Consider the following 57,021-nt stretch of genomic DNA (forward strand, 5'->3'; position numbering starts at 1 on the left):
CCTCCACCACGATGCCGTTGGAGGAGCGCTTGGGGGTCTTGGCCGCGGCGGGCTCCTGCTTGGGCGGTGTGCTCCGGCCGGGCAGGATGACCGGGGTCTGCTCCGCCTGGAGGGCGGCGCTGCGCTCGGCCTGCACCCGGTTGAGGCGGCTGATCTCGTCCTTGATGCGCACCACCGCCTTCCGGGCGCTCATACCGCCGTAACCGATGGCGGCATAGAGTTCGTCCAGAGAGCCGAAGCGCACCTTCTTGAGGATGTGGGGGAGCATCTCCTCGGTGGTAATAGAGGCCAGAGAGATCCCCGCGTGCTTGAGCTCAGACTCGAAGGAGGCCCGGCCGGTGGCGATATTCTCCTCCCGGCGCTCTTTCTTGAACCACTGGCGGATCTTGTTGCGGGCCTCGTTGGATTTACACAGCTTCATCCAGTCACGGCTGGGGCCGTGGGCCGACTTGGAGGTGATGACCTCCACGATCTGGCCGTTCTGGAGCTGGGTATCAAAGGGCACCATGCGACCATTGACCTTGGCCCCTGTCATATGGTTGCCCACCGCCGAGTGGATGGAATAGGCAAAGTCAATGGGGGTGGCCCCGGCGGGCAGGTTGATGATGTCGCCGTTGGGAGTGAAGACGAAGACCTCATCGGCAAAGAGGTCCACCCGCATGGAGCGCAGGAATTCCTCCGCGTCGGTGGTCTGCTGGGCCTCCAGGAGCTTGCGCACCCACTCGAAGGCCGACTCGCTGCCCAGATTCTGGTTGGCCATGCCCTGCTTGTACTTCCAGTGGGCGGCGATGCCGTACTCCGCCGTGTGGTGCATCTCCCAGGTGCGGATCTGCACCTCAAAGGGAAGGCCCTCCCGGCCGATGACGGTGGTGTGGAGGGACTGGTACATGTTGGGCTTGGGGGTGCCGATATAGTCCTTAAAGCGGCCCAGCACCGGCTTGAACATGTCGTGGATGCAGCCCAGCACATTGTAGCAGGAGGGAATGTCGTCCACGATGACCCGGAAGGCGTAGAGATCAAAAATCTCATCCATGGTCTTGTTCTGCCCGTACATCTTGCGGTAGATGGAGTAGGCGTGCTTGATGCGCCCGTAGACAGTGGCCTTGATCCCCTCCTCGGCCAGCCGCTCCTCGATCTTCCGCTGGATGGTGGCCATAAACTCCTCGTGGGCGGCGGCCCGGGTGGCCAGCTCGTCGCTGATCTCCTTGTAGCCCACCGGGTCCAGGTACTGGAGGGAGGTGTCCTCCAGCTCCCACTTGACCCGCTGCATGCCCAAGCGGTGGGCAATGGGGGCGTAGATCTCCATGGTCTCCAGGGCCTTTTCCCGCTGCTTCTTGGGGGACTGGTACTGCATGGTACGCATGTTGTGCAGGCGGTCGCAGATCTTGATGAGGATAACCCGGATGTCCTTGGCCATGGCCATGAGCATCTTGCGCAGATTCTCCATCTGCTCCTCTTCCTTGGAGACATACTTGACCTGGGTCAGCTTGGTCACACCGTCCACCAGATCGGCCACGCTCTTGCCGAAGCGCTTGGCCACGTCGTCATAGGTGGCGTTGGTGTCCTCCACCGTGTCGTGGAGGAGAGATGCGATGATGGAGTCGGTATCCAGCTCCAGCTCCGCGGCGATCTCGGCCACGGCCAGCGGATGGGTGATATAGGGGGATCCATCCTTGCGCATCTGCCCCGTGTGGGCATTGTCGGCATAGGAGAAGGCGTCATAGAGCCGCTTGGTATCCACCCCGGGGTTGTAGGCTTTGATCTTATCCTCCAGCGCCTGATATCGCTCTAAAATAGGGTCCATACGATCACCACATTTCGTTGAGATGGGCGGCCCTCAGCCGCTCATCAGCTGTCGGAGCCGTTGCAGAATGGCGGACTGCTCCAGATCCACCTTTCCCTCCACCTTCTGGAGGGAGATCCGGAAGCAGCCGGCGTGTTGTTCCAGGGAAATCAGCCCCCGCTCGTCAAAGACCTCCAGGCACACCAGGGTGCGGGGCAGGGGGGCATGGCGTCCGAAATCCCGGGACAGGTTCCGGGTCAGACGGCGGGGCGTCTCCTCCAGCTCTGCGCCGCCGGAGCGGACCTTCAGGTAGCGCCAGAGGGTGACGAACTCCTCCCGGCTGGGCAGGAGAAAGGCGGCCTCCTGTGGGCTCAGATCTTCCCCCCGGGCAAAGCGCTCATAGAGGGCCTGTTCACTCTGGGCCCGGGTCATCCCGGGACGCAGATCCGTGATCTGGAGCTGCACCGAGCGCCAGCCCCGGTACTCGTTGATCTGGGGACAGAAGGCGATATCCACCCGGTCCCCGGGCCGCACCCCCGCCTCGGCGGCGGTGGCGGCAAAAAAGATAGCGTCAAAGGGCTTTCCGCCCGCCAGGAGGCGGAGCTTGAGGTGGCGTCCGCCGCCCACCTCATTGAGGGAGGAGACCGTACAGCCCCCCAGGAAAAAGACCGGCTTCTCATTTCCCGCGCCATAGGGCTCCAGGATGTCCAGTGCCTCCACCTGTTCCTGGGTGAGGATCGAGGGGTCTGGAATATCCGCGTCAATCTCCAGCTCGGAGACCATTTCCTCTCCGCCGGTGCGCAGACGCACCAGCTCGTTCATCCGGCGGCGGAAAGCCGGGATCTGCTCCTCCCGGATGGTAAAGCCGGCGGCCAGCTCATGCCCGCCGAAGCCCTCCAGCAGCTCGGCACAGGACTCCAGCGCGGCAAAGAGGTTGAACCCTCCAAAAGACCGGCAGGAGCCCTTTCCGTGCCCGTCCTGAAGGCAGATCATGAAGGTGGGGCAGGAGTACTTCTCCGATAGGCGGGAGGCCACAATGCCCACCACGCCCTGGTGCCACCCCTCTCCGGCCAGGACCAGAGCGCTTCGCTCCTCCGGCGGCGCGCTCTCGGCCAGGCGGGCACACTGGGCAAAGATATCCGCCTCAATGGACTGCCGCTCCCGGTTGAGGCTGCACAGCTCCTTGGCCAGCTCCTCGCCCCGCACCGGGTCGGCGGTCAGGAGCAGCTCGGCTGCTACCCGGGCGCATCCCATCCGCCCGGCGGCGTTGATGCGGGGGGCCAGGGTGTATCCGATGGCCATGGAGGTCAGGGGCTTTTCGCTCAGTCCGGCCTCCCGCAGCAGGGCGGCCAGCCCGGGGCGGCGGGTATGGCGGAGGGAGGAGAGTCCCATCTGTACGATGGAGCGATTCTCTCCGGTCAGGAGCATCACATCGGCCACCGTGCCGATGGCGGCCAGGTCGGCATACTGCCGCAGGAGCGTGGGCCGCTCCTCCATCTCTCCCAGGGCCAGCACCAGCTTGAGGGCAACCCCCACGCCGGCCAGGGACTTGAAGGGATAAGGGCAGTCGCCTCGCCGGGGGTCCACCACCGCGAGAGCGGCGGGCAGTTCCTCCTTGCACTCGTGGTGGTCGGTAATGACCAGATCCATGCCCAGCTCCGCGGCGTGGCGGGCCTCCTCCACCGCGGTGATCCCGCAGTCCACGGTAACGATCAGGGTGACTCCCTGGGCGTGGAGGGTGTCCACGGCTGCACAGCTGAGTCCATAGCCCTCCTCCATCCGGTCGGGGATATAGGGCACCACATCCGCCCCCCAGTTGCGCAGAAAACTGGTGAGGAGGCAGGTGGAAGTAATGCCATCCACGTCATAGTCTCCGTAGACAGCCACCAACTCTCCCTGCTCTACCGCGCGCCGGATGCGCTCCACCGCCCGGTCCATGTCCCAGAGCAGGAGGGGGTCCTCCAGGCGCTCTGGTCCGCCCGCCAGAAACTCCCTGGCCTTCTCGGGCGTGTCAATGCCACGGGCCGAGAGGACCAGGGCGGGAAGAGCCGGGATACCCGCCTCCTCCAGGGCCGCCCGGCCCGTTCCGTCTCCGGCGGGGCGCTTCCACTGCTGATATTTCATTGGCTTCGCCCTCCTTTCCGGTAAGACGGTAAAAATTACCCTTTATTATATCAAATATACCCCAAAAATACAAGTCAACGGCGTCTTTCATCCTGCCAAAGCAGAAGGCTTCCCGCCCAGCAGAAGACCGCCCCCAGCAGAAAACCTCCGGGCAGCCACTGTTCGGCTGTCCAGCCCAGGACCGGGGCCAGCAAAACCCCGGTACATTCCAGCACCATGGCATTGCAGGAGAGCCGGGCAGCCCGTCCACCGGGGCTCACCCGCTCATTCTGCACCGCAAGGGCCAGGGGCGCTGCACAGGAGCGCAGGGCAGCCAGCAGGGGGATACCCAGGGCGGAGACGGCCGGCGCGGTGGTGGCGGCCAGCAGCAGACAGACTGCGCCCCCCACCGTAATCAGCCGCCGGCAGACCCGCTCCGGCCCGCCCGGCCCCACCATCCGGTGGGCCAGAGCGCCGCTCAGCCCGGCCCCGGCACTCAGGGCCGCCAGGACTCCAAAGGCCCCCTCTGCAATCCCACAGCGCCCGTACTGGAGCTGGCTGAAAAAGGTGACTGCCGCCTGGGCCGTCTGATCGAAGAGGGCCACACCCAGCAAAAAGGCCAGCATCCTCCGGCTCTCCCGCAGCATCTCGCCCAGGGGCGGGCGGGGTTCCCGGGCCTGCTCCTCGGCCCGCTGTCCCTCCGGCTCCCGCAGCAGTAAGGTGACCCCTAGGGCCAGGGTATAGCTCCCCACGGTCAGCAGCGCGGAGAGGCGGTAATCCCCGCCCAGCAGGGGCCAGGCCAGGGAGGCCAGCAGCAATCCCGCCACCTGCACGCCCTGCCAGCGGGCAAAGGCCCGGCGGTGCTCTTCCGGATCCCGGCAGCAGGCATAGAGATAGGCCGTGTCACAGCCGCTCAGCCCGGCCTGGGCAAAGGAAAGCAGCAGCCGTTCCGCCAAAAAGCCCCATACCGTCTCGGCCCGCCAGAATACCACCTTGGAGAGGGCCAGCACGCCAAAGCACAGTACCATGGACCGCCGGTGCCCGACCCGGTCAGCCCAGCGGCCCCAGGGCACTTCCAGCCCCAGCATGACCAGCAGGGAGATCCCCTCAATGACCTGCATCTGGGTGAGGGTCACCCCCGCTTGCAGGCGGTAGAGGGTGGCGATGGGGTTATAAAATACCATGCCCTGGAGGGCATAGGCCAAAAAAAGAAGCGTCCGGTTTCGTCTGTTCCGTTCCAATACCGATTCCTCCTGATCCGGATGTTTTACACATGCCAAAGCACGCCCTCCCATGGGAGGGCGCCTCCGGTATCCGATCAGTTGGCATCAGATGGGACGGTACATGGCGATTCCGCGCTCCTTTTTTCATAATCTTTCCAATTGTTTACTTCGCCCGGCAGGCAAGATGCAGGCGCAGGGGAACCAGCAACCGTGCCGTACAGGGGGGCAGGGCCGCCTCCATCGTGCGGGCACCGGGGGCGGGGAAGACCTCTCCGGTGAGCAGATCCTTCATAGGACCGGAAAGAGGCAGGGACGCCGGTTCTGCTCCGGCGTTCAGAGCCACCAGCACGCTCTCCTCCTCCCAGGTACGCCGGAAGGCCAGCACCGGTCCGTCGGCCTCTACATAGGAAATATCTCCCTTTCGCAGGGCCTGGGACCAGCTGCGGATGCAGCCCAGAGCGGTGAACCAGCTCACCAGCTCACTGTCCTCCCGTCCCCAGGGGAAGGTACGGCGGTTGAAGGGATCTTCAAAGCCCTCCATCCCGGCCTCATCCCCGTAATACAGGGTGGGGGAGCCCGGGAAGGCGTAGAGCAGCACCGCGCCCAGCTTGAGCCGGGCCTTGCCCCGGGCATACTCCTCTTCGCTCATGCGGAAGTCGGCCCGCCAGGATTTGGGGTACTCTGTGCAGGGGGAGCCCACCCCCAGCAGAGTGAGGATGCGGGGGGTATCGTGGGTCCCCAGGGCATTCATGGCGGAATAGTAGGCGGTGGGCGGATAATTGGCCCGTAACCCCTCCATGGTCTCCCGGAACCAGCGGGCGTCCCCGCCCAGCAGATAGGAGATGGCCGCGTTGCGGAAGGGATAGTTCATCAGTCCGTCGCAGTGTCCCCCCAGAATATGCTTGCGCCGCACCCCGTAGGCGATCTTGTTGGAGCCGTCCTCCCACACCTCGCCGATGACCACCGCGTCCTTCTTGGCCTCGCGGGCAGCGGTGTGAAGGGCGTGGACAAAGGAGTCGGGCAGCTCGTCGGCCACGTCCAGCCGCCAGCCGTCCGCCCCGGCCCGCAGCCAGCACTTGACGATGCTGTTTTCCCCCCGGATGATATAGTCGAGATAGGTGCTCTCGCTCTCATTGACCGCCGGGAGGGAGTAGATCCCCCACCAGGAGTCATACCGGTCGGGCCAGTGGGTGAAATGATACCAGGGATAATAGGGGCTCTCTGTGGACTGGGCCGCACCGGGCACCTCTGAGGGGTAGGAGCCGTCCCCGTTGAAATAGCGGCTGATATAGCCCGTGTGGTTGAACACACCATCCAGCATAATGCGCATCCCCAGGTGGTGGGCCTCCTCACACAGGAGGCGGAACTGGGCCTCGTCCCCCAGCATGGGGTCAATCTTCTCATAGTCGCCAGTGCCGTAGCGGTGGTTTTCCACCCCCTCAAAGATGGGGCAGAAGTAGATGGTCTCCACCCCCAGACGCCGCAGATAGGTCAGCTTCTCCCGGACTCCGGCGAGGCTCCCGCCGAAAAAGTCCCGGTTGCGGATCTCGCCGTGCTCATCGGGAAGGTAGACCGGCTCCTCCTCCCAGCTCTGATGGACGGTTCGTCCGCCCACCATGCCGGTCGGGTCGGGAATGGCGCGCCGGCGGAAGCGGTCGGGAAAGATCTGGTAGGTGAGCCCCTCTCCAAACCACCCGGGGACTGTCTCAGAGTCGTCATAGACGGTGAGCTGATACTCGCCCAGCTCCGCACTGCGTCCGTCCAATCCCTCCAGGCGCAGGGTATACCAGACCAGCCCCACGTATTCCCCTGTCTCCAGCGTGCCGGTGAAGACATCCCGGGCGCCCTCGATCCCATGCCAGAGCAAGATGCGCTCCACCACGGCATTGTCCCGGCTCTCAAACCGGGCGGTGAGGATCACGCGGGAGTATCCCCCCGCCCGGGGCGGGCGGACGGTAAAGCGTACCTGGGTCCCCGCCGGGACCGCGCCGTAGGGAAACTTACTCTCCGGATCCCGGGGGTCGAAGATAAAGGGGTTCGTCATGGGCATTCCTTCCAATCTTCCAAAGTTGAACTGCACTCAGCGGATGAGCACGCCCTCGCCATTGACGGCCTGGGAGGTTCCCGACTGTCCAAAGTAGACCGAGAGCACATCGGCGGCCACTGCTGCCAGTCCGCCGCCCGAATCACCGTGCTCGGCCACCAGGGCGATGGCGATCTCCGGGTCATCATAGGGGGCAAAGCACACAAAGACGGCGTTGGCCTCGGTGGTCTCCGAGCCTACCTGGGCGGTACCGGTCTTGGCACCCACCTCTACGGGCAAGTCTTTAAAGTACTTGGATACGCTGCCCTCAGTGCCCAGCAGGTACATGCCGTACTTGACCGCCTCCAGGTTCTCCTCACTGATGTTGATGGTGTCCAGGGGCTCCGGCTCATTCTCCAGCACCACCTGGGAGTAGTCGCTGCTCTTGACCGTCTGGAGCAGATGGGCAGGATAGTGGTTTCCGCCGTTGACCAGCGTGGCGATGTAGTTGGCCAGCTGGAGGGGGGTACACAGGGTATTGCCCTGTCCGATGGCAGCCGAGAGGAGCAGTCCGCCATACCATTCCTGATTCAGACGCTCACTGGTCTCCGGTCCGGCCACATAGCCGGTATACTCGGGCACCTCGATGCCGGTGGACTGGCCCAGACCGAACATGGCGGCGTACTCGTCCAGCAGGTCGATCCCCAGCCGGTCGGCCAGGGTATAGAAGAAAATATTGCAGGAGTCCTCCAGGGCATGCCCCATATCCTCCCAGCCATGGGTGCCTCCCTGCTGGCGATAAATCCCGCATTTCGGATGGTAGTCTCCGTAGGGGTATTTTTCTCCCTCCGGATAGCGGAAATAACCTGTGTCCAGAATCTCCTCATTGGGGGTGGTCAGCCCCTCCTGGAGGGCGGCCACACCGGTAATCATCTTGAAGGTGGAGCCCGGAGAATAAAGGCCCATAGTGGCCCGGTTATACAGGGGCTGCAGGGGGTCTTTGAGCAGCTCATTGTAGAGGCTGGTGGCCTGGGATAAGTCAAAGGTGGGGTAGGAGGCGATGGCCTTCACTCCGCCCTTCATGTCGATGACCACGCCCGCCGCGCCCTCTACCTTATCGGAGAGTTCGGGCACCCGGGTAGCCAGAGACTGCTCCAGTGCCTCCTGAAGGCGCAGGTCAATGGTAGTGACCACATTGTTGCCCGGTTTGGGGGCCATGGGCTCCCCGGTCTCGGGGTCGGTCTTCCAGGTCTCGCTGACCACCTTCCCCTCGCTGTTGAGCTCCACGATCTGGGTGCCCTCCTCGCCCCGGAGATAGGACTCGAAGGCCTTCTCCATGCCCTCTTTTCCCACAATATCGTCCATTTTATAGCCGTTATTCTTGTAATAGGAGTCCTCCTCGTTCCACTCTTCCGCAAAAATGGGACCCACACGCCCCAGGATATGGGCGGCGTAGGAGGTCTCATAGACCCGGGTGGTGGTGGGCTCGATCTTGACGCCCTTGAGGCCCTGTTCCTTGACAGCGGTGATAAAGCGGATATCCACGTCCTGGGCAAAAATATATTCGCTGGTGGCCGCGCCTTTGCTGCGCAGGGTGAGCTCATAGAGCACGCCGATCAGGTCCCTGGCCTCCTCATCGGGCATGGTGGGATCGATGCCGAAGTAATCCTTCATCTTGGCGATGAGAGGGGCGGCTGAAACCGTATCCTCCGGCGCGGCGGGGGTCTCCGCCGCCTGGGTCCCGGTCTCGGTGGTCTGGGAGGCGGCATCCACCGCCTTCCGGTAGGCCTCCCACTCCTCGCCCAGCGCCACGCCGGAGGCTGACGCGGTCTCCCAGCTGCTGTTGTTCTCGCTCAGAATATCCATGAGCTTGAGGAAGGCCCGGCGGTTGGTCCCCGTGGCAGTACCCAGCGTGTACTCAAAGGGAGGTGCGCCGGTGACCGGCAGGGTGTCCGTCCAGGTCACACCCTGCTCCCGGCAGATCTGAAGCAGGGCGGTGAGAATGGCGTTGCGCTCCTCCTCCGTGCCCATCACACTGGTGTTGAGGCGCACCTGGTAGGTGGAGCGGTTGGAGACCATCACCCGGCCATTGCAGTCCAGGATCTCGCCCCGGACGGCCTCCACCGTCTCGGTCTGGGCGTTTCGCTTGGTAGCCTGGGCCCGGTAATAGGGGCCCTGGATGATCTGAAGCTGATAGAGCACGCCCACAAACAGGAAAAACAGCAGGCCCAACACACCCGACACCACATATACACGCCGTTGAAATTGTTTTTTGTCCATAGGGCAACCTTTCTGTTACGGGAACTCCAAATAAAACGCAGGGACAAACGCGGCTCAGAAGTGGGTCCGTTTGGGGACCCGGCGATATACCCATAAAAAGACCGCGTACACCGGGATCACAAAGGGGAGGGAACAGCCGATCTCCATCCCGGTCAGACGGAGCATGGGCCCCAGTGCATATTCCCCCCAGGCCAGGCGCAGCAGAATGCGCACGCCGTCCACAAAGGCCAGGGCCAGCAGGGCGCACACCAGGCAGCCCCACAGGTTCTGGCGCAGTACATACTGGGCCAGCAGGCCAGCGCCCAGGCCGACCAGGGCCAGGCCCAGGGGCATCCACTCCTCCATTCCTGGATAGAAGCAGGCGCACAGCAGACCCACGCCCAGGCCAAACCCGACCCCGCCGACACAGCCCTCCAGTACGGCCACCGCCACCACGGCCAGGGGCAGAAGCATGGGCTGCACCGCCGTCACCGGCAGGCGGGTGAGGAAATACCCCTCAAAAAACCAGATGGGCAGGAGGGCCAGGGCATACACGCCCCATTTCACCAGAAAATCATGGCGGGTCAAATGGCTCCCCCCTTACTCAATAATATCAAAGCTCTTGATGACAAAGACCTGCTCCAGCGAATTGAGATCGGTCTCCGGTACGATGACCGCATAGCGGGTCATGCCCGAGGCATCGGTGAGGACCTCTTCCACGTGGCCCACCACCAGGCCGGAGGGATAGATGCCGCTCAGACCGGAGGTGAGGACCTGATCGCCCGCCATGAACTCGCTGTTCTCCGGCAGGTAGGAGAGCTTGAGCTTGCCCTCTCCCATCAGATCGAACTGTCCCTCCAGGATACCGGCGCTGTCGGTGCGGGCGATGAGGCCGCCCATCTCCAGGTCGGAGTCCACCACCGTCATCACCTGGGACCAGTTGACTCCCACTTCATCAATGATACCCACCAGGTTGCCGTATTCATCCACCACACAGTCTCCGGCCTCCACACCAACAGAGCTTCCCTTGCTGAGAATGAGGGTGGAATCCCAGTTGGAGGAGCCGTGGGAGGTCACCGTGGCCGACTCAAACTCAAAGTCCCGCCGCTTCTCCCGCAGGCCCAGCAGGTTGCGCAGGCGCTCATTTTCCTCCGCGTCGCTCTCAGCCTCCCGGAGCTGCTCTTCCAGCTTGGCATAGTCCCGCTTGAGCTGCTCATATTCGGCCTGCATCTGATCCTGGAGGAACAGGCGTTGGTACTGCCCCTCGGTCCAGTTGGCCACCGCGTTGACGCCGTTGCGCACCGGCGTGGTCACGATCCCCACCAGATTGGACAGCGGATCGGCCACCCCGCCCATCAGCGCGGAGGTCACCGCCACGATGAGCGTGAGCAGCACGGCAATGATCAGTATGAGCACACCGTTGTTGCGCAGAAAATCTTTCATCGCCGCACCGTTCCTCTCTTAGCCATCCCGCTCAGCGGCCAGGGCCATACAGTGGACCCCCAGCCGCTCCAGCATACCGCCCAGGCGGCACACCGGCAGGCCCATGACATTGTAATAGTCTCCCTGGATGCCCTGGATAAAGAGGGCGCCATAGCCCTGGATGCCGTAGGCGCCGGCCTTATCCATGGGCTCCCCGGTGCGGATATAGTCCTCGATCTCCCGCTCGGACAGCTCCCGGAAGGAGACATCGGTCACCTCATACTCGGTGTACCGCTCCTCCCCCCGCAGCACCGTGACGCCGGTGTAGACCTGATGGCGGCAGCCCGAGAGGGTGGAGAGCATTTTGAAGGCCTCCAGCGCGTCAGAGGGCTTGCCCAGGACGGCGCCGTCCACCGCCACCACAGTATCGGCCGCAATGATCAGGGTATCTCCGCCCGCCCGCTCGGCCACCGCCTGGGCTTTGAGGGCGGAGAGGCGGCTGACCAGCTCCGACGGAGAGAGTCCGCCGCCCAGATTTTCGTCGATGTCGGGGGACATGGTCTTGAATCCGCTCAGCCCCATCCGGGAGAGCAGCTCTTTGCGCCGGGGGGACTGGGAAGCCAGAATGATGTTCATCTTTTGTAAACTCCTTTACTTTCCGGTGGAGCCGAAGCCGCCGGCTCCCCGCTCGGTCTCATCCAGCGTCTCCACCCGCTCCAGCTGGGCCTGCACCACCGGCATCACGGCCAGCTGGGCCACCCGGTCGCCGGGCTGGATGGTATAGGGGACGTCCGACTGGTTCACCAGTCCCACCCGGATCTCCCCCCGGTAGTCGCTGTCGATGACCCCGACTCCGTTGGCCAGGGCCACCCCGTGCTTGATGCCCAGACCCGACCGGGCAAACACCAGGGCCACATAGTCCGCCGAGGGCAGGGCAATGGCGATGCCGGTGGGGAGGGACACGATCTGCCGGGGCGCAATGGTCACCGGCTCATCCATGCAGGCGCACAGGTCCATCCCGGCCGCGCCCGCGCTGGCGTAAAAGGGAAAGGGAATATCGGTCCCGATCTTGGGGGACACGGCTTTGATTTTCAGATTCATGCGTATCGTTCTCCTGTCATAGGGTGGGGACGCTTACTCCACGTCCCGGTAGTAGAGGCCCCGGGTATACTCCCTGGGTTCCCAGTCGCTCCGCCCCAGGTAGCGCTCCACCGCACGGACGCACTCGGCGGGGGATTCCACCGTGAACATGAGCCGCTGGGCCCACGCCCCGCAGCGGCGGACGTCGTTTTGTTTATTCCCCAGGAAAAGGGTTTTGGAGTTGAGGATCTCGTTGCGGCAGCCGTAGGCCCGCACCACCGGGAAACGAGCTCCCTTGCGGTCAGTGAGGAGGTTTTCCTCCCCCTCGCAGGCGTGGCGGCACACGCCGCCGGTGCGGTTGCGGATGATGCAGTTTTCCATAATCATCAGGGGCAGGCGGCCATAGGTGATGATCTCGGTGTCCACTGCCTTGGAGAGATCCCGGATCTGGGCCAGCTTGAGCTCAAAGGACACGGCGGCCGACTTGAGCCCCATATGGCGCAGCTCTTTGAGGGCCTGGGAGTTGAAGATCTCCAGGCCGAAGTCGCCCCGCAGGCCGAAGCCCATCTCCTTTGCCACATCCAGCATGCCCAGATTGCCCACCAGGGCATCCTCCACGCCCATATCCCGCACCCGGCGGAGCTGCTCGGTCATGGTCTTCCACTCCCGGTCCCAGGCGATGCGGGGGAGAGTGACGGCCAGATTGCCCCGCCCGGCCAGTTCCGGATGGGCGGCCAGCTCCTCCAGCGGCACATAGATGAGGGCGGGGGAGAGGGCCAGAAGGGCGCCCGTCACCTGCTCGGCCCGGCTCACCGATACGGTGAGGAGGGGCTCCTCCCGCCGGTTCTCATAGCGCACACCGGGCTGGAAAGTCCCTCTCCGCCGGACAGGGGGCGCCATGCGCCGGGCAGAGAGCTCCTCCAGTGCCTCCCGCCGCAGGGCGTTGAGGGCGGCGGCCGGCAGGGAGAGTCCCTCGTCCACCACCGAGCGCACCTCCTCACAGCGGTAGGGTGTACCTCCGGTGCGGGAGAGCTGCTTCTCCACCCCCTCCGGGGTGAGGGGCTTGGTGCGGGCCGCCTCGGGGACGGGGCCCTCCACCGTGACTACATTCTCCCGGTCGTCCTTCACGCCCACCTGGGCCGGCTCACCCTTTCGGATCAGGGAGTAGAAGGTGATGGGCACCCGCTGGCTCTCCCCGTCCTCATAGGTCTGCCGGGCCAGGGCAAAGAGCTCCCGGGGTTCCTTCTGCTCCTCCCGGATGCCGAACATATCCGGTCCGGTCTTGCCCTGATAGAAGCCCTCGGTAAAGCCCTGGCGGGAGAAAGCCTCGGTCAGCTGCCGCACCTCCTCGGCGGTGGGCTCCCGCCCCTCGCGGATGGCGGAGGCATAGACCCGGGTGATGACGGCCACATACTCGGGCCGCTTCATCCGCCCCTCCAGCTTCAGACAGGCCACGCCCATCTTCCGCAGCTCCCGCAGGTGTCCGGCCAGGGACATGTCCTTGAGGGAGAGGGGGTTGCCGTCGGCCTTCCCGTTCCAGCCATAGCGCATGCGGCAGGGCTGGGCGCACAGGCCCCGGTTGCCGCTGCGCCCGCCGATGACTGAGGACATAAAGCACTGTCCCGAGTAGCACATGCACAGGGCGCCGTGGCCAAAGACCTCGATCTCGATGGGGGAGTGCTCACAGATGTAGGCGATGGCGTCCCGGGACAGCTCCCGGGAGAGCACCGCCCGGGTCATGCCGAAATCCGCCATCTTTTTCACGCCGTCCAGGTTGTGCACCGTCATCTGGGTGGAGGCGTGGATAGGCACATCGGGGGCGGCCTGACGCACCATGCGCAGCACCCCCAGGTCCTGGACCAGGATGGCGTCCACGCCGATGTCGCTGGCGTCGGCGGCACACTCGGCGGCCGCGGGCAGTTCCCGGTCTCCCAGCAGGGTGTTGAGGGTCAGATAGACCTTACAGCCCCGGAGATGGCAGTAAGAAACCGCCGCCGCAAACTCCTCCCGGGTGAAGTTCTTCGCGTTGCGGCGGGCGTTGAAATCGCCGTATCCCATGTAGATGGCGTCGGCGCCGTTCTGTACGGCAGCATGGACGGCCTCCATGGAGCCGGCGGGTGAGAGCAATTCCAGCATACGTCCTCCTTTGTGGTATCTGGGATGGATAAAGGCAGAACACGGGGCGGCCGGAGACCGCCCCGCATCCTGCCCGGCGTCTTATTTCCGGTTCTGGAGCTTGAAGATCTCCCGCTTGGCCTCGGAGAGCTCCATTTTCAGCTTGGTGCCCTCCTCCAGGTACTCCTTGAGCTGGCGGCGCAGATTCTCCGACGCCTCCTGCTCTTTATAGTATTCATCGGCAATGTTCAGTGCCGCCAGCACCACGCTCTCCACCAGGGAAGCCCGGCCGCTGGAGAGCACTTCCTGTACTTTATTGTCCACATGACCGGCCACCCGGCGGACATAGTTTTCCTCCTCGGCGGCCACGATGGTATACTCCTGTCCCGCAATGGTGACTGTGATGTGGTTCCTCATAGCTGTGTCCTCCCGCCTGTTCTCTCGTTATAATTATGTCAACCCGATAACTCGGGTGTTCAGACTTGTCAATAGTATAACACACGCCGCCCCAACTAAAAAGCCTGATATTGTGAATTTTCCGGCCCGCAGGCCCTCCGACCGTGCGGAAGGAAAAGATTTCTCCCACCCCCGCCTTTCCCCCCGGTGGATTTTGTGGTATGATAATGTGTAATTCTGTACTGGAAAGGGGGGAGGCTCCATGGCTGGAAAACTGCTCTATCCCGGCGCCATCCTGTCGCTCTCGGCTGACTGCGCCGACCGTCTGTGCTCCGCGGGAAACGGAGACGCCGCGCTGCTCTATCTCCATCTGCTGCGGCGGGCGGGTGAGTTTGATCCCCGCCGAGCCGCCCACCTGCTCCACTGGGCCCCCGACCGGGTGGAGGAGGCCTTTGAGGCCCTGGTGAAGCTGGGTCTGGCCGACCGGAGTGAGAAGGTCTCCCCGCCGGCCGCCCCCCAGGAGCCCGAGGAGCCCCCCGAGTATACCGCCGCCGACCTCACCCGGGAGCTGGAGGACGGCTCCTCCCCCTTCCCCGGGCTGGTGGGCGAGGTCCAGCGCCGCCTGGGCAAGATCCTCTCCACCTCTGATCTGAAGATGCTCTATACCCTCTACGACTTCCTCTCCCTCCCGGCGGAGGTCATCCTTCTGCTGGTCAACTACTGTGTGGAGGAGATGGAGCACAAATACGGTCCGGGCCGCAAGCCCCGCCTCTCCCAGATCCGCAAGGAGGGCTTTGTCTGGCGGCGTCTGGGGGTGGACACCTTTGAGGCGGCCGACGCCTATCTGCGCAAGCAGGCCACCCTGCGCACCCGCACCGCCGCCGTGCTGCCCCTGCTGGGCATCACAGGCCGCGCGCCGGTGGAGGCCGAGCGCAAATACATCGCCGCCTGGCTGGACATGGGCTTTGAGGACGGGGCCATCCGCCTGGCCTATGAGCGCACCGTCCTGCAAAAGGGCAATATGAACTGGCCCTATCTCAACTCCATCCTGAAGAGCTGGCACCAGAAGGGGCTGCACACCGTGGCCCAGGTCCAGGCCGGAGATTCCGACCGGCCCCGGGTCTCCTCCGCGCCCCAGCCCATGCCCACGCCCCCCGGCGAGGCCGACCGCCGGGTGCGGGAGGACCTGGAGCGGATGCGAGAATACCTGCGCCAGCAGAGCGACGATCCCAAGGGAGGTTAAGTCATGGCATACGACTCCAATGTGCTCCGCCGGGCCACCCAGCGGCTCTCCGAGGAGCGGCGGCTCCGGGAGGAGATGCAGGACCGCCGCCGGGCTGAGATCTATCAAAAGCTCCCCCAGGTGGCCCAGATCGACCAGCAGCTGCGCCGCACCATTGTGGACATCATCGCCGCCTCCCTGCGCAGCGGGGATGACCCCGCCCCCGCCATTGGGGAGGTCAAGCGCAAAAACCAGGCCCTTCAGGAGCGCCGGACCCAGCTGCTTCTGGAAAACGGCTATCCCGCCGACGCCCTGGACGCCCGTCCCGCCTGCCCCACCTGCGGGGATACCGGCTGGGTGGGGGCCAATATGTGCTCCTGTCTGAAAAAGCTCTGCGCCCAGGAGCAGATCCGGGAGCTCTCCAAGCTCCTGGACCTGGGGGAGCAGTCCTTTGACACCTTCTCCCTGGACTATTACAGCGACCGTCCCTGGCCCGGTGAGCTGGAGTCTCCCCGGGAGCGGATGGAGTTCATCCGGGACGTGTGCTACAACTATGCCAGCCGCTTCCCCAAATTCGTCTACCGCAACCTCTTCCTCACCGGCGCCCCCGGTCTGGGCAAGACCTTTCTCTCGGCCTGCATCGCCCGGGCGGTGGCCGAGAAGGGGTACTCTGTGGTGTACGACACGGCGGTGAACATTTTTGCCCGGTTTGAGGAGCAAAAGTTCTCCCGGGATGAGCTGGATATCCGGGATGCCCGGGATGAGACCCGGCGCTACCTCCACTGCGACCTGCTCATTCTGGACGACCTGGGCAGTGAGATGACCACGCCCTTTGTCCAGTCCGCCCTCTATACCTTGGTCAATACCCGCCTCACGGCGGGACGGCGGACCGTGATCTCCTCCAACCTGTCCATGGACGAGGTGCGCCGCCGCTACTCCGGTCAGACTGCCTCCCGTCTGGAGGGGGAATACCGGGTCCTGCCCTTCTACGGCGAGGACATCCGCCTGCTGCGCAAGCAGCGTCCCATCTGAACAAAAAGCTTCCCTTCCGGCCGAATGGCCGGAAGGGAAGCTTTTTTCTGTCAGGAGAGGATCTGGCCGTCTTTCGCCACCAGGCGTCCCTCTTTGAACACATAGAGCCGTCTGGAGTGGCTGATGATGGCCTCCTTCGCGGTGGGCGCGTCCAACACCACCAGGTCGGCCCGGCACCCCTGGGAGAGCCCGTAGTCCTGGAGCAGGGCGTTGCGGGCCGGACCAAAGGTCACCATTTCCATGACCTTTTCCAGCTGTTCCCCCGTGCCGTACTGGAGCACCTGGGCCGCAAAGAGGGCCTCCTCCAGCAGATCGCCGTTTCCAAAGGGACGGTATGGGTCCCGCACGTTGTCCGAGGCCACCGCCACGTTGACGCCCGCCCGCAGCAGCTCGTCCACCCGGGTCACACCCCGGCGGATGGGCTGATGGTCCTTGCGGCCCATCAGGTACATGTTGCAGGAGGGGAGGGTGATCACATGGACGCCGGCCTCGGCGCACGCCCCGATGGCCCGGCGTGCCAGGTCGTCGTCCACCGCGCTCAGGGCCGTCACATGGCCGCAGGTCACCCGGCCGGCCATGTGATACTCCCGGGCGCGCTGAAGTACCCGGAGGAAACAGTCGATGTTGGGCCGGTCATGCTCGTCGATGTGGAGGTCCAGGGGAAGGTTGTACTCGTCGGCCAGGGCAAAGAGCCGGTCGATCTCCCCCATGGGGTCAGGGGTAAAGAGGGGATAGCCAGCCAGGAAATCCACCCGGCCCGCCCGGGCGGCCGCCCGGAACTCGGCGTCATACTCCTCCCGGTACTGCACGATGCCCAGCAGGTCCAGTCTGCCCCGGTACTCCTCCTTCAGCTCCTCCAGGGCCTGAAGGGAGGCCATGCCCCACTCGGGACAGACCAGTACATGGGTCTTGACTGTGCCGGTGCCGGAGGCCAGCTCCCAGTCCAGCACCCGGCGGGAGCGGGCCTTGATGTCCTCCACCATGCCCCCCTCGGGAATGCGTGCCAGATAGCGGGCAAAGATCCCATAGGCCTCCTCCAGATTGGGGGTGTCCTCCTCCACGGCGGTCAGAGCCTTGTCCAGGTGGGTGTGGGACTCCACAAAGCTGGGAATGACCAGCTTACCGGCCGCCTCCACCTCCATGGCCCCCGTATCGGGCAGCCCTTCGCCCACGGCCTGAATCCGGCCCTGAGAAATGGCGATGTCCAGGCCCTTTCCCACGCCGAACACCGTCGCTCCACGGATCAACACATCACAGATACCCATCGCTTGCTCCTCCTTATTTGGATTGGACGCGGCCCCTTCCGCGTCAGTGGATGATACTGCGGTACATCTCCTCACTCCCCACACGCCCCACGGCGGACAGGGAGACCTGCTGGAAGTCAAAGAGCTCCTGGGCCAGGGCGCGGATCTGTTCCCGCTCCACTGCGTCATAGCCCCCGATGATCTCGTCCGGGGTGAGCACCCGGCCGTAGAGCAGCTCCCCCCGTCCCATATGGCTCATACGGGCCTGGGTGGACTCCAGTCCCATGAGAATATTGGCTTTGGCCTGCTCCCGGGCCCGGGAGAGCTCCTCCTCCGAGATCCCGTGCTCGGCATAGTCCCGCACTGCGGCGCAGATGGTGCGCAGGGCCTCCTCCTCCATCTCCCGGCCCAGGGCGGTATAGATGGCGAAGAGGCCGGTCTCGGCGTGGCCCGCCGTGTAGGAGTAGACCGAGTAGCACAGTCCCCGCTTCTCCCGCACCTCCTGCCACAGCCGGGAGGACATTCCGCCTCCCAGAGTGGTGGAGAGGAGCTGAAGGGCAAAGCGCCGGTCATCGCCGTAGGGGAGGCCCGGGAAGGCCAGGGTCAGGTGGTTCTGCTCGATGGCTTTTTTCTTGAGGGTGAAGGCCGCCTGGTAGGCTCCCGGCCGGGAGGCGGGGGATTTGCCCGGCTCCAGCGCCGAGAAGCGCTCCTTGAGTTCCTCCACATCCTGACTCCGGAAGCTTCCCGCCAGGGAGACCACGATCCGGTCCGGACGGTAGTGCTCCCGCATATAGGTCCGCAGCCACTCGCCCGTCATTTTGCTGAGGGTGGCCTTCCGGCCCAGGATGGGCCGGGCCAGGGAGGAGCCCCGGTAGACCTCCAGGGCCAGCCGCTCGGCACACAGGTCCTCGGGGTTATCCTCATACATGCCGATCTCCTCCAGGATGACCCCCCGCTCGGTCTCCACATCCTCCTCGGCAAAGCGGGAGGAGAAGAACATATCACAGAGGATATCGGTGGCCAGGGGCAGGTGGGTGTCCAGTACCCGGGCGTGGAAGCAGGTGCACTCCTTAGTGGTGAAAGCGTTGACCTGTCCGCCGATGGCGTCCATCTCCTCGGCCAGGGCGGCGGCGGTGCGCCGCTGGGTCCCCTTGAATACCATGTGCTCAATAAAATGGGCCGCCCCGTTCTCGCTCACCTTCTCATGGCGAGAGCCGGTGCCCACCCAGATGCCCAGCGCCGCCGAGCGCACGCCGGGCACCGCTTCGGTACAGATGCGCACGCCGTTGGGCAGTAAAATCGTCTGATCCATACAATTCCTTTCTGTTTGTCCCTTTCACAGGACATATGGTCGGATGGTGTCATTATAGCACCATCCGACCCCCCTGTCAGCAGGAAAGATCCCCTTGGGGCTGCCATTTCTCCCCCAAATTGTGCTATACTGGGGAAAAATCCATCTGGAAGGGGGCCTTCCCATGACCTACGACGCTGCGCTCCGGGCGCTGCTCACCGCCCTGCTGGAGGAACAGGGGAAAACCGTGTCTCTCCCCGCCGGGCCAGAGGAGCGGCGGAAACTCCTGCGCGCGCTGATGAACACCCGCCCGCCAAAGCCCATTGCCCCGGAGCTGCTGGTTTTGCAGGACCAGATTCTCCAGGATGACCTCTCCCGCCGCGTGCTCACCGACGCAGATACGCTCCCGCCGGTCCCCCTGGACCGCCGCATTTCTCTCTGGCGTGGAGACATCACCGCCCTGCGATGCCAGGCCGTGGTCAATGCGGCCAATCCCGCCCTGCTGGGCTGCTTTCGTCCCCTGCACAACTGCATTGACAATGTGATCCACTCGGCCGCAGGCATTCAGCTCCGCCTGGCCTGCCACGCCCGGATGGAGGCACAGGGCCACCCCGAGCCGCCCGGAAAGGCCAAGCTCACCCCGGCCTACAACCTGCCCGCCCAATATGTGATCCACACCGTGGGCCCCCGGGTAGAGGGGGAGGTCACCCCGGCAGACCGGACCGCGCTGGAGAACTGCTACCGCTCCTGCCTGTCCCTGGCGGCCAAAAACCAGATCGAGCAGGTGGCCTTCTGCTGCATCGCCACCGGGGTATATGGCTTTCCCGGGGAAGAGGCCGCCGCGCTGGCTGTGGCCACCGTTCGGGAGGAGCTGGACCATCTTCCGCAAATCCGGCAGGTGATCTTCAACGTCTTTACCCCCCGGGACGAGGCGCTCTACTGCGCCTTGCTCTTCTGAATCGCTCCCAACAGAACAGCACCCCCGGCCATCCGAACGGATGGCCGGGGGTGCATTTTATTTATTGGCCGGCTCGATTCTCTTTCCACTTTCCGGAGAGATAGTAGCCGATGATCACACACAGGGAGCCGGCGGAGGCCACCGGGGCGCCCACGCCCACGCCCATCATGCCCCAGTCCAGCACCAGCGAGAACAGGATGCACGCCGGGATACGCAGGATCAGAGAGGACATGAGGTTGTTGGTCAGGGAGAAGGTGGTGTGCCCGCTGGCAATGAACAGGCCGTTGATGCAGAAGCAGAAGGGCACGAACAGATAATCAAAGCAGAAGGTGTTCATGTAGACCACGCCGTACCCCACCAGTTCCGGATCCCGGTTGAAGAGGGCGATGATCTCGGCCGGGAAGATCCGGGTCACCAGGAAGATGAGCACGCTGATGACGGCGGCAATTCCGGTGCCGATCCAGCAGGTCTTGACCGCCCGGTCCCAGCGGTCGGCGCCGATGTTCTGTGCACAGATGGTGGAGATGGAGGCCGCCAGCGCCACGGCAGGCATGATGGCAAAGCCGTTGAACTTGGACACCACACCCACAGCTGCCGAGGCGTTGACTCCGCCGATGTAGTTGGTGAGTACCGTGATGATCAGGAAGGAGAAGCTGGTCACTCCGTTCTGCACCGCAGAGGGCAGGCCCAGGCGGAAGATCCGACCCACATAGTGCCGGTCCACCCGGAGGGATTTGGGTTTGAAGTCAAAGACAAAGTTGTCCCGGGCCAGAGTCACCATACAGAGCACCACACTCAGCCCCTGGGAGAACACCGTGGCGATGGCGGCGCCCAGCGCTCCCATATGGAAGATGGCCACCAGCACATAGTCCAGCACGATATTGGTCACACAGGCGATGAGCACAAAGTAGAAGGGGCGCTTGGAGTCTCCCATGCCCCGCTGCACCGCGCTGAGCACATTGTAGGCAAAAATGAAGAGGATGCCTGCGCAGGTCACCACCAGATAGCGGTTTGCCTCGTCAAAAGCCTCCTTCGGCGTCTGGATCAGCCGAAGGATGGGTACCCGCAGAAAGATCATCAGCGCCGTGATGATGACGCCCGCGATCAGCAGGGTGGTCATCAGGGTGGCCGTCACCTCTTCAATGGCCTTGCGGTCCCTGCGCCCCATGGCCTGGGCGATGAGGATGGTTCCGCCGGTACAGAGTCCCACCACGATGTTGGTCAGGATAAAGGTGATCTGACTGCCGATGTTGACGCCCGACATGCTGATATTGCCCGCAAAATTACCCACAATGAGCATATCTGCCACGCTGTACAGGGACTGGATCAGGTTGGAGGCCAAAAAAGGCAGGGCAAACAGGATGAGCTGTTTTACCACATGCCCCTCGGTCAGGTCCCGCTCGTAGCGGCTGTGCCGCTGCTTTTCTTCCGGCATAGACATATTCCTTTCTTCTCTCTTTTCTCTCAAAAAATAGCTGTTCTATTAGAATATACGATTGGATATGGGTTGTCAATCCCGTTGACCGGTCAACTAATTATTTTCAAAAAGGATAAAAAGATCCCCGGACACATGGTGTCCGGGGATCTTGCAGATCTGGATTACTTGTACAGCTCGGTCAGACGCACCAGGTGCTCGTAACGAGCCTTGGCGGCCAGTTCCCGGCAGAGCCATGCTCTGCCGGGCTCCCAGAGAGCAATTTGACTTGCTCGGGGCAAGTAAATTGCCCCTGCGCCAAGATTTTGCCTCCAGCAAAATGCTTGTACGGCGTGCCGCCCCGCCACCGGCGGGGGAGGAGGCCGCCTATGAAAAGGCCCCCAGACACAGTGTGTCCAGGGGCCTCTTGGGTTCTGCTTACTTGTACAGCTCGGTCAGACGCACCAGGTGCTCGTAACGAGCCTTGGCGGCCTCCTCGTTCTGAGCGAAGAGCTCCTTGGCCTCCTCGGGGAAGGAGCGGGTCAGGGAGGAGTAGCGGGCCTCGTTCATCAGGAACTCCTGATAGCCGCCGGCAGGGGCCTTGGAGTCCAGAGTGAAGGGGTTCTTGCCCTCGGCCTTGGCGGCGGGGTTGAACCGGAACAGGTTCCAGTAGCCGCACTCCACAGCCTTCTTCATCTCGCTCTGGCAGTTGGTCATGCCGCCCTTGATGGAGTGCATCTCACAGGGAGCATAGCCGATGATCAGAGAGGGACCGTGGTAGTTGACAGCCTCGTTGATGGCCTTCAGGGTCTGAGCGGGGTTGGCGCCCATGGCCACCTGAGCCACATAGACGTAGCCGTACTGCATGGCGATCTCAGACAGGCTCTTCTTGGCCACACGCTTACCGGCAGCGGCAAACTGAGCCACCTGGCCGATGTTGGAAGCCTTGGAAGCCTGACCGCCGGTGTTGGAGTACACCTCGGTGTCGAAGACGAAGACGTTGACATCCTCGCCGGAAGCCAGGACGTGGTCCAGGCCGCCGTAGCCGATGTCGTAAGCCCAGCCGTCGCCGCCGAAGATCCAGACGGCCTTCTTGGAGAGGTACTCCTTCTCGGCCAGGATCTCCTGGCAGTAGTGGCAGCCGGGATCCTTCTCCAGCTCCTCCACCAGCTTGGCGGTAGCAGCCTGGTTGGCCACGCCATCCTCCAGAGTGGCCAGGTACTCGTGGCACGCGGCACGCTTGGTGTCGATGGTGGTGACCTCCTCCAGCTCGCGGACCTTGGCGATCAGACGCTCGCGGATGGCCTTCTGGCCCAGGTACATGCCCAGACCGTGCTCGGCGTTGTCCTCAAACAGGGAGTTGGCCCAGGCGGGACCCTGGCCGCACTTGTTGACGGTGTAGGGAGAGGTCGCAGCGGGGCCGCCCCAGATGGAGGAACAGCCGGTGGCGTTGGAGATATACATCCGCTCGCCGCAGACCTGGGTCACCAGACGGGCATAGGCGGTCTCGGCACAGCCAGCGCAGGAGCCGGAGAACTCCAGCAGGGGCTGCTTGAACTGGCTCTCCTTGATGTTGGAGGTACCCTCCATGTCAGCCTTGGAGGCAACCTCGGCCACCATGTAGTCGAAGACCTTCTGCTGCTCGGCCTCCTGCTCCTGGGGCACCATGGTCAGGGCCTGCACGGGGCAGACCTTGGCGCACACGCCGCAGCCCATGCAGTCCAGGGGAGAGACAGCCAGAGCGAACTTGTAGGTGCCCTTGCCCTTGCCGGCCTTGATCTCCACAGCCTTGGTGGCGGCGGGAGCCTTGGCGGCCTCCTCCTCAGTCAGGGCGTAGGGACGGATGGTGGCATGGGGGCAGACATAGGCACACTGGTTACACTGGATACACTTGTTCTGATCCCAGGTGGGAACATTGACGGCCACGCCGCGCTTCTCGTAGGCGGAAGCGCCCTGCTCGAAGGTGCCGTCCACATGGGCCTCAAAGGCGGAGACGGGCAGGGAGTCGCCCTCCATCTTGTTGATGGGGGTGAGCAGGTCCTTCACCATCTTCACGGTGGCGGGACGGCCGCTCAGCTCGGCGGTGCAGCCGCAGTCCTCGGCAGTAGCCCAGGAGGCGGGCACGTCGAACTTCTTGAAAGCGGTGGCGCCGGCCTCGATGGCCTTGTGGTTCATATCCACCACGTCCTGGCCCTTCTTCAGGTAGGAGTGGGTGGCAGCGTCCTTCATATACTGGATAGCCTCGGCCTCAGGCATTACCTTGGCTAGGGCGAAGAAGGCGGACTGCAGGATGGTGTTGGTACGCTTGCCCATGCCGATCTTGGCGGCCAGGTCGATGGCGTCGATGGTGTAGACCTGGACGTTATGCGCAGCGATGTAGCGCTTGGCCACGGCGGGCATATGCTTGTCCAGCTCCTCAGCGCTCCACTGGCAGTTGATGAGGAAGGTACCGCCGTCCTTCACATCGCGGACCATGGGATAGCCCTTGATGATATAGGAGGGGTTGTGGCAGGCCACGAAGTCGGCCTTATTGATATAGTAGGGGCTGCGGATGGCCTTGTCGCCGAAACGCAGGTGGGACACCGTCACGCCGCCGGTCTTCTTGGAGTCATACTGGAAGTAGGCCTGGACGTACTTGTCGGTGTGGTCGCCGATGATTTTAATGGAGTTCTTGTTGGCGCCGACGGTACCGTCGCCGCCCAGACCCCAGAACTTGCACTCGATGGTGCCCTCAGCAGCGGTGTTGGGGCAGTCGTGCTCGGCCAGGGACAGGTTGGTCACATCGTCCACGATGCCGATGGTGAACTGACGCTTGGGCTCGGCCTTCTCCAGCTCCTCATAGACAGCGAACACGCTGCTGGGGGGAGTGTCCTTGGAGCCCAGGCCGTAACGGCCGCCGATGACGGTCTTGTCGGTGATACCGGCGTTGGCCAGAGCGGTGACCACATCCAGGTACATGGGCTCGCCCTGAGCGCCGGGCTCCTTGGTCCGGTCCAGAACGGCGATCTTCTTGGCGGTGGCGGGGATGGCAGAGAGCAGCTTGTCGGCCCGGAAGGGACGGTACAGGCGGACCTTCACCAGACCCACCTTCTCGCCGTGGGCGTTCAGGTAGTCGATGACTTCCTCGGCCACGTCGCAGATGGAGCCCATAGCGATGATGACGCGGTCAGCGTCGGCAGCGCCGTAGTAGTTGAAGAGCTGATAGTTGGTGCCCAGCTTCTCGTTGACCTTGCCCATGTACTCCTCGACAATGCCGGGAACGGCGTCGTAGTACTTGTTGCTGGCCTCGCGATGCTGGAAGAACACGTCGCCGTTCTCGTGAGAACCGCGCATGACAGGGTGCTCGGGGTTCAGAGCGCGCTTGCGGAACGCCTCCACAGCATCCATGTCCACCATCTCTTTGAGATCGTCATAATCCCAGATGGCGACCTTCTGGATCTCGTGGGAGGTACGGAAGCCGTCGAAGAAGTTGATAAAGGGAACACGGGACTTGATGGCAGCCAGATGGGCCACAGCAGCCAGGTCCATGACCTCCTGCACATTGCCCTCGGCCAGCATGGCAAAGCCGGTCTGGCGGCAGGCCATGACGTCGGAGTGGTCACCGAAGATGTTCAGCGCGTGGCTGGCCACAGTACGGGCAGACACGTGGAACACACAGGGCAGCAGCTCGCCGGCGATCTTGTACATGTTGGGGATCATCAGCAGCAGACCCTGGGAAGCCGTATAGGTGGTGGTCAGGGCACCGGCGGCCAGAGAGCCATGAACGGTACCGGCGGCACCGGCCTCGGACTCCATCTCGATCACCTTGACGGTGGTGCCGAAGATATTCTTACGACCCGCGGCGGCCCACTGGTCCACATTGTCGGCCATGGGGCTGGAGGGGGTGATGGGGTAGATACCCGCAACCTCGGTAAAGGCGTAGGATACATGGGCGGCCGCTGTATTGCCGTCCATCGTTTTCAGCTTACGAGCCATGAAACGATTCCTCCTTGTGTGTTTTCCTTTTCAGCAGCGTCCTTATTCTATCACCAACCATTCTGTTTGTAAATCGCCCTCCCCGCAGAAAAAACGCTTTTCATTAAAAAATCACGATTATAAATTATAATGCCCGTATTAGCTAATTAAACTCACTGTTTCAATTGAAAAAAGCATATAAATACGATATGATAAACGCGGGTTTTTTCTTTTTAACAAATGGGAATCGTGGACAGCGTTTTTCCACGCCGCCCCCATCCCCGGGGGACATTTCTTCTATGATTTGCTAAGCACGGTTTTTTCATACCGTTACTGTTTTGGAAAAAGGTGGAGTCAAAATGTTCTGTCATGTGCGCTCCCTGGGTCTTCAGGGGCTCAATGGATATGAGGTCCTGGCTGAGTGCGACCTCTCCAATGGCCTGCCTGCCTTTGATGTAGTGGGCCTGCCCGATGCGGCGGTGAAGGAGGCCCGCAACCGGGTGCGCTCCGCCGCGAAAAACTGTGGGTTTTCCTTTCCTGTCTCCCGCATCACGGTCAACCTGGCTCCTGCCGACCGGCGGAAAGCGGGTACGGTCTACGACCTGCCCATGCTGGTGGGCATTCTGGCGGCCGGAGGACAGCTTCCGCCCCTGCCGGCAGGTGCCGCCTTTGTGGGGGAGCTCTCCCTGGCCGGGGCGCTGCGCCCGGTGACCGGCATGCTCCCCATGGCCCTGGCCGCCCGCCGTGTCGGGATCACCGACCTCTATGTCCCGGCCGACTCGGCCGCCGAGGCCACATTGGCCGGCGGTCTCACCGTCTATCCGGTGGAAGACGTGGGCCAGCTGGTGCGCCATCTGCGGGGAGAGGAGGCCCTTGTTCCCGCCCCCCGCTGGGTCCCTGGCGATCCCACAGGTGCGGAGCTGGACTTTGCCGACGTAAAAGGACAGGACCAGGCCAAGCGGGCCCTGGAGATCGCCGCGGCCGGAGGGCACAACCTGGCCATGATCGGCCCGCCCGGCTCGGGGAAATCCATGCTGGCCCGCCGGCTGCCCTCCATTCTGCCCCGACTCAGCGAGCGGGAGGCCCTGGAGGCCACCCAAGTCCACTCCGTCCTGGGACTCACCTCCCGTGAGGCCCCCATGGTAACCCGCCGGCCCTTCCGCTCCCCCCATCACAGCATCTCGGCCACCGGCATGGCCGGGGGCGGCTCCCCCATTCCCCGGCCCGGGGAGATCTCTCTGGCTCACAACGGGGTACTCTTCCTGGATGAGCTGCCCGAATTTCACAAGGACGTGCTGGAGTCCCTCCGCCAACCCTTGGAAGAGGGGCGGGTGCAGATTGCCCGGGCCGCCGCCAGCGAGATCTTCCCCAGCCGCTTCATGCTGGTGTGCGCCATGAACCCCTGCAAATGCGGCTGGTACGGCCAGCCCGGCGGCCGGTGCCGCTGCTCGGAGGGGGAGGTCAAGCAGTATCTGGGGAAGCTCTCCGGCCCGCTTTTGGACCGGGTGGATCTCTATGTGGAGGTCCCGGCCCTGGACTTTGACGCACTCTCCCGCCGTGCACAGGGGGAGAGTTCCTCTGTCATCCGCGCCCGGGTGGAGGCCGCCCGCACACGCCAGAGCGCCCGCTTCGGCCCGGACGGCCCGGACTGCAACGCCCACATGGGTCCCCAGGAGATCCAGCGCTTCTGCCCCCTGGACCAGGCAGGGCAGGAGATCATGCGGGGGGCTTTCCAGCGGCTGGGCCTCACCGCCCGGAGCTATGACCGCATCCTGCGGGTGGCCCGCACCATCGCCGATCTGGACGGGACCGAGGCGATCCAGCCCCACCACCTGGCCGAAGCAGTGCAGTACCGAGAGAGCCCCTATTTCCGCCGCTGATGCCACATATAAAAACGGTCTGTATTTTGAGTTTATCAAAATACAGACCGTTTTTTCTTTATTTGGTCAGATAGCGGCGGACTAGGTCGAACGCATTGTGGGCGGCAGCGGTACGCACCCGCTCCCGGCCGCTGCCCGCATGGAGCTCCCGCACCCGGGTCCCCTCCGGTGTGGCGATGGCCACATAGACCAGTCCCACCGGGTTCCCCCGGTCATCGGAATCGGGCCCGGCCACGCCGGTGGTGGAGACCGCGATGTCGCATCCCAGGACCCGGCGGGCTCCCTCCGCCATGGCGCGGGCCACCGGCTCGCTTACTGCCCCGTACTCCTCCAGCAGGGCATGGGGCACACCCAGGACCCCCTCCTTGACCGCATTGGTGTAGCTCACCACGCCGCCCCGGAATACGGCGGAGGAACCGGGCAGATCGGTCATGCGCTTGGCAATCAGGCCCCCGGTGCAGCTCTCGGCACTGCCCAAAGTAAGGCCCCGCTCCCGGAGCAGGGCAAACACCGCCTCCTCCAGGGAAGAGATGTCCGCACCGTAGATCTTGTGGCCGAAGAGCGCACGCAGCTCCTCCTCTACCGGAGCAATGAGAGCCCGGGCCTCGGCCTCCGTGGGGGCCTTGGCAGTGATGCGCAGCTCGCACTCCCCCTCCTTGGCATAGGGGGCCAGGGTGGGATTCTCCATGGCGTTCATCTTCTCCCGCAGGAGTTCCTCCATGCCCGACTCGCCGATCCCAAAGAGCTTGAGGGTGCGGGAGACGATGGCCCCCTCGGACAGAGCGCGGAGATAGGGAACCGCACGGTGGCGGAACATGGCGGTACACTCCCGGGGCGGGCCGGGCAGCATAAGCACGTGGACCCCGCCCTCCTCAAAGGCGCAGCCGGGGGCGGTACCCCAGTCGTTCTGAAACACCACGGCCCCCTCGGGCACATAGAACTGCTGGGCGTTGTTGGCGGTCATCTCCCGCCCGATTTTCTGGAAAAAGGAGCGGCAGCGCGCCTCGGCCTCGGCGTTGTAGACCAGCTTGCGGCCAAAGCACTCGGCCAAGACATTTTTGGTCAGGTCGTCGCAGGTGGGTCCCAGCCCTCCGGTGGTGATGATGAGGTCGGCCCGGGATTTGGCCAGGTCCACGGCGGCGCGGAGCCGTCCGGGATTGTCCCCCACCACGGTGTGGTAGTAGACGTTGATGCCCAGGGCGGAGAGTCCCTGGGAAAGCATCTGCGCGTCGGTATTGGCGATGTTGCCGAGCAGCAGCTCTGTACCGACCGCGATCAATTCGGCGGTGTGTGACATGGCAAAAGACCTCCTCACGGCTTGGATGGGGACAAAAAGGGCCCCCGGTATGGAGTGTAATACCGGGGGCCCTGTGCGTCAAGGGAGATTATTTGGTGATCTGGAAGGAGCGGGTGAGGGGTGCGGCCATGTAGTTTCCGCCCAGGATGCAGACGGTGACCACATAGCGGCCCGGCTCAGTGGGAGGCGTGGTGGTGGACGAGTAAATGCGCCACTTGCTGGTCATACCGGAATAGAGGTAGTGGACGCTGCTCTGATCCTTCACAGCTTCCCCATCACAGGTGAGGGTGGCCTTGAAATCAAAGTTCTTGGCATCGGCGGCGGAGAGCTTGCCGTTCGGAATCTCCCGATTCCAGGTCAGGTGGGTGCCGCTCAGGCGCATCTTGACCAGCAGGAAGCCCATGCCCACGCCGGTCTCATAGTTCTTGTTGTCGGTGACCACGGCCACAGTGTACAGGCCGGCCCGGTTGGGCTCGCCGAAGGAGATGCGCACGCTGTCCAGGATGCCGGGCAGCTTGTTGATGACGGTGAGGATCTGGCCGAAGGTGCCGGTGTCGATGTTCAGCTTGTCCAACAGGTCCAGCAGCTCCTGGGTACTCAGCAGCTCCCGCAGCTCGCCCACGGTGATACCCTCCCGCATCATCTGGGTCAGAGTTTTCTGACCGATGGCCTCCAGCGCCTTGTCGATGGTCTGGATGAGCAGAGAGTTGTCGGTGTAGCGCTCAGGCAGGTCCAGATAGAGGCCGGTGGTGACGTTGCTGGTGACGCCGGCGTAGATGGTGTAGAGGTCGAACTGGTCAGCGGGGCTGGTGGTGATGAAGTTCTCGGGCAGCTCGTCTCCGGCAAAGATGTTGGTGGAGTTGACCTTTACGGACACCTTGGCCTTGTTGACGGTGACAGTGCCCTCGGCATTCTCGCTGGGACGGAAGTTGGCGTCGCCCTTGTAGCTGACGTGGATGGACTGCTCACCGGCACCCATCTGAGGATAAGTACCCAGGTTTACATTGCCCAGGTCATAGCTTTTGCCCTCCAGAGGGACCCAGCTCTTGATACCGGAGTCGATGCCGCCGTCAAAAAGAATGGCTTCACTGTAGTATGTAATTTCAAAATCGTCGGCGCTCAGGGTCTCCTTGGCGGGGAGGGTGGAGTTCTCCCAGTCAATGGCATTATCGAAGATGGCCTGCTCCATGACGGAGGCGTCCATGTTGTAGGTGAAGGACACACCGGGCTTGAGGGCCACGATGCTGGCAGGGCGGCTGTCAGTCATGTTCACTGTCACGATCGTGGAGTTGCCCTTGTACACCTTCGTATCGCCCACGGAGATCTTGATCTCCCACTCGCCGGTGCCGAACTTTATCAGGCCGGTAAGATCGGTCTCGTTCAGGGGCTTGAAGCTGTCGGTAATGCTGGTCTTGTCCACGTTGTATTCCACGGACACCTGACCATCGGAGGCAGGGGTGATGGAAGCTACCACGGCGTCATAGATGGCGGCGGCGGTGGCGTCATAGTCATAGCCCTGCTCAGCGTCAAAGACTAAGCCCACCTCGTAGGGAGCGGGGTTCAGGTTGAACTGAACCTGCTCGCGGTCGGTAAAGGTAACGTCAATCTCAGCGGAAGTGCCATAGATGGTGTCGGTCCCGGCGTAGGAGACACGGATCTTCTGACTGCCCTCAGAGATGGCGGGGTAGGTCACAGGAATGCCCAGCACAGTGCCCTTACCGCCCTCCAGGGGCATCCAGTCCTTGCCCTGCTCGCCGACGGAGCCGGTGGTGGCGGTGGCATAATACTCGATCTTCACATCGCTCAGGGTCAGCACAGGGTCAGTGGACTCCACCACGGTGTTGAAGATACTCTGATACAGGGTTTCAAAGTCAACCGTGGCATCCTCGTTGTAGGGCAGGCCTACGGTGCAGCCCTCGTTCAAAGTAATGGAGGAGGACAGCTTGGCGACCTTGTGCAGGGTGACCTCAGCGGTAGTACCGGCCAGACGGACCTGGTAGTTTCCGTCCTCGTTCGCGGACAGGGCAGGGTGGGTAAACGTAGTGGGAACAAACACGACTTTCTTCTCACTGGTAAAGCCATTCACAGAGCCCCAGGCGTCATTGGTCAGGAGACCGTTTTTGCCGGTGCAGTAATACTCCCACTCCAAACTCTCATCTTCCACCTGGTCTTTGTTGGCAACCAGTGTGTTAAAAAGAATCTGCTCGACCTCTTCAAGGCTTGCATCGCTGGGAATCACGGCTTCGCCGCTCTGAAGCTGGGGCGCAGCGAAAGCCACGGCCTCCTCTGCAGCTTCCGTGACCTCGGTCAGATCGGCCTCGGCAGCCAGCGCGGCCAGGGACGTGCCCTGCACCAGGGTGAGGGTGGCCAGCACAGCGGCCAGTCCTCTGCGGATGTCTGTGCGCTTCATGTCAAATCCTCTCTCCTTTGCAGTCATCATAAATAAATGCCTGGAGGTGCGGACCACAACACATCCCCGCACGCTCCAGGCACTCATTATAACTCTCAAAAGGAAAAAAGCAATGACTTAGCGCAATATTTGTCACTCTATTCCAACAGAAATTTTCATTTTTTACAGATACGGAAATATATTTTCATCATTTCCAGCATTTGTTACTTTTGACTTGTGACTTTACGGGTCGATCTTGATGCGCTCAATGCCCTCCACGGCCTGGGCCACCATGGCGTCGATGTCCAGCTCCGCCTCGGCGGCCTCGATCTCCCCGGGCAGGGGGCGCAGGCGGGGATGGCGGGGGGTAAAGACGGTGCAGCAGTCCTCATAGGGCAGGATGGAGGTCTCGAAGGTGTTGATCTTCCGGGCGATGGTGACGATCTCCTCCTTGTCCATGCCCACCACCGGGCGCAGGATGGGGAGGGAGCACACGGCGCTGGTAGCCTTCATGGCCTCCATGGTCTGGCTGGCCACCTGGCCCAGACACTCGCCGGTGACGATGGCCCCGGACTTGGTCCGCTCGGCCACCTTCTCGGCAATGCGCATCATAAAGCGGCGCATGAGGATGGTGAAGAGCTCCTCGGGGCACTTGCGGCGCAGCTCCTCCTGGATGGCGGTGAAGGGCACCACATGGACCATGAGCCGTCCGCACCAGGGGGTGAGTAGCTTGGCCAGGGTGAGCACCTTCTGCTTGGCCTCCTCAGAGGTATAGGGGTAGGAGAAGAAGTGGACCATCTCCAGGGCGATGCCCCGCTTGGCGATCATCCAGGAGGCCACGGGGGAGTCGATGCCGCCGGAGAGCAGGCTGACCGCCCGGCCGTTGATGCCCACAGGCAGACCGCCCGCACCGGGCTCGGGGTCGGCGTGGACATAGGCGGCGTAATCCCGCACTTCCAGATAGACGGTGAGCTCCGGGTGGTGCACGTCCACCTTCAGGTTGGGATAGAGCTCATCCAGCTCCCCGCCCACATACTGGGAGAGCTGGATGGAGGTCATGGGGAAGGTCTTGTCGGCCCGCTTGGACTCCACCTTGAAGGTCCGGGCAGCGGAGAGCCGGTCCCCCAGGTACTCCTGGGCGGTCTTGAGCATGGCGTCCTTGTCCTTGGCGCACGCCCGGGCCCGGGAGAGGCCCACCACGCCGAAGAGACGCTTCATGGCCTCATAGGCCCCGTCCAGATTGCAGGAATCCTCCTGGGGCTCCACATACAGGGTGGACTGCTTGGTGTACACCCGGAACTTGCCAAAGGGCCGCAGGCGGCGCTGGGCGTTTCCGATGAGCTTGTCCTCAAAGCTGCGGCGGTTGAGGCCCTTGAGCACGATCTCGCCCAGCTTGAGCAGAATGATTTCATCCATGGATGGTAACTCCTTTATCTCAAAATCTCCCGCCCCGCTCCGGGGCGGGCAGGTATGCAGGGTTCCATGGGTCAGCAGATCCATCCGCTGCCCAGCACGATATCCCCGTCGTAGAACACCGCCAGCTGCCCCGGCGTGGGGGCCCGTGCCGGGGTGAGCATGCGGATCTCCACCGCGTCCCCATCGGGACAGAGGATGGCGGGGGTCTCCACCTTGGAGTGGCGCAGGCGCACGGTGCATGCCCGCTCCCCCTCCAGGCCCTCTATGGCGATCCAGTTCAGGTCGGTGCACCGAGTTCGGTCCGCGTGGAGGTCGGTTCCGTCGGAGAGCACCACTTCATTTGTCTCCGGCCGGATGGCCGAGACAAAATACCGGTGGGGGCCCGACACCCCCAGGCCCCGCCGCTGGCCCAGGGTATAGTGGTGGATGCCCTTGTGCCGGCCCAGGACGCGGCCCTCCCGGTCCACAAAGTCGCCGGGGGGCGGCGTGTTTCCCCGGCGGTCCAGCCAGGCGGCATAGTCTCCGTCCGGGATGAAGCAGATCTCCATGGAGTCGGGCTTCTCCGCCACGGCCAGGGCGGCCTCCCCGGCCAGGGCGCGGACCTCCCGCTTCTCATACTCTCCCAGGGGAAAGACCACCCGGCGCAGGATGTCCTGGGGCAGGCGGGAGAGCATATAGGACTGATCGTTGGCGGGCCGTCCCTTGCGCAGCAGGGCCCGTCCGTCCGCCCCTGTGCTCCGGCGGGCATAGTGGCCCGTGGCCACATAGGGCGCGCCCAAACGGTCGGCCAGGGCCAGCAGGGCAGGGAATTTCACCGTGGGGTTGCACAGGGCGCAGGGCAGGGGGGTCTTGCCCGCCAGATAGGTCTGGGCAAAGGGGGTGCAGACCCGCTCCTCCAGGGCGTCCCGGATGTCAGCCGTCTCAAAGGGCAGGCCCAGCTCCTTTGCCACGGCGGCGGCATCCTCGCCGCCCCCCAGGCCGATGTCCAGCCACAGGCAGGTCACGTCGTACTTCTCCCGCAGAAGACGGGCCGCCACGGCGGAGTCCACTCCGCCCGACAGGCCCAGTACCAGCTTTTCTCTCATGGGTCACTCCATTTCTGTTTTTTCCTATCAGATTTGATCAAGCTCCAGCCGCCGGAGCGGGAAGGGCTTTCCGTGCCCGGGGTAGAGCATCCGTCCACCGGACTGCCGCAGGACCTTCCAGCTCTCCCGGCAGTCCTCCAGGGACTCCACCGACACCGGGCGGTGCCGCCGGATCAGGGGGCCGGACATGGCCGCATCACCGCAGAAGAGGGTCCCGTCCTCGGTGAGGAGGGACATGGAGTCGGCCGTGTGTCCGGGTGTGTCCAGAAAGCGGACCCCCAGGCTGGACTCCAGCTCCCGCCGGCGCATCCCCTCCAGCGGGATGCAGCGGTTTTCCATTCCCCGGGAAAGGGGCGGAAAGGCGGCCGTCTCCCGGCCCAGCAGGTGGGTCAGGCCGCCCACCAAGTTCTCCCAGCGGCCGGGCGCGCGGCCCAGCCCCGGGTCTTTTCCGCTTCTCAGCCGCTCCAGTCCCAGCGGGTGGAGGAGCACCCGGGCCCGGGTGCCCTTGAGGAGCCCCTCCAGTCCCCCCGCGTGGTCGGCATGGGCGTGGGTGAGGAAGATCCATTGCAGCTCGCTCAGTCCGATCCGCCGGCTGAGCTGCCGCAGCAGCTCCTCCGCAGTTCGCTCACAGCCGGTATCCACCAGCAGATACCCCGCCAGGGTGGGGAAGAGGTAACAGCCGGCCCCGGCGGGGCCCAATGACAAGGGACGCATGGCATTCCTTCCTTTCTGCGGTCCTTACCGCTCCAGCGCCACCAGAAGCACCGCCAGATCGGCGGGGCTCACGCCGGAGATGCGGCTGGCCTGGCCCAGATTCAGGGGCCGGATCCGCTGGAGCTTCTGTCGTGCTTCCAGCCGCAGCCCTTCCATATGTTCATAGTCCAGATCCGGGGGGAGGGGGCGGCCCTCCAGCTTGCGCATCTCCTCCACCTGCCGGAGCTGTTTGTCGATGTATCCCTGGTATTTGACCGCGATCTCCACCGCCTCAGCCGTGGCTTCGGGCAGAGACGGGCGCTCCGGGTCAAAGGGAGCGAGATCCCCGTACCCGATCCGGGGCCGCCGGAGCAGGTCGGCCAGCCGCGCTCCATTGGGGGCGGGAGGCTCCCCATGCCCGGCCAGCATGGCGTCCAGGGCGGGAGATGGGGCAGCTCCGGTTTGCTCCAGGCGTTTGCGCTCCTTCTCCACGGCGGCGTATTTCTCCAGCACCCGGCGGTAGCGCTCCTCACTCACCAGTCCCACCGCGTGTCCCACGGGACACAGGCGCTGGTCCGCGTTGTCCTGGCGGTGGAGGAGGCGGTACTCCGTGCGGGAGGTCATCATGCGGTAGGGCTCCTGGGTGCCCTTGGTCACCAGGTCGTCGATCAGGACCCCGATGTACCCCTGGTCCCGGCCGATCACCATGGGGGGACGGCCCAGCAGCTTCAGCGCGGCGTTCACCCCCGCCACAAAGCCCTGCACCGCCGCCTCCTCATAGCCGGAGGAACCGTTGAACTGTCCCGCTCCATAGAGTCCCTGCACCACCTTGCTCTCCAGGGTGGGGAGGAGCTGGGTGGGGTCCACACAGTCGTATTCGATGGCGTAGGCCGTCCGGGTCATCTCGGCGTGCTCCAGCCCCGGGATGGTGCGCAGCATGGCCATCTGCACGTCCTCGGGCAGGGAGGAGGAGAGGCCCTGGATATAAAGCTCTTCGGTGTCCAGGCCCATGGGTTCGATGAAGAGCTGGTGGCGCTCCTTATCGGCAAAGCGGACCACCTTGTCCTCAATGGAGGGGCAGTAGCGGGGTCCCACTCCCTCGATCATCCCGGAGTAGAGGGGGGATCGGTCCAGATTGGCCCGGATGACCGCATGGGTCTCTTCGTTGGTATAGGTGAGCCAGCACACCGCCCGGTTTTCCGGCGGCTGCTCGGTCTCAAAGGAGAAGGGGACGGGAGTCCGGTCTCCCTCCTGGCGCTCCATCCGGGAGAAATCCACACTCCGTGCGTGGACCCGGGGGGGCGTGCCCGTCTTGAAGCGGCGCAGGCTCAGCCCCAGCTTCTCCAGGCTTCGGGTGAGGGGGAGGGCGGCGGCCAGCCCGTCAGGGCCGGAGTCCCGGGCCAGCTCCCCCACGATGGTACGCCCGCCCAAATGGGTACCTGTGGCGATGACCACCGCGCGCACGGTATAGATCCCGCCGGAGGCGGTGCGCACGGCCCGGACCGCTCCGTCCTCCGTGAGAACGTCGGTGACCTCAGCCTGCTTGAGCCAGAGGTTCTCCTGTCCCTCCAGGGTGCGCTTCATGACCTTCTGGTATTCCCGCCGGTCGGCCTGGGCCCGCAGGGACCAGACCGCCGGTCCCTTTCCCTTGTTGAGCACCCGGTATTGGATGCAGGCCGCGTCGGCCGCCCGGGCCATCTCGCCTCCCAGGGCGTCCAACTCCCGGACCAGGTGGCCCTTTCCCGTGCCGCCGATGGCGGGATTACAGGGCATATTGCCCACCGCGTCCAGATTGACGGTGAAGCACAGGGTGCGCAGGCCCAGACGGGCGGCGGCCAGAGCCGCCTCGATCCCGGCGTGGCCGGCGCCGATAACGGCGATATCATATTCTCCAGCGTGATAGTCCATACTCGCTCCTAACAGTCGGTTCTTTGCGCGGGCGGGAAGGGGGCCGTGCTATTTTCCATAGACGATCTCCACCGCCCGGGGAAGATTCTCAATTTCGGCCACCCGGGGCGCCCCGCCATACTCCCCGTCCAGGGTCCAGGGCAGCTCGCCGGCACAGGTCACCCGCAGGCGTGTGGTCTGGAAGGCCACCACCGCCCCGCCCGGCTCGGGCTTGGCCTGCATCAGCCCCATCACGATGCTCTGGAGCTGGGCGGCGTTTTGGGGCTGACGGATCAGGACCACCTCAAACTGCCCGTCGTCCAGTTCCACCCGCTCGGTGTTGGCCCCCTTGAAGCCCCCTACCGACACGGTGTTGCTCACCATGCCGAAGAGGAAGTCCCCCTCCTCGGTGCCCCCGTCGTGCTCCACCCGCAGGCGGTAGGACTGAAGGGAGGGCAGCCGTGCCGCTCCCTCCAGCACATAAGCCAGATGGCCGAATGCGTTTTTAAAGGGCTGGGGCGTATCGTAGGCCACATCGGTAAAGGCCCCGAAGGCCGCCACATAGATAAAGTACTCCCCATTGAAGCGGCCTATGTCCACCGGCCGGGGCACACCTGCCCCGGCGGTCTCCATCCGGCCCGCCAAGCTACGGGGCAGGTGGAGGTTCCGGGAAAAATCGTTGGTGGTCCCGGCGGGGATATAGCCCACCGGCGGGCGGTTGGTGAGGCCCATGAGCCCGGTGATGGTCTCGTGCAGGGTCCCGTCTCCCCCGCAGCACACCACCCGGTCAAAGCTGCCCCCCAGATCGGCGGCCACCGCTGCGGCGTCCGCCTTGCCCTGGGTGGGGTGGATGGTCACCAGCCAGCCCTGCCGGGTAAAGCAGTCCACAACATCGGAAATATGGCTCTTGCTCCGCCCCTTGCCCGCATGGGGATTATAGATAAACAGCAGACGTTTCACCGCAGACATCCTTCCTTTCCTGCGCCCTGACCACAGGGTGGGGCGCACCTTCTTACAGCAGACATTATTATAATGTGTACTGAACAAAGCTGTTTTACCTTGAAAGCCTTGGCTTTCAAGGTAAAATAGCTTTGTTCAAGTGCAAGGATTTTGGGCCGTTTGCGGCCAAAATCCTTGCACCACTCACACAGGTGCCGTGGCACGTGTGTGAGTATACTCATTGCAGCAATGTCTCAATGGATGTGAAAACGGCTGATCTCAGCCGCTTTCACATCCATTGAGCGGCAATGCCGCGCGAATAAACCGCATGGCGGTTTATTCAGTAGACATTATTATACAAGAATCCGCCAAAAAAACAACCTCAGGCCCGGGACTTGCTTTTTTCTCTCCACTTTAGTACAATGCTGTATCAGATACCATAGAGTTGGAAGTGATTTCACATGGACCGCAAATCCCTGGCCGCCGCCTTCCCGGTGACGGTCCCCGTCCTGATGGGGTATCTGGCCATCGGCATGGCCTTTGGCTTCATGCTCCAGGCCATCGGATACAATTTCATCTGGGCCTTTTTCATGAGTCTGACCATCTACGCCGGTTCCGGACAGTATCTGGGGGTGAGCCTGCTCTCCTCGGCCGCCGCTCTGAGCACCGTGGCCGTGATGACCCTGCTCATCAATTTCCGCCACCTGGTCTACGGGCTCTCCATGCTGGAAAAATTCCGGGGCATGGGCCTGCGCAAGTTCTACATGATCTTTTCCCTCACGGATGAGACCTATGCGCTGCTCAGCTCGGTGCAGCCCCCCGTGGGCGTGGACCCCAGGAATTTCTATTTTTCCATCGCCCTGCTGGATCAGTCCTACTGGATTTTAGGCTCGGTCATCGGCGCGGTGGCGGGGGCCCTTTTGCCCATCGACACCACCGGCATCGACTTTGCCATGACCGCCCTCTTTGTGGTCATCGCCGTGGACCAGTGGAGCGCCTACAAGCGCCATCTCCCCGCCCTGCTGGGGGCCGGGGTGACCCTGCTGAGTCTCTTCCTGGTGGGGGCGGAGAACATGCTTCTGCCCGCCCTGGGCGTGATCGTGCTGGTGCTGCTCCTGCTGCGCCAGCGTCTGGATGAGCGCGGCACCGCCGCCGGAGAGGAGGAAACCACATGCTGACCCCTATACAGGCCGTGGCCGCCATCGCCGTGATGGCGGTGGTCACCTTTTTGACCCGGGCCCTGCCCTTTCTCCTCTTTGACCGGGGAGACCATCCGCCCAAGCTAGTGCTCTATCTGGGCCGGGTGCTGCCCCCCGCCATCATCGCCATGCTCATCATCTACTGTCTCAAGGGCCCGCTTCTGGCCCTGCGGGACGGCTTTCCCCATCTGCTCCCCCTCCAGGCCGCGGGGGAGTGGCTCCCCGCCTTCCTGTCGGTACTGGTGGTGGCCCTCCTCCACCTGTGGAAGCGCAACACGCTCCTCTCCATCTTCGGGGGGACGGTGCTCTACATGGTACTGGTCCAGGCGGTCTTTCCCTGAGAGGCAAAGCTGCCCTCCGGCGCAGGATTGCGCGCCGGAGGGCAGTTTTTTCACGCTTTTCACGGCCGGGCCGGATAGCGCCCGTCCAGGATGCCAATGATCTCGGCCACGCAGCTCTCGTCGCAGGAGGAGACCAGGCGGGCTCCCCACTCCCGCACCACAGGGGCGCAGTTGGACGGGGCAAAGGGGATGGCCGAGCGCGCCAGCATGGGGATGTCGTTCTCATTGTCTCCCACGCAGTAAATGTGCTCCGCTCCGATCCCCAGGCGGCGGGCCAGTTCCTCCACCATGCCGCCCTTGTTGCTCCCCTTGGCGGTGAGCTCCAGCAGCACCTGGTTGGAGAAGATGGCCTCATAGTACTCTCCCCAGCGGGAGAGGATGTACTCCCGGGCCCGCTCCAGCACGCTGCGGCGGTCGTGCTCCAGCAGGACCTTGGAGAGGGGGCCGGGGATGTCCCGGATGGCCTTCTCCTCTCCGGGCGCGCCCACCCGCGCCAGATGGTTGCGGGTGATGATGTTGGGATTGTGGAGGTAGATGTCGTCCCCGTGGTAGGCCTCCAGCCCGATCTCGGGGACCACGAAGGTCAGCTCCATCAGGTCCCCCAGGACCCGCTCGGGCAGGAAGGTCTCACAGACCATCTCTCCCCGGTCGAAATCGTACAGGGCCGAGCCGTTGGACAGGATGACCGGCGCATTGATGGGGGCCAGGGAAGCGCAGGGGGCAAAGGCAGGCCGGGCCCGGCCCGTGGCCACCGTAAAACGTCCGCCCTCCGCCGTAAAGTAGGCGATGGCCTCCACATTCTCCCGGGACACGGTCAGATCCGTCCCGTAGAGGGTGTCGTCAAAATCACTTACCAGCAGTACGCCGTCAAACTTGCCCAAGGGATCACCCTACCTTCCTTCTTATTCGATGTCCGCGCCGGTCAGATACCGCCCCATGGGCCGGTAGAGCAGCGCCCCGATGACCAGCGCCAACACCATGTTGGGCAGCATATACACCCCGTTGTAGAGCAGGGAGTAGAGCCAGGGGCTGGTCATGGTCATGCTCAGAAACTCCTCCGGCATGTACTCGGCCCAGATGGTGGCACCCACCACATAGTGCACCAGGAACCGCCCGGCGCAGCCCAGCACGGTCCCGGCAAAGATGCCCCAGCGGCGGCCCCGGAACACACCGGCCAGGCCCAGCGCCGTGAAGGCCAGCAGATAGTCCCCCAGGATGGACTGCCACCCCAGAGCAAAGCCGCCGTCAAACATAAATTGCAGGATGCCCAGCACAAGGCCGCCCAGCAGCCCGTCCTTCCAGCCCCAGCGCACCGCAAAGAGCAGCACCGGGAACATGGCCGGGGTCAGGGCGCCGCCGTTGGGCAGCTCCAGAAACTTCACATAGCTGAGGATCTGGGCGGCCGCCACCAAAAGGGCCCCCTCACACAGCATGCGCACCCGGGTCCGGCTGGCCCGGGGTCTGGCTTCCATGGTCAGGTTCATATCGTTTTCCTCCTAAAAAGATGTACCGCAGCGCAGCCCCTGGGCGCAGTGCGGTACGAGTGAAACGACATGGTCCTTCCCCGTATGAATCCAACTTCCTACGCCGGCATGATCCGGATCAGGTCAAGGGTCCCCGCGCGGCGCTACGCGCGGATCTCAGCCGGACTTGCGCCCGACACCCCTGGGATTTGGAGTTGTTCTGTGGTTATACCCTATTCTATACCGGCCCCGTTTCCCTTGTCAAGGCGCGGCACTCATCCGGCGCAGCTTGGCCAGCACGGCCTGGAACCAGTCGGGCAGAGGGCACTCCACCGTGATGCGCTCCCCGGTGCGGGGGTGGACGAAGGAGAGCCGCCGGGCGTGGAGACACTGGCCCGCCAGGCCGGGGTAGGGACGCTTGCTCCCGTACACCACGTCCCCCAGCAGGGGGTGGCCGATGGACGCCATGTGTACCCGGATCTGGTGGGTGCGCCCGGTCTCCAGACGGCACTGGATGTAGGCGTATCCGCTCAGCCGCTCCAGCACGGTCCAGTGGGTGACGGCCTCCCGCCCCTCCGGGTCCACCGCCATGCGCTTGCGGTCGGTGCGGTGCCGGGCAATGGGGGCGTTCACGGTGCCCCGGTCCTCCCGGAGGTTGCCCACGCAGATGGCCTCATACTCCCGGTAGAGGGAGTGGTCCTGGAGCTGTTCGGCCAGTCCCAGATGGGCAAAGTCGTTCTTGGCGGCGATGAGCAGGCCGGAGGTGTCCCGGTCGATCCGGTGCACGATGCCGGGCCGCAGCTCCCCGTTGATGCCCGAGAGGCTGTCGCCGCAGTGGTGGAGGAGGGCATTGACCAGCGTGCCGTCCGGGTGGCCGGCGGCCGGGTGGACTACCATGCCAACGGGCTTGTTGACCACGATGACGTCGTCGTCCTCATACACCACGTCCAGCGGAATGTCCTGGGGCAGGATGTCCACCGGCTCTGGCTCCGGGAGGGAGAGGATCAGCGTATCCCCTTCGGTGAGCTTCTCGTTCTTTTTCACGGAGGCGCCGTTTTTCCGCACCGCCCCCTCCTCCAGCAGCCGCTGGGCAGCGGAGCGGGTGAGGCCCTCCACCGTCCGGGCCAGGAAGCTGTCGGCCCGCTCGCCGGTCCGGTCAGCCCGCAGTTCCAGCGTCGTCATGGCCGCTCTCCTTTCCCTCCAGCTTCTCATAGAGGAAGAGATAGTAGGCGCAGAAGCCGATGCCCCCCAGCACCACGCAGATGTCGGCCACGTTAAAGACCGCGAAATTCATAAAGGTGGTCTCAAACATATCGGTGACAAAGTTGAAAAGGGCCCGGTCGATGAGGTTGCCCACCGCCCCGGCCAGCACCACCGCCACGCATACCCGGCCCAGCCGGGTCCGGGTGACCCAGCCCTTGACCAGCACCAGGACCAGCAGGACCGACACGACCAGCGAGAGCAGGGTGAGCATCCAGGTGTGCTCGGAGAACATGGAAAAGGCCGCCCCGGTGTTCTGCACATAGGTCAGATCCATCACATGGGGCAGGAAGGGGATGGACTCCCCCAGCGGGATGTTGGCCCGCACCAGGTATTTGACCACCTGGTCGATGGCCACCAGGGCCGCAACAAGCACTGCATACAGCATGAAAAGGCTCCTTTGGAAGTTAGAATCGTTTTATTTTATCACGGTTCCGGCGGTGTGGCAACTGGAGTACGCCTGCCCGGCGGGGGGAGCGCGCCTGTTCGGCGGGAACCGCCTCCCCGGCGAGGGCACCGCTTTCTTTTCCGTAAGAAAGCGGCGGGAAAGAACGGGCCGGGGGATGGTTCCCCCGGCGCCCCCTCAAAGTACGCCCCAACGGGCTGGGCTGAAAGTCTCAGCAATTGCAAAAGCCCGATGGGCCAAAGGCAATGGCGGCTGCCTATGAGGTACCCGGTGAGCTTGTCAATAAACGGAAGCACTCTCTCCCGACGGCAGTCGAAGCCGGGGGCTTCCGCAAGCACCAGACCAAAACCTCTCTTCAGCGGCGGAAATCTTCCCCCGATATGGGTACGCACCTTTGCTGACGCGGTTCCCTCTGTTCCGCCGGGGGTGCACTGAGGGGGAGGTCCGGAGGGGGAAGCGTCCTCGTTCCCCCTCCGGCGTTTTCTTTCCCTCCTCTTTCTTTTCGAAAAGAAAGAGGAGTTCCCGCCGAACAGGCGCGCCCGTCCGGCGAGGACACCGGCAAAAGGCCGATTATTCCTCCGGCTTCACGGGGATCTTGCCGTGCTCCTTCTCGTACTGCTCCAGATAGGTCTCCACCGCCAGGCAGAGCTGCATATTGATGGAGCGCTTGTCCCGTTTGGCTAAAACTTTAATTTTTTCCATATGCTCTTTTTCCAAGCGCAACGGATACGGATTGGCCTGTACAGACATCGTCGTCACTCCTAATGACTCTAATAGATGCTATTATCATACCCGCTCTACTTTTTTACAACAATAGTTCTAATAGATACAAATAGATATTGACTATATCTATCTAAATGATATTATATAGATACAAAGGAGGTGACACCTATGTCTAATTCCAAAAAAGACCAGTGCATTTCCGTCCAGGTCCCCCCGGAACTCAAGGCCAAAGCCCGCGCCCTGTCCAAGCAGACCAACCGCTCCCTGTCCCGCTATGTCCGCCTGGTGCTGCGCAGCCATATCCGGGAGTATGAATTGCTCTACGGCCCTGTCTCTACCGATCCGTGATAAAAGCCCGCTCCCGGAAGGTTCCGGGAGCGGGCTTTTTATAAAATCGGATTTTAAGGGGGAAATTAACCCTCCACCACGGCGGCGCAGCGGTCGCACAGCTCGGCGTGGTGACCCTCAGTCCCGATGGAATCGCAGTGGTTCCAGCAGCGGGGGCACTTGGGGGCCTCAGAGAGCTTCACGGCGATGGTGCAGGGGATGAGGGACTCCTCGTTCCGCTCGCCCTCCACCGCCTCGGTGGTGACAGTGACCTTGGACACGATGCACAGGCTGGCCAGGTCCACGCCGGCCAGGAAAGCGGCGTCCGCCTCAGACACGGAGAGGGTGATCTCGGTGTCCTGGGCCTTCTTAAACACGCCGGCATTGCGGGCGTTCTCCAGGGCCTTGTTCACCGCGTCGCGCAGGCTGACCAGCTTCTCCCAGCGGGCCTTGGCGGCCTCGTCCAGGGCATAGGCGGCGTTGTCGCCGGGCATCTCGTTGAAGAGAACGCTCTCGCCGTCCACGTCCTTGGCGTGCTTCATGGCGTGCCAGATCTCGTCGGAGGTGAAGGCCAGGATGGGGGCGATGAGCCGGGTCATGCCGTCCAGGATGCTGTACAGGGCGGTCTGGGCGGAGCGGCGCTCGGCCTCATTGCCGCAGTAGAGGCGGTCCTTGATGATGTCCAGATAGAAGTTGGACATATCCACCACGCAGAAGTTGTAGACGGCGCGGTAGACAGCGTGGAACTCATAGCGGTCGTAGGCGGCGCGCACGGTCTTGACCAGCTCGTTGAAGCGGTACAGCGCGTAGCGGTCCAGCTCCATCAGGTTCTCCACGGCCACGGCGTCGGTGTCGGGCTCGAAGTCGCAGAGGTTGCCCAGCATGTAGCGGGCGGTGTTGCGGATCTTCAGGTAGGCCTGGGAGAGCTGCTTCATGATGTCCTTGGAGATGCGCATGTCCTGGGTGTAGTCGGCGCTGGCCACCCACAGGCGGAGCATGTCCGCACCGTAGTCCTTGATGACCTCCTCGGGGGCCACGGCGTTGCCCAGGGACTTGTGCATGGCTCTGCCCTCGCCGTCCACGGTCCAGCCGTGGGTGATGATCTGCTTGTAGGGAGCCACGCCCTTGGCGGCGATGGAGGTCAGCATGGAGGACTGGAACCAGCCGCGGTACTGATCGCCGCCCTCCAGGTAGACGTCGGCGGGGAAGTGGAGGTAGGGGCGCTCATCCAGCACGGCGGCGTGGGTGGAGCCGGAGTCGAACCACACGTCCATGATGTCGCTCTCCTTGGAGAAATGGGTCTTGCCGCACTTGGGGCAGACAAATCCCTCGGGCACCAGCTCGTCGGCGGTCTTGTCAAACCAGATGTTGGAGCCGTGCTCCCGGAAGAGAGCGGAGATGTGGGCGATGGTCTCAGAGGTGACGATGTCGGCGCCGCACTCATCGCAGTAGAAGATGGGGATGGGCACGCCCCACACGCGCTGGCGGCTGATGCACCAGTCGTTGCGCTCGGTGATCATGCTGGTCATGCGGTCCTTGCCCCAGTCAGGCTTCCACTGGATGGAGTCGCAGGCCTGGACGGCGGCGTCCTTGATGGCGTCCACGGAACAGAACCACTGCTCGGTAGCACGGTAGATGATGGGGTTCTTGCAGCGCCAGCAGTGGGGATAGGAGTGGGTGATGTTCTCCTTGGCGACCAGGAAGCCCTCCTTCTCCAGGTCCTCCACCACCATGTCGTTGCCCTTGGCGTAGAACTGGCCGTTGTAGCGCTCGTCGGTCATGACGCCCTTGGCGTTGACGGGAACGGGCACGCCGATGTGGGTGAGGCCGGCCTTGTCGTACTGCTGGCAGATCTGGAAGTCCTCGGCGCCGAAGCCGGGGGCGGTGTGGACGCAGCCGGAGCCGGCGTCCAGGGTGACGTGCTCGCCGTTAAGGATGACGCTCTCCCGGTCGAAGAGGGGATGCTTGGCGGTCATCAGCTCAAACTCGCTGCCCTTCAGAGTCGCCAGGACCTGGCAGGCCTCAAAGTCGATGTGGGCGGCCTTGCAGACGCTCTCGGCCAGATCCTTGGCCAGGACGTACACGTCCCCGCCCGGCACCTGGAGGAGGACATAGTCAAACTCGGCATTCAGGCAGATGGCGAAGTTGCCGGGGATGGTCCAGGGGGTGGTGGTCCAGATCACGAAGTAGACCTTGGAGAGGTCGGCGTACTGGCCCAGCTTGCCCTTGTCGTCCTGGACGGGGAATTTTACGAAGATGGTGGTACAGGGATCGTCGGCGTACTCGATCTCGGCCTCGGCCAGAGCGGTCTGGTCGGCAGGGCACCAGTAGACCGGCTTCATGCCCTTGTAGATGTAGCCCTTCTCGGCCATCTTACCGAAGATCTCCACCTGCTTGGCCTCAAACTCGGGCTTGAGGGTCAGGTAGGGATTCTCCCACTCGCCCAGCACGCCCAGGCGCTTGAACTGCTCCCGCTGCTTGTCCACGAAGTCCAGGGCGTACTCCTTGCACTTCTCCCGGAACTCGGAGGTGGTGAGCTCATCCCGCTTGATCTTCTTGCTCTTGAGGATGGCAGACTCGATGGGCAGGCCGTGGGTGTCCCAGCCGGGCACATAGGGGGCGCAGTAGCCGGTCATGTTGCGGTGCTTAACAATGATGTCCTTGAGGATCTTGTTGAGCGCGGTGCCGATGTGGATGTTGCCGTTGGCGTAGGGAGGGCCATCGTGAAGCACGAAGGTGGGCTTGCCCTCGTTCTTCTTCATCAGCTTGTGGTAGAGGTCGTGGTCATACATCTCCTGGAGCATGTCCGGCTCCCGCTTGGGCAGGCCCGCCCGCATGGGGAAGTCGGTCTGGGGCAGGTGAACGGTCTGGTTGTAATCCATGGGTTGGTTCTCCTTTTATACTCAGATTTGATTGGTCAGTTCTCTCCCGGGCGGTCCGCAGACAGCAAAAAACGCCTTTGTCTCCTGAACTTCAAGAGACAAAGGCGTTTTGAACCTCTGCGGTACCACTCTTCTTGCCGCGCAATGCGGCCCCTCGGTCCCACGGGCGCAATACCCCCATGGGCGGGCGGATAACGGCCGCCGGCCGTCCCCGCTTACTGTCCTTCAGCGGGCCGCTCCGAGGTGATCTTCCCGCCGTATCGCTCTCCGCCTTGCACCAAACGGCGGCTCTCTGGGCAGCAAATACGGCGCTACTGGTCCTCATCTGCGCGTTTTTCCTATAAAGCGTTACTATCTTATCCGCTTTTCCCGGTTCTGTCAAGAGGGGCTCACTTGATTTCGTAGTCCTTGCCGAACTGGAGATTGGAAAAGTCGATGCGCCGGGTGGGGGCGGTGTCGTCCTCCTCGCTCTCGCTGGGGGCGGGCGCGGGGGTCTCGATGGGCTGACGGATGGGGCGCTTGTGGCGCTCCCCCTCGGCGGGGTTCATGTTCAGCTCCATGAGCTCGGCGTACAGGCCGCCGTCCTGCTTGTCCTCCACAGGCACCTCGATGGTGATCTTCTCCTCCTCGCGGACGGACTCCTCCACCGCGTGCTCGATGGCCTGGGCGGTCTCGCTCACCGGGTCGGCCTTGGGCGCGGCGACCGTGAGCTTGCTCAGTCCGTTGAGGTAGTCCATCTCGTGCTGGTAGAGCTCCTTGAGCTTGCCCACATACTCGGCAGTGGCCTGGCGGGCGGCGCTCAGCCGGGCCTCCTCATTGGCCAGCTCCTGCTGGAGCTGGATGCGGCGGACCTTGGCGTCGGCCTCCACATTCTGGAGCAGCTCGTTCTTCTTGGCCTCGGCCTCGGCCACCATCTCATCGGCCATCCGCTGGGCGGTGAGCAGGGCCTTGCGCATGGCGTCCTCGGTGGAGCGGTATTCCTCCACCTTTTCCACCAGGACCTTCATCTTGCTCTTGAGCACGGCGTTTTCCTTATAGAGCGCGGTATAGTCCTCGGTGAGCACGTCCAGGAACTCGTCCACCATGGCCATGTTGTAACCTCCGAACGAAGCCTTGGCAAAGGCGTGCTCGGAGACTTCCTGAGGCGTCATCATAATTCCAATACCCCATTTCTCTTATTGCTTCTCTACATGTTCCGGGGCTGCCCCCGGCGGCCTGCTCTCCGCTTAGAAGTAGAGGCCGTTGTTTTCCAGCTCGTCGATCAGATCGCCCAAAATGTCCACATTGTACGGGGTGATGATGTAGGTGGACAGGGCGACCTTCTTGATCTTGCCCTCGTTGGCGTAGGCCACGCCGGAGAGGAAGTCCAGCAGGCGCCGGGCAATCTCCTTGTTGGTCTGCTCCAGATTGAGCACCACCGTGCGCTTCTCCCGCAGGTGGTCGGCGATCTCGGCGGCATTCTCAAACCGGTCGGGCTTGACCAGCACCACCTGGAGCTGGGTGGTGGTGTGGATGTTGACCACCTTGTTGCTGCGCCGCTCGGGCTCCAGGTTGAACGAGGCGCTCTCCTTCTTGGGGGCGGACTTGCGCTCGCTGAAGTCGTTCCGGCTGGTATCTTCAAAGTCGTCCTCGTAGCCGTCCATGTCCTCTTCATCCTCATAGGGACGGGCCAGACGCTTCAAATCATCGATAAATCCCATGTTTGTTCCCTCCTGCATGGCAATACGTTGGGGCTATCCGGACCGCGGACCGGTCCGGCAGGAGGCCTGTGCCTCCATCCGGTTTACCCGGGCTGTCCCATGGGCGGCCGGGGCCCGAAGAGGGCCGTCCCCACCCGGACCAGCGTGGCGCCTTCCCGCACCGCGTCCTCATAGTCGCGGCTCATACCCATGGAAAGGCAGTCGATAACAGATTTATTATCGTCCATTTTTTCCTTTATGTCAACAAAAAGCTGGCGCATTTGGGCAAAAAACGGGCGGTTTTCCCCCTCATTCTGTGCCACAGGCGGAATGGCCATCAGCCCACGCAGGCGCACATGGGGCAGCTCGGCCGCCCGGGCGGCCAGCGCGGGCAGCTCTGCCACACTCACGCCGCTCTTGCTCTCCTCGCCGCCCACGTTGACCTCCAGCAAAATATCCTGCACCACGCCCACCTTGGCGGCCTGCTGCTCGATGGCCTCCAGCAGACGCTGGGAGCCCACCGACTCGATGAGGTCCACACGGCCCACCACAAACTTGACCTTGTTGGTCTGGAGATGGCCGATGAAGTGGAGCTTGGCCCCCTCATAGGCGTTGTCAGCCAGGTGGGCGGTCATCTCCTGCACCCGGTTCTCTCCGCACACCTTCACGCCGGCGGCGATGGCCTCCCGGATGGTCTCGGAGGTCTGGACCTTGGTGGCAGCCACCAGGGTGATCTCACTCAGGTCCCGCCCCACCTCTCGGGCCGCGGCGGCAATGTTCTCCTCTACCTGCCGGATCTTTTCTGCCAATGACATCACAAGCACCTCTGTTTCTCTCTGGTTTGAACGGATCAGCGCACTACTTTTCCGTCAAACAGGTCTTTTCCTGTCACAATGATCTCATCTCCGGAGCGCAGGGCCTTCTTATCGGTCCCCGGTACGCCGGTGGTCACCGGCGTCACCACGCAGTAGCCCTCCCGCTGGTCCACCACGGTCACTTCCTTGAACTCGGCCTGTACGCCGACGATGGCATAGACGCCGGTGACCTGGCGCACTGTGGTCTCTCCGGTCTCCTCATTGGTCTCGCTGCGCTCCTCCGTACGGATGGCCTGAGTGGGCACCCGGATGCCGCTCTTGCTGCGGAACACCAGGTCCACCGTCTGCTTGCGCAGCAGGGTAGTGTCCGCCAGGAAGCGGTCGGTGGAGAGGATCACGGTCATCCGTCCGCCCTGGGGCGGACCGAGGCGCTCCACCTCCATGTCCACCGAGCCCGACCAGTCCCGGGAAAAGCGGACGGTGATGTCCTTCCCCTCGGTCAGGTTGGCGGCCTCCTCCTCCGAGAGGGCGCAGACAAAATACCAGGTGGAGCTGGTGATAAGCTTTCCCACCGCAGTGGTGTCCTGCTGGGGCATCTGGGCGCTCAGCTTGTCCAGATCTGCAGGAGTCAGGTTTTCCAGTCCGTCCGGGGTCAGGAGGGTCTCAAAGCCGTCCACCATGCCGGAGAAGGTCCCCGACTGGCTGACCGTGACGCGGGTGGTGTCCTGACTGGACTGGGACTGAAGGGCGCTGATCTGGGCATTGAGCTCCTGGATGCGGTTTTGCATCTCGGCTACGGTGGTGCCCCCCTCTTCCTCCGTGCCGAAGGCGTCGGCCCGCTGGTAGATCAGGCTCTTGAGCTCCAGCGTCTGGTCCTCCAGGCGGGTAAAGTCCTCGGAGGCCACCGAGGAGCGCAGGGTGGTGATGGCATCGATGATCTCCCCGCTCAGCCGGGCGTTGTCCCCGGCGTCGGCGCTCTGGGTCAGGGCATACTGGAGCTGATCCCGCTCATTTTCCAGGGCCAGCAGGGTATTGCGCCGCTCGGCAGCCTCGGCGCTGCCGTAGAGCACCGCCACAGTCTGCCCCCGTGCCACCTTTTCTCCCTCGTTGAAGAGCTGGTCCACCACGGCTCCGTTCCCCTGGATGACCTGCTCCTCCCGCACCAGGAAGCCGGTAGCCTCCATGGCGTCGTCCACCGTGCAGGCATAGGCCGTGGCAGTGGTAAAGGGGTCGTTCATGCTGTCCCAGACATATACGCCCAGGTAGATAAGCAGGGCCGCAAAGAGCACCAGCATCAGGATTCGGTTGAGGAGGGGTCCCTGTTTCATGTCGTTCCTTTCTTCCCGCGCCGGAAGCCCGCCCGCTCAGGATCTTATCCCTCCGGCTCCTCCGCGGAGAGGGGCGTGGGGCGCAGATCCACCGGACGTTCCGGGATAATGGTGGAAATGGCGTGTTTATAGATGATCTGCTGCTTGCCCTCGCTGTGGACCACCACCACAAAGGCGTCAAACCCGGCGATCTGTCCCCGGATCTGATAGCCGTTCATGAGGAATACCGTCACATTGGCGCAGGTGCTCCGGGCCCGGAGCAGAAACAGTTCCTGAAGATTGTTGGTCTTTTGCATTACAGTGCACTCCTTTTCTATCTAGGGCCTGTCCTAAGACGGCCGTCGGAATGCCACTATAATACCCAATTATTGGAAGTCTCGCCTGCGAAATCGGTCGACCGGGGGAGATTTTTTGTTCCCGGTCCCTCAGGCCCGCTTAAACTGTTTTTCCAGCTGGCCCCGGGTGAGCTCAATGGCCACCGGGCGCCCGTGGGGGCAGTATTTCACCGCTCCGCTCAGGACAGCTTTGGCCACCCGCTCCAGCTCGTGGGGATCGTTCTTCTGCCCGCCCTTGATGGCGGCCTTGCAGGCCATGGTGTGCATCACGCCGTCCCGAGCGGCGGCCGGGTCGGCCCGCCCGGTGGAAAGCAGCCTGCCCGCCAGCTCGGAGAGGGTGGATTCAATGTCTCCGGCGTCCACATAGTCGGGACACTGGCGCACGATGAGCCCGCCGCCGCCGAAATCCTCCACCTCAAAGCCGAAGTCGGCCAGGAGCTGCTGGTTCTGGAGCAGCACCGCGCCCTCCTCGGCAGGGGGCGTAAAGACCACCGGCGTCAGCAGCATCTGGCACATGGGCGTATAGCCCGCCGCCTTGAGCCGGTCAAAGTGCATCCGCTCATGGGCGGCGTGTTTGTCGATGAGCAGCACCCGCTCCCCCTGTTCCACGATGATATAGGTGTGGAAGATCTCCCCGGCCAGCCGCCAGGGCTCCGGCTCGGGCTCCTCCGCCACAGGGGGGAGGACCTCCGGCGCGGCGGGCGCAGTTTCGGCTTTGGCCTCCGGCTCCGGATGGGTCGGAGCCGGGGAAACCGGCCGCTCATTCATAGGGGCGGATTCCTCCTGCTCCGGGACCACAGGCGCCGGGCGGGGGCTGGGGGCCGCAGGGACGGTGCGCGCCTCCGGTTCTGTCCGGACCACGGGGGCGGATGCCGGTTTCGCCGGGGTGCTGACCGGGGCCGGGGCGGCCGGGGTGCGGGGCGCCGTGTAATCGTGCAGGGGCAGACGCTCCCCCGGCAGGGGGGCGGTGCGGATCCGCTCCAGGGCCGAGAGACCCGGCCGGACCGGGTGCCGGCGCTCCGGAGCGCCCTCCGCCACGCCCTGGCTCGTCAGGGCGCGATACTGCTGGGCCGTCATGGTCTGGAACTTGGTCTGGTTGGGGGTGACGCTGTCGTGGGCCCGGGGCCGCTCCAGCACGGCGGTGGGGCGGGTCTGATCCTGCTCCAAGGCGGCCCGCACGGCGTAGTACACCGCGTCAAAGACCTTGCGCTCGCTGCCGAACTTGACCTCCTGCTTGGTGGGATGGACATTCACGTCCACCGCGTTCAGCTTGGTGGTCAGGTGGAGGACACACCCCGGGAACTTGCCCACCATCTTCTGGTTGGCATAGGCCTCCTCCAGGGCGGCCATCATGGTGCGGGACTTCACATAGCGTCCGTTGACAAAGAAGTGCTGGTATCCCCGGGTGCCCCGGCAGCAGGTGGGGAGGGAGGTGAAGCCGTTCACCGTCATCTCCTCCCCAGAGCCGGTGACGCTCCGCAGGCCCAGGGCCATCTCCCGTCCCAGGACGGCATAGACCGCGCTCTTGAGCTGCCCGTCGCCGGGGGTGAGGAGCTCCTGCCGGCCGTCCCGCAGGAAGCGGATGCTCACCTCCGGGTGGGAGAGGGCCTGCCGCTGCACGGCGGCAAAGACGGCCGCCCCCTCCGCCGAGTCCTTCTTCATAAATTTCAGACGGGCGGGGGTGTTGTAGAAAAGGTCGCGCACCACCATCGTGGTGCCCTGGGGACAGCCGGCCTCCTCCCGAGAGACCACCACGCCCCCTTCCAGTTCTACGGAAACCCCTACGCTCTCATCCGCCGTCCGGGTGAGCAGGTCCACCCGGGAGACCGCCGCGATGGCAGCCAGCGCCTCCCCCCGGAAACCCAGGGTGCCGATGGCCTCCAGGTCGTATTCACTCCGGATCTTGCTAGTGGCATGGCGCAGGAAAGCGGTCTCGGCCTCCTCCGCGGCGATGCCGCAGCCGTTGTCCGTCACCCGGATGAGGGTCATGCCGCCGTGCTGAATCTCCACCGTGACGGCAGTGGCACCGGCGTCAATGGCGTTTTCCACCAGTTCCTTGACCACCGAGGCCGGCCGCTCCACCACCTCGCCGGCGGCGATGAGGTCGGCCACATGGGGGTCCAGAGGTTGGATATGAGGCATAGGGATTCACCAGACTTTCTGAATGAGAGATAAGGCGGACAGGTGCTCAGCCCGCCACGATGCGCAGCAGGGTCAGTCCGTTGATGGCCATGTGCAGCAGCACCGCGCTCCACAGGGAGCCGCCCCGCTCATAGCACCAGGCCAGAAGGACTCCCGCCGGCAGGTACTGCACCGCCAGGAGCAGATAGCGCATGTCCATCCTTCCGTAAGAGAACACAAACTGCCACACGCAGTACAGGGCGAAGAGTCCCATCGAGAGCAGGTAGGCCGCTCCCCGGCTGTACCGCCGGACGCCCCCGAAGAGCAGTCCCCGGAAGAGCAGCTCCTCCACGATGGGCATGAGGACCACCACGATCATTCCGGTGGCGCCGGGGGAGAGGAGATACTCCAGGGCATAGCCGCTCTCGTTTGGGTTGCGCACGGGCAGGGGGATCTGCCGGACCAGAACATCCAGCGCGATCCAGGCCACCAGAGCGGCGGCTATGGACTTCAGATTCTTGCCCGGACAGGAGAACAGACGGTCCAGGTTCCGCTTCCACAGGCCGGAAAAGAGTACAAAGCCCAGCAGCACGGAAATGAGATAGTAGACCACGTTGGACTCCGCCACCGGGAGCTCCTCCCAGGCATTGCGCTGCACCCAGGCCATGAGGAAGGGGAAGAGGGCCACATAGAGGACCGACAGCGCCCCGCCCCGGAGCCATTCCCCCGGGCTGAGCTTCTCCTGCCAGATGGGGATTGGATTCATCTGTCATCCCTCCTTTTGCCGGGACCGCCCTCCGGCGGTCAGAGTTTCTGCTTGAGTTCGTAGATCAGATTCATGGCCTCGATGGGGGTGAGGGTGTTCACATCCACCCGGCGCAGCCGCTCGGCCACCTCCCCGGCCCCCAGGTCCAGGAGGCTCATCTGGCTCTCCCCGGACGGAGCCGGTGCGGCGGGGGCAGACACGCCGCCCTGTTCCAGCTCGCTGAGGATCTCCCGGGCCCGGCGGATGACCCGGTCGGGGACACCCGCCAGCTTGGCCACCTCGATGCCATAGCTCTGGTCAGCGCCGCCCCGCACGATCTTGCGCAGGAAGAGGATATCTTCCTTCTTCTTTTTGGCGGCGATGTTATAGTTCTTCACCCCGGGGATCTGCCCCTCCAGCACCGTAATCTCGTGGTAGTGGGTGGCAAAGAGGGTCTTGGCCCCCAGCCGCTTGCGGTCGGCGCAGTACTCCAGCACCGCCCGGGCGATGGACATGCCGTCATAGGTGCTGGTGCCCCGGCCGATCTCGTCCAGAATGAGAAGGCTCTTGCTGGTGGCGTTTTTCAGGAGCTCGGCCACCTCGCTCATCTCCACCATGAAGGTGGACTGGCCCGCGCTCAGATCGTCGCTGGCCCCGATGCGGGTAAAGACCCGGTCCACGATGCCGATGCGGGCGTACCGGGCGGGTACGAAGGAGCCCATCTGGGCCATGAGCACGATGAGGGCCACCTGGCGCATGTAGGTGGATTTGCCCGCCATGTTGGGGCCGGTCAGGATGGCCACCGTGTTCTCGCCGGCGTCCATCCGGGTATCGTTGGGGACGAAGAGTCCCCCCTTGAGCATCTGCTCCACCACCGGATGGCGTCCCTCGGTAATTTCAATCACGTCGGAGAGGTCCACATCCGGCCGGCAATAGCCACGGTCGGCGGCCACGGCCGCAAAGGAGGTGAGCACATCCACCTGGGCCACGGCGGCGGCCGAGCGCTGAATGTCTCCCACCCGCCGGGCGGTCTCCTCCCGGATGGCACAGAAGAGCTCGTACTCCAGGGCGGTGATCCGGTCCTGGGCCGTGAGGATGGAGTGCTCCAGATCCTTGAGTTCCTGCGTGATGTACCGCTCGCAGTTGACCAGGGTCTGCTTGCGGATATAGGTCTCGGGCACCTGATCGTAGTAGGACTTGGAGACCTCGATATAGTAGCCGAACACCTTGTTGTAGCCCACCTTCAGGCTCTTGATGCCGGTGCGCTCCTTCTCCCGGGCCTCCACGGCGGCCACCATGTCCTTGCCGTGGACCAGGATGTCCCGCAGGCGGTCCACCTCCGGGTCATAGCCGTCCCGGATGAAGCCGCCCTCCCGGACCGAGAAGGGGGGATCGTCCTGGATGCCCCGGCCGATGAGCTCCCGCAGATCGGAGAGATCGTCCAGCTCCTCCCGCAGGGACTGGAGCAGGGGAGAGGACAGCCCCTCCAGCAGCTCCCGCAGATGGGGGAGCCTGCCCAGGCCGCCCGAGAGGGCCACCAGATCCCGTCCGCCGGCGGTGCCGTAGACGATGCGCCCGATGAGCCGCTCCAGATCGGTGATCTCCCGCAGGCAGAGGATGATCTCCTCCCGGGCAATGGGGTCGTTCACCAGGACCTCCACCGCGCCCAGGCGACGGTGGATGGCGGCGGGAGAGAGGAGGGGCCGCTCCATCCACGTGCGGATGAGGCGGCGGCCCATGGCGGTGCGGGTCTTGTCCAGCACCCAGAGGAGGGAGCCCTTCTTCTCCTTGGCCCGCAGGGTCTCGGTGAGCTCCAGGTTCCGCCGGGCGGTAAGATCCAGCTCCATGAACTGCCCGGAGGTGAAGTAGGTGAGGGTGGAGAGGTGGGAGAGGTCGGTCTTCTGGGTCTCATAGAGGTAGGAGAGCAATCCTCCCACCGCCTGGACCGCGTGGCTGTCCCCCTCAGGCAGGGCGCTCACCCCGCTCTGGAACTGCTTTTTCACGGCGGCCCCCGCCGTTTCGGGGCGGTAGCGCTCCTCCCCACCGTTCTCACAGCGGCACTCCAGCTTGTCCCGCAGGAAGGCCCCCAGGGCCTCGTTCCGGCTGGCCCCCTCGGAGAGGAGGGCCTCCCGGGGGGAGAAGCGGCCCAGCTCGTTCTGAAGGTGCTCCAGGGCGTCCCCGCCGTGGAAGGAGGTCACTGAAATCTCTCCGGTGGAGATGTCACAGAAGCACAGCCCGGCCCCCCGCTCGTCCAAATAGATGGAACAGATGAAGTTGTTGCGCCCCTCGTCCAGCATGGAGGAGGCGATGACCGTGCCCGGGGTGATGATGCGGATGATGTCCCGGTCCACCAGCCCCTTGGCGGTGGCCGGGTCCTCCATCTGCTCACAGATGGCCACCTTGTACCCCTTGGCGATGAGCCGGGCGATGTAGGCGTCCGCGCTGTGGTAGGGCACGCCGCACATGGGGGTGCGCTCTCCCTCCGGCTTGCTCCGGTCCCGGCTGGTGAGGGTCAGCTCCAGCTCCTTCGACACCAGCTTGGCGTCCTCATTGAACATCTCATAGAAGTCCCCCAGACGGAAAAAGAGGATACAGTCCGGGTGGTCCTCCTTCATGGCGATGTACTGGCGCATCATGGGGGTGGTGTCTGCTGGCATGGTCAAGGCTCCTTTTCTTCTGTGGTGTATCCCGGGTCGGGGATGCAAGGGGGGAGTCCAGAGGGGGTATCCCTCTCTGGGCTTTCTTTCCCACCGCTTTCTTTGCAAAGAAAGCGGTGCGCCCGCCGCGCAGGCGCGTTCTCAAAATCTTACGGCTCGTCCCGCAGGCCCAGCAAATAATCAGCGCTGACCCCAAAATACCGGGCCATACGGACAATAGTAGAGGCAGTCGGTTCCCGCTCGCCATACTCATACCGGCAATAGGCGCTGATAGACAGACCAAGTGCCTGTGCCGCTTCTGTCTGTTTTAAGCAGTGTTGTTTTCGCAGGGTCAAAAGCCGTTGCGCTAACATCTTCATGAAATCACACCAATATTCCTGACGGTTTCACTCATTACGGCTCGTCCCGCAGGCCCAGCAGATAATCGGCGCTGACCTCAAAATACTGGGCCATACGGATGATCGTAGAAGCCGTAGGTTCCCGCTCGCCATATTCGTAGCGCTTATAGGCACTGTACGACAATTCCAGAATGTCTGCAAGTTCGTCTTGCTTTTTCTGGTGGAGCAGCCGCAGCTCCTTCAAACGTTCTGACAATACACTCATGCCGTGTTTCCTCTTGACAGCTCCATTTGGAGCTGATATGATTAAAACATCTCCAAACGGAGCTGTTATCTTAGGATGGGGGAATCCAACGATGCCCGACTTACTGGAATATCTCAGTCCCTATATTCAGGAGCAGGCGCAGCGGTTCCTCACGGACCCGGAGTACGAGCAGAACCGCGCCTACCGGGACTTTCACCTGGACTGGCTGCGCGCCCACCTGGGGCCGGAGGCCCTTGGCCATCTGGAGGACTTCTGCGGCCTCCAGGCCCTGGCCGGGGAGGCCAAACAGCATGCGCTCCTCCGCGCCGCCCTGGCCGCAGGAGTTCGTCTGGGGAGCTTAGGCCAGCTCGCCGAATAGGGACCACTTGTTGGCCCCGGTGATGGCCACGTCCACAAAGCTTCCGATGAGGGACTCCTCCCCGGTGAGGCGGACCAGCCGGTTGCCCGGGGTGCGGGCGGTGAGGCCCTTCTCGTCCTTCCCGTCCACCAGACAGCGGACGGTCTTGCCGATATAGGCCGCGTGCTTCTCCTCAGAGATCTGATCCTGCCGGTCCACCAGGCGCTGGAAGTTCCGGAGCTTCTCCTCCCGGGACATGGGGTCGGGCATGCTGGCCGCAGGGGTACCCACCCGGGGGGAGTAGATAAAGGTGAAGAGGGCGTCAAAGCGGACCTCCTCAATGAGGCTCAGGGTCTCCTCGAACTCCTCGGTGGTCTCCCCGGGGAAGCCCACAATCACGTCAGAGGTGATGACCACATCGGGGATCTGCTCCCGCAGGCGGCGGACCTTATCCAGGTATCCCGCCCGGTCGTACACTCGGTTCATGGCCTTGAGGATGCGGTCGCTTCCGGCCTGGAAGGGGAGGTGGAAGCAGGGGGCGATTTTCTCGGAGGAGGCCATGGTCTCAAAGAGCTTCTGAGAGGCGTCCTTGGGATGGCTGGTCATAAAGCGCAGCAGGAAGTCGCCGGGGATCCCGGCGGCTTCTTTCAGCAAATCGGCAAAGTCCATGGGCTCGTCCAGGTCTTTGCCGTAGG

At 63.5% G+C, this 57,021-nt stretch carries 47 protein-coding genes, 1 riboswitch and 1 other annotated feature (2 of these 49 running past the window's edge); of the genes, 8 read left to right on the forward strand and 39 right to left on the reverse strand.

From position 1 onward, the window contains the following. The 11 genes from H8S34_RS04405 to H8S34_RS04455 all read right to left on the reverse strand — a co-directional run. Nucleotides 1–1,804, reverse strand: partial view of a RelA/SpoT family protein gene (locus H8S34_RS04405; RefSeq protein WP_101692409.1) — the 5' portion only. The gene continues 434 nt to the left of window position 1, outside the view; the window shows 1,804 of its 2,238 coding nt (coding positions 1–1,804); its start codon is at nucleotides 1,802–1,804; its stop codon lies beyond the left edge, outside the window. A 33-nt stretch (nucleotides 1,805–1,837) separates the two neighbouring features. After that, nucleotides 1,838–3,907, reverse strand: coding sequence for a single-stranded-DNA-specific exonuclease RecJ (recJ, locus tag H8S34_RS04410; RefSeq protein ID WP_186963148.1), 2,070 nt, complete (start codon nucleotides 3,905–3,907; stop codon nucleotides 1,838–1,840). Nucleotides 3,908–3,981: 74 nt separating this feature from the next. Continuing rightward, on the reverse strand, nucleotides 3,982–5,127 hold the full coding sequence (locus H8S34_RS04415; protein WP_186963149.1) for an MFS transporter: 1,146 nt from the start codon (nucleotides 5,125–5,127) through the stop codon (nucleotides 3,982–3,984). 145 nt (nucleotides 5,128–5,272) lie between these two features. Then, entirely contained in the window at nucleotides 5,273–7,153 is a 1,881-nt protein-coding gene (locus H8S34_RS04420; RefSeq protein ID WP_186963150.1) for a glycoside hydrolase family 13 protein, read from the reverse strand. A gap of 36 nt (nucleotides 7,154–7,189) precedes the next feature. Further along, a complete protein-coding gene (locus H8S34_RS04425; RefSeq protein WP_186963151.1) occupies nucleotides 7,190–9,412 on the reverse strand; it encodes a penicillin-binding transpeptidase domain-containing protein in 2,223 nt (740 codons plus the stop codon). A gap of 54 nt (nucleotides 9,413–9,466) precedes the next feature. Continuing rightward, entirely contained in the window at nucleotides 9,467–9,979 is a 513-nt protein-coding gene (locus H8S34_RS04430; RefSeq protein ID WP_186963152.1) for a rod shape-determining protein MreD, read from the reverse strand. A gap of 12 nt (nucleotides 9,980–9,991) precedes the next feature. Further along, a complete protein-coding gene (gene mreC / locus H8S34_RS04435; protein WP_101692415.1) occupies nucleotides 9,992–10,834 on the reverse strand; it encodes a rod shape-determining protein MreC in 843 nt (280 codons plus the stop codon). Nucleotides 10,835–10,852: 18 nt separating this feature from the next. Further along, on the reverse strand, nucleotides 10,853–11,449 hold the full coding sequence (locus H8S34_RS04440; RefSeq protein ID WP_101692416.1) for a Maf family protein: 597 nt from the start codon (nucleotides 11,447–11,449) through the stop codon (nucleotides 10,853–10,855). Between the two features lie 15 nt (nucleotides 11,450–11,464). After that, nucleotides 11,465–11,914: a dUTP diphosphatase gene (gene dut / locus H8S34_RS04445; protein ID WP_101692417.1), complete on the reverse strand. Its 450-nt coding sequence runs from the start codon at nucleotides 11,912–11,914 to the stop codon at nucleotides 11,465–11,467. A 33-nt stretch (nucleotides 11,915–11,947) separates the two neighbouring features. Next, nucleotides 11,948–14,029, reverse strand: a complete 2,082-nt coding sequence (locus H8S34_RS04450; protein ID WP_101692418.1) for a U32 family peptidase — start codon at nucleotides 14,027–14,029, stop codon at nucleotides 11,948–11,950. An 81-nt stretch (nucleotides 14,030–14,110) separates the two neighbouring features. Further along, complete coding sequence (locus H8S34_RS04455) at nucleotides 14,111–14,425, reverse strand: cell division protein ZapA (protein WP_101692419.1); 315 nt, start codon at nucleotides 14,423–14,425, stop codon at nucleotides 14,111–14,113. A 241-nt stretch (nucleotides 14,426–14,666) separates the two neighbouring features. Between H8S34_RS04455 and H8S34_RS04460 the strand changes: the two genes are divergently transcribed. Continuing rightward, nucleotides 14,667–15,647: a DnaD domain protein gene (locus tag H8S34_RS04460; protein WP_186963153.1), complete on the forward strand. Its 981-nt coding sequence runs from the start codon at nucleotides 14,667–14,669 to the stop codon at nucleotides 15,645–15,647. A gap of 3 nt (nucleotides 15,648–15,650) precedes the next feature. Then, a complete protein-coding gene (locus tag H8S34_RS04465; RefSeq protein ID WP_101692421.1) occupies nucleotides 15,651–16,658 on the forward strand; it encodes an ATP-binding protein in 1,008 nt (335 codons plus the stop codon). Between the two features lie 50 nt (nucleotides 16,659–16,708). Here H8S34_RS04465 and H8S34_RS04470 read toward each other — a convergent pair whose 3' ends face one another. Together H8S34_RS04470 and H8S34_RS04475 are read right to left on the reverse strand one after the other, a co-directional pair. Beyond that, nucleotides 16,709–17,923, reverse strand: coding sequence for an amidohydrolase family protein (locus H8S34_RS04470; RefSeq protein ID WP_101692422.1), 1,215 nt, complete (start codon nucleotides 17,921–17,923; stop codon nucleotides 16,709–16,711). A gap of 43 nt (nucleotides 17,924–17,966) precedes the next feature. Beyond that, entirely contained in the window at nucleotides 17,967–19,214 is a 1,248-nt protein-coding gene (locus H8S34_RS04475) for a M16 family metallopeptidase (protein WP_186963154.1), read from the reverse strand. 163 nt (nucleotides 19,215–19,377) lie between these two features. On the opposite strand from H8S34_RS04475, the gene H8S34_RS04480 reads away from it, so the two are divergent. Continuing rightward, nucleotides 19,378–20,151 carry a protein-ADP-ribose hydrolase gene (locus H8S34_RS04480; protein WP_186963155.1) on the forward strand — a complete coding sequence of 258 codons (774 nt, stop codon included), beginning with the start codon at nucleotides 19,378–19,380 and terminating at the stop codon, nucleotides 20,149–20,151. A 61-nt stretch (nucleotides 20,152–20,212) separates the two neighbouring features. On the opposite strand, the gene H8S34_RS04485 is transcribed toward H8S34_RS04480, so the two are convergent. Next, a complete protein-coding gene (locus H8S34_RS04485) occupies nucleotides 20,213–21,592 on the reverse strand; it encodes an MATE family efflux transporter (RefSeq protein ID WP_243207907.1) in 1,380 nt (459 codons plus the stop codon). 411 nt (nucleotides 21,593–22,003) lie between these two features. Continuing rightward, nucleotides 22,004–25,540, reverse strand: a complete 3,537-nt coding sequence (nifJ, locus tag H8S34_RS04490) for a pyruvate:ferredoxin (flavodoxin) oxidoreductase (protein WP_101692426.1) — start codon at nucleotides 25,538–25,540, stop codon at nucleotides 22,004–22,006. A gap of 338 nt (nucleotides 25,541–25,878) precedes the next feature. On the opposite strand from nifJ, the gene H8S34_RS04495 reads away from it, so the two are divergent. After that, the gene (locus H8S34_RS04495) at nucleotides 25,879–27,399 is read left to right on the forward strand and encodes a YifB family Mg chelatase-like AAA ATPase (RefSeq protein WP_186963156.1); all 1,521 of its coding nucleotides are present in this window, start codon (nucleotides 25,879–25,881) and stop codon (nucleotides 27,397–27,399) included. Between the two features lie 58 nt (nucleotides 27,400–27,457). On the opposite strand, the gene H8S34_RS04500 is transcribed toward H8S34_RS04495, so the two are convergent. The 7 genes from H8S34_RS04500 to H8S34_RS04530 form a co-directional block, all read right to left on the reverse strand. Continuing rightward, nucleotides 27,458–28,696, reverse strand: a complete 1,239-nt coding sequence (locus H8S34_RS04500; RefSeq protein ID WP_101692428.1) for a competence/damage-inducible protein A — start codon at nucleotides 28,694–28,696, stop codon at nucleotides 27,458–27,460. An 88-nt stretch (nucleotides 28,697–28,784) separates the two neighbouring features. Continuing rightward, entirely contained in the window at nucleotides 28,785–31,106 is a 2,322-nt protein-coding gene (locus tag H8S34_RS04505) for a hypothetical protein (protein WP_243207908.1), read from the reverse strand. 222 nt (nucleotides 31,107–31,328) lie between these two features. Then, nucleotides 31,329–32,501, reverse strand: coding sequence for a tRNA uracil 4-sulfurtransferase ThiI (gene thiI, locus H8S34_RS04510; RefSeq protein WP_101692429.1), 1,173 nt, complete (start codon nucleotides 32,499–32,501; stop codon nucleotides 31,329–31,331). A gap of 71 nt (nucleotides 32,502–32,572) precedes the next feature. Further along, nucleotides 32,573–33,586 (reverse strand): tRNA 2-thiouridine(34) synthase MnmA, encoded by a 1,014-nt coding sequence (mnmA, locus tag H8S34_RS04515; RefSeq protein ID WP_186963157.1) that lies wholly within the window; start codon nucleotides 33,584–33,586, stop codon nucleotides 32,573–32,575. 27 nt (nucleotides 33,587–33,613) lie between these two features. After that, complete coding sequence (locus H8S34_RS04520) at nucleotides 33,614–34,300, reverse strand: MBL fold metallo-hydrolase (RefSeq protein ID WP_186963158.1); 687 nt, start codon at nucleotides 34,298–34,300, stop codon at nucleotides 33,614–33,616. A 24-nt stretch (nucleotides 34,301–34,324) separates the two neighbouring features. Further along, nucleotides 34,325–36,187 (reverse strand): tRNA uridine-5-carboxymethylaminomethyl(34) synthesis enzyme MnmG, encoded by a 1,863-nt coding sequence (mnmG, locus tag H8S34_RS04525; RefSeq protein ID WP_186963159.1) that lies wholly within the window; start codon nucleotides 36,185–36,187, stop codon nucleotides 34,325–34,327. A 48-nt stretch (nucleotides 36,188–36,235) separates the two neighbouring features. Continuing rightward, nucleotides 36,236–37,126: a YegS/Rv2252/BmrU family lipid kinase gene (locus tag H8S34_RS04530; RefSeq protein ID WP_101692669.1), complete on the reverse strand. Its 891-nt coding sequence runs from the start codon at nucleotides 37,124–37,126 to the stop codon at nucleotides 36,236–36,238. A 440-nt stretch (nucleotides 37,127–37,566) separates the two neighbouring features. Here H8S34_RS04530 and H8S34_RS04535 point away from each other — a divergent pair, with 440 nt between their 5' ends. Both H8S34_RS04535 and H8S34_RS04540 read left to right on the forward strand, forming a co-directional pair. Further along, nucleotides 37,567–38,283, forward strand: a complete 717-nt coding sequence (locus tag H8S34_RS04535; RefSeq protein ID WP_186963160.1) for an AzlC family ABC transporter permease — start codon at nucleotides 37,567–37,569, stop codon at nucleotides 38,281–38,283. Further along, complete coding sequence (locus H8S34_RS04540) at nucleotides 38,277–38,645, forward strand: branched-chain amino acid transporter permease (protein ID WP_186963161.1); 369 nt, start codon at nucleotides 38,277–38,279, stop codon at nucleotides 38,643–38,645. The genes H8S34_RS04535 and H8S34_RS04540 overlap by 7 nt, the downstream gene beginning before the upstream one ends. Before the next feature lie 59 nt (nucleotides 38,646–38,704). On the opposite strand, the gene H8S34_RS04545 is transcribed toward H8S34_RS04540, so the two are convergent. From H8S34_RS04545 to H8S34_RS15325, 5 genes are all read right to left on the reverse strand, one after another. Next, nucleotides 38,705–39,526: an HAD-IIB family hydrolase gene (locus tag H8S34_RS04545; RefSeq protein WP_186963162.1), complete on the reverse strand. Its 822-nt coding sequence runs from the start codon at nucleotides 39,524–39,526 to the stop codon at nucleotides 38,705–38,707. A 21-nt stretch (nucleotides 39,527–39,547) separates the two neighbouring features. Further along, on the reverse strand, nucleotides 39,548–40,129 hold the full coding sequence (locus H8S34_RS04550; protein ID WP_243207909.1) for an energy-coupled thiamine transporter ThiT: 582 nt from the start codon (nucleotides 40,127–40,129) through the stop codon (nucleotides 39,548–39,550). A gap of 78 nt (nucleotides 40,130–40,207) precedes the next feature. Continuing rightward, nucleotides 40,208–40,322: riboswitch (TPP riboswitch) on the reverse strand. 47 nt (nucleotides 40,323–40,369) lie between these two features. Beyond that, nucleotides 40,370–41,290: an RluA family pseudouridine synthase gene (locus H8S34_RS04555; RefSeq protein ID WP_186963163.1), complete on the reverse strand. Its 921-nt coding sequence runs from the start codon at nucleotides 41,288–41,290 to the stop codon at nucleotides 40,370–40,372. Further along, on the reverse strand, nucleotides 41,265–41,756 hold the full coding sequence (lspA, locus tag H8S34_RS04560; protein WP_101692437.1) for a signal peptidase II: 492 nt from the start codon (nucleotides 41,754–41,756) through the stop codon (nucleotides 41,265–41,267). Before lspA ends, H8S34_RS04555 begins: the two co-directional genes overlap by 26 nt. A 588-nt stretch (nucleotides 41,757–42,344) precedes the next feature. Continuing rightward, nucleotides 42,345–42,476: a hypothetical protein gene (locus tag H8S34_RS15325; RefSeq protein ID WP_279287835.1), complete on the reverse strand. Its 132-nt coding sequence runs from the start codon at nucleotides 42,474–42,476 to the stop codon at nucleotides 42,345–42,347. Between the two features lie 189 nt (nucleotides 42,477–42,665). On the opposite strand from H8S34_RS15325, the gene H8S34_RS04565 reads away from it, so the two are divergent. Next, complete coding sequence (locus tag H8S34_RS04565) at nucleotides 42,666–42,845, forward strand: hypothetical protein (protein WP_186963164.1); 180 nt, start codon at nucleotides 42,666–42,668, stop codon at nucleotides 42,843–42,845. Between the two features lie 65 nt (nucleotides 42,846–42,910). On the opposite strand, the gene ileS is transcribed toward H8S34_RS04565, so the two are convergent. The 11 genes from ileS to H8S34_RS04620 all read right to left on the reverse strand — a co-directional run bounded on the left by ileS (nucleotide 42,911) and on the right by H8S34_RS04620 (nucleotide 55,989). Further along, on the reverse strand, nucleotides 42,911–45,706 hold the full coding sequence (gene ileS, locus H8S34_RS04570; protein ID WP_186963165.1) for an isoleucine--tRNA ligase: 2,796 nt from the start codon (nucleotides 45,704–45,706) through the stop codon (nucleotides 42,911–42,913). Nucleotides 45,707–45,797: 91 nt separating this feature from the next. Continuing rightward, nucleotides 45,798–46,043 (reverse strand) — a binding site (T-box leader). A gap of 52 nt (nucleotides 46,044–46,095) precedes the next feature. Next, nucleotides 46,096–46,860: a DivIVA domain-containing protein gene (locus H8S34_RS04575; RefSeq protein ID WP_101692441.1), complete on the reverse strand. Its 765-nt coding sequence runs from the start codon at nucleotides 46,858–46,860 to the stop codon at nucleotides 46,096–46,098. A 72-nt stretch (nucleotides 46,861–46,932) separates the two neighbouring features. Further along, the gene (locus H8S34_RS04580; RefSeq protein ID WP_101692442.1) at nucleotides 46,933–47,406 is read right to left on the reverse strand and encodes a cell division protein SepF; all 474 of its coding nucleotides are present in this window, start codon (nucleotides 47,404–47,406) and stop codon (nucleotides 46,933–46,935) included. An 83-nt stretch (nucleotides 47,407–47,489) separates the two neighbouring features. Then, nucleotides 47,490–48,200, reverse strand: a complete 711-nt coding sequence (locus H8S34_RS04585; protein ID WP_186963166.1) for a YggS family pyridoxal phosphate-dependent enzyme — start codon at nucleotides 48,198–48,200, stop codon at nucleotides 47,490–47,492. Between the two features lie 35 nt (nucleotides 48,201–48,235). Beyond that, the gene (locus tag H8S34_RS04590; RefSeq protein WP_186963167.1) at nucleotides 48,236–49,528 is read right to left on the reverse strand and encodes a biotin/lipoyl attachment domain-containing protein; all 1,293 of its coding nucleotides are present in this window, start codon (nucleotides 49,526–49,528) and stop codon (nucleotides 48,236–48,238) included. Between the two features lie 44 nt (nucleotides 49,529–49,572). Continuing rightward, entirely contained in the window at nucleotides 49,573–49,824 is a 252-nt protein-coding gene (hfq, locus tag H8S34_RS04595; RefSeq protein ID WP_186963168.1) for an RNA chaperone Hfq, read from the reverse strand. Between the two features lie 129 nt (nucleotides 49,825–49,953). Next, nucleotides 49,954–52,005: a DNA mismatch repair endonuclease MutL gene (gene mutL, locus H8S34_RS04600; protein WP_186963169.1), complete on the reverse strand. Its 2,052-nt coding sequence runs from the start codon at nucleotides 52,003–52,005 to the stop codon at nucleotides 49,954–49,956. Nucleotides 52,006–52,051: 46 nt separating this feature from the next. After that, entirely contained in the window at nucleotides 52,052–52,750 is a 699-nt protein-coding gene (locus H8S34_RS04605) for a CPBP family intramembrane glutamic endopeptidase (protein WP_186963170.1), read from the reverse strand. Nucleotides 52,751–52,788: 38 nt separating this feature from the next. Continuing rightward, complete coding sequence (gene mutS / locus H8S34_RS04610; protein ID WP_186963171.1) at nucleotides 52,789–55,386, reverse strand: DNA mismatch repair protein MutS; 2,598 nt, start codon at nucleotides 55,384–55,386, stop codon at nucleotides 52,789–52,791. 149 nt (nucleotides 55,387–55,535) lie between these two features. Continuing rightward, nucleotides 55,536–55,745, reverse strand: a complete 210-nt coding sequence (locus H8S34_RS04615) for a helix-turn-helix domain-containing protein (protein WP_186963172.1) — start codon at nucleotides 55,743–55,745, stop codon at nucleotides 55,536–55,538. Nucleotides 55,746–55,779: 34 nt separating this feature from the next. Next, nucleotides 55,780–55,989 (reverse strand): helix-turn-helix domain-containing protein, encoded by a 210-nt coding sequence (locus H8S34_RS04620; RefSeq protein WP_186963173.1) that lies wholly within the window; start codon nucleotides 55,987–55,989, stop codon nucleotides 55,780–55,782. A 91-nt stretch (nucleotides 55,990–56,080) separates the two neighbouring features. Between H8S34_RS04620 and H8S34_RS15330 the strand changes: the two genes are divergently transcribed. Then, nucleotides 56,081–56,347, forward strand: a complete 267-nt coding sequence (locus tag H8S34_RS15330; protein WP_186963174.1) for a hypothetical protein — start codon at nucleotides 56,081–56,083, stop codon at nucleotides 56,345–56,347. On the opposite strand, the gene miaB is transcribed toward H8S34_RS15330, so the two are convergent. Next, on the reverse strand, nucleotides 56,327–57,021 hold the 3' portion of the coding sequence (gene miaB / locus H8S34_RS04630; protein WP_243207910.1) for a tRNA (N6-isopentenyl adenosine(37)-C2)-methylthiotransferase MiaB. The gene runs 709 nt beyond the window's last position; 695 of the gene's 1,404 nt are visible here — the last part of the coding sequence; its start codon lies off the right edge, out of view; its stop codon occupies nucleotides 56,327–56,329. The two genes, H8S34_RS15330 and miaB, sit on opposite strands and share 21 nt — an antisense overlap.

Origin of the sequence: Pseudoflavonifractor hominis (assembly GCF_014288125.1) — a bacterium.
Lineage (GTDB): Bacteria > Bacillota > Clostridia > Oscillospirales > Oscillospiraceae > Pseudoflavonifractor_A > Pseudoflavonifractor_A gallinarum.

What these genes read in the sequence shown, in the direction of transcription:
- recJ (WP_186963148.1), bottom strand. Translation starts at nt 3,907, where the DNA reads ATGAAATATCAGCAGTGGAAGCGCCCCGCCGGAGACGGAACGGGCCGG.
- H8S34_RS04420 (WP_186963150.1), bottom strand. Translation starts at nt 7,153, where the DNA reads ATGACGAACCCCTTTATCTTCGACCCCCGGGATCCGGAGAGTAAGTTT.
- H8S34_RS04425 (WP_186963151.1), bottom strand. Translation starts at nt 9,412, where the DNA reads ATGGACAAAAAACAATTTCAACGGCGTGTATATGTGGTGTCGGGTGTG.
- mreC (WP_101692415.1), bottom strand. Translation starts at nt 10,834, where the DNA reads ATGAAAGATTTTCTGCGCAACAACGGTGTGCTCATACTGATCATTGCC.
- H8S34_RS04440 (WP_101692416.1), bottom strand. Translation starts at nt 11,449, where the DNA reads ATGAACATCATTCTGGCTTCCCAGTCCCCCCGGCGCAAAGAGCTGCTC.
- dut (WP_101692417.1), bottom strand. Translation starts at nt 11,914, where the DNA reads ATGAATCTGAAAATCAAAGCCGTGTCCCCCAAGATCGGGACCGATATT.
- H8S34_RS04450 (WP_101692418.1), bottom strand. Translation starts at nt 14,029, where the DNA reads ATGCTGGAATTGCTCTCACCCGCCGGCTCCATGGAGGCCGTCCATGCT.
- H8S34_RS04455 (WP_101692419.1), bottom strand. Translation starts at nt 14,425, where the DNA reads ATGAGGAACCACATCACAGTCACCATTGCGGGACAGGAGTATACCATC.
- H8S34_RS04460 (WP_186963153.1), top strand. Translation starts at nt 14,667, where the DNA reads ATGGCTGGAAAACTGCTCTATCCCGGCGCCATCCTGTCGCTCTCGGCT.
- H8S34_RS04465 (WP_101692421.1), top strand. Translation starts at nt 15,651, where the DNA reads ATGGCATACGACTCCAATGTGCTCCGCCGGGCCACCCAGCGGCTCTCC.
- H8S34_RS04470 (WP_101692422.1), bottom strand. Translation starts at nt 17,923, where the DNA reads ATGGGTATCTGTGATGTGTTGATCCGTGGAGCGACGGTGTTCGGCGTG.
- H8S34_RS04475 (WP_186963154.1), bottom strand. Translation starts at nt 19,214, where the DNA reads ATGGATCAGACGATTTTACTGCCCAACGGCGTGCGCATCTGTACCGAA.
- H8S34_RS04480 (WP_186963155.1), top strand. Translation starts at nt 19,378, where the DNA reads ATGACCTACGACGCTGCGCTCCGGGCGCTGCTCACCGCCCTGCTGGAG.
- H8S34_RS04485 (WP_243207907.1), bottom strand. Translation starts at nt 21,592, where the DNA reads ATGTCTATGCCGGAAGAAAAGCAGCGGCACAGCCGCTACGAGCGGGAC.
- nifJ (WP_101692426.1), bottom strand. Translation starts at nt 25,540, where the DNA reads ATGGCTCGTAAGCTGAAAACGATGGACGGCAATACAGCGGCCGCCCAT.
- H8S34_RS04495 (WP_186963156.1), top strand. Translation starts at nt 25,879, where the DNA reads ATGTTCTGTCATGTGCGCTCCCTGGGTCTTCAGGGGCTCAATGGATAT.
- H8S34_RS04500 (WP_101692428.1), bottom strand. Translation starts at nt 28,696, where the DNA reads ATGTCACACACCGCCGAATTGATCGCGGTCGGTACAGAGCTGCTGCTC.
- H8S34_RS04505 (WP_243207908.1), bottom strand. Translation starts at nt 31,106, where the DNA reads ATGAAGCGCACAGACATCCGCAGAGGACTGGCCGCTGTGCTGGCCACC.
- thiI (WP_101692429.1), bottom strand. Translation starts at nt 32,501, where the DNA reads ATGGATGAAATCATTCTGCTCAAGCTGGGCGAGATCGTGCTCAAGGGC.
- mnmA (WP_186963157.1), bottom strand. Translation starts at nt 33,586, where the DNA reads ATGAGAGAAAAGCTGGTACTGGGCCTGTCGGGCGGAGTGGACTCCGCC.
- H8S34_RS04520 (WP_186963158.1), bottom strand. Translation starts at nt 34,300, where the DNA reads ATGCGTCCCTTGTCATTGGGCCCCGCCGGGGCCGGCTGTTACCTCTTC.
- mnmG (WP_186963159.1), bottom strand. Translation starts at nt 36,187, where the DNA reads ATGGACTATCACGCTGGAGAATATGATATCGCCGTTATCGGCGCCGGC.
- H8S34_RS04535 (WP_186963160.1), top strand. Translation starts at nt 37,567, where the DNA reads ATGGACCGCAAATCCCTGGCCGCCGCCTTCCCGGTGACGGTCCCCGTC.
- H8S34_RS04540 (WP_186963161.1), top strand. Translation starts at nt 38,277, where the DNA reads ATGCTGACCCCTATACAGGCCGTGGCCGCCATCGCCGTGATGGCGGTG.
- H8S34_RS04550 (WP_243207909.1), bottom strand. Translation starts at nt 40,129, where the DNA reads ATGAACCTGACCATGGAAGCCAGACCCCGGGCCAGCCGGACCCGGGTG.
- H8S34_RS04555 (WP_186963163.1), bottom strand. Translation starts at nt 41,290, where the DNA reads ATGACGACGCTGGAACTGCGGGCTGACCGGACCGGCGAGCGGGCCGAC.
- lspA (WP_101692437.1), bottom strand. Translation starts at nt 41,756, where the DNA reads ATGCTGTATGCAGTGCTTGTTGCGGCCCTGGTGGCCATCGACCAGGTG.
- H8S34_RS15325 (WP_279287835.1), bottom strand. Translation starts at nt 42,476, where the DNA reads ATGGAAAAAATTAAAGTTTTAGCCAAACGGGACAAGCGCTCCATCAAT.
- H8S34_RS04565 (WP_186963164.1), top strand. Translation starts at nt 42,666, where the DNA reads ATGTCTAATTCCAAAAAAGACCAGTGCATTTCCGTCCAGGTCCCCCCG.
- ileS (WP_186963165.1), bottom strand. Translation starts at nt 45,706, where the DNA reads ATGGATTACAACCAGACCGTTCACCTGCCCCAGACCGACTTCCCCATG.
- H8S34_RS04575 (WP_101692441.1), bottom strand. Translation starts at nt 46,860, where the DNA reads ATGATGACGCCTCAGGAAGTCTCCGAGCACGCCTTTGCCAAGGCTTCG.
- H8S34_RS04580 (WP_101692442.1), bottom strand. Translation starts at nt 47,406, where the DNA reads ATGGGATTTATCGATGATTTGAAGCGTCTGGCCCGTCCCTATGAGGAT.
- H8S34_RS04585 (WP_186963166.1), bottom strand. Translation starts at nt 48,200, where the DNA reads ATGTCATTGGCAGAAAAGATCCGGCAGGTAGAGGAGAACATTGCCGCC.
- H8S34_RS04590 (WP_186963167.1), bottom strand. Translation starts at nt 49,528, where the DNA reads ATGAAACAGGGACCCCTCCTCAACCGAATCCTGATGCTGGTGCTCTTT.
- hfq (WP_186963168.1), bottom strand. Translation starts at nt 49,824, where the DNA reads ATGCAAAAGACCAACAATCTTCAGGAACTGTTTCTGCTCCGGGCCCGG.
- mutL (WP_186963169.1), bottom strand. Translation starts at nt 52,005, where the DNA reads ATGCCTCATATCCAACCTCTGGACCCCCATGTGGCCGACCTCATCGCC.
- H8S34_RS04605 (WP_186963170.1), bottom strand. Translation starts at nt 52,750, where the DNA reads ATGAATCCAATCCCCATCTGGCAGGAGAAGCTCAGCCCGGGGGAATGG.
- mutS (WP_186963171.1), bottom strand. Translation starts at nt 55,386, where the DNA reads ATGCCAGCAGACACCACCCCCATGATGCGCCAGTACATCGCCATGAAG.
- H8S34_RS04615 (WP_186963172.1), bottom strand. Translation starts at nt 55,745, where the DNA reads ATGAAGATGTTAGCGCAACGGCTTTTGACCCTGCGAAAACAACACTGC.
- H8S34_RS04620 (WP_186963173.1), bottom strand. Translation starts at nt 55,989, where the DNA reads ATGAGTGTATTGTCAGAACGTTTGAAGGAGCTGCGGCTGCTCCACCAG.
- H8S34_RS15330 (WP_186963174.1), top strand. Translation starts at nt 56,081, where the DNA reads ATGCCCGACTTACTGGAATATCTCAGTCCCTATATTCAGGAGCAGGCG.